At 42.6% G+C, this 56,271-nt stretch carries 70 protein-coding genes, 1 rRNA gene, 2 pseudogenes and 2 other annotated features (1 of these 75 only partly in view); all 73 genes and pseudogenes read right to left on the bottom strand.

The genetic code is table 11. From position 1 onward, the window contains the following. On the bottom strand, positions 1-498 hold the 5' portion of the coding sequence (cwlD, locus tag MTN95_RS20210) for an N-acetylmuramoyl-L-alanine amidase CwlD (protein WP_105955675.1). The gene continues 216 nt to the left of window position 1, outside the view; only the first 498 of its 714 coding nucleotides appear in the window; it begins with the start codon at positions 496-498; its stop codon lies off the left edge, out of view. 59 nt (positions 499-557) lie between these two features. Beyond that, positions 558-1,001: a YbaK family protein gene (locus MTN95_RS20205; protein WP_105955676.1), complete on the bottom strand. Its 444-nt coding sequence runs from the start codon at positions 999-1,001 to the stop codon at positions 558-560. Positions 1,002-1,220: 219 nt separating this feature from the next. After that, the gene (locus MTN95_RS20200; protein WP_105955677.1) at positions 1,221-1,988 is read right to left on the bottom strand and encodes a class I SAM-dependent methyltransferase; all 768 of its coding nucleotides are present in this window, start codon (positions 1,986-1,988) and stop codon (positions 1,221-1,223) included. A 681-nt stretch (positions 1,989-2,669) separates the two neighbouring features. Next, complete coding sequence (gene rpsI, locus MTN95_RS20195; RefSeq protein WP_003225846.1) at positions 2,670-3,062, bottom strand: 30S ribosomal protein S9; 393 nt, start codon at positions 3,060-3,062, stop codon at positions 2,670-2,672. Positions 3,063-3,082: 20 nt separating this feature from the next. Continuing rightward, positions 3,083-3,520, bottom strand: coding sequence for a 50S ribosomal protein L13 (rplM, locus tag MTN95_RS20190; protein ID WP_003241966.1), 438 nt, complete (start codon positions 3,518-3,520; stop codon positions 3,083-3,085). A gap of 161 nt (positions 3,521-3,681) precedes the next feature. After that, a complete protein-coding gene (gene truA, locus MTN95_RS20185) occupies positions 3,682-4,425 on the bottom strand; it encodes a tRNA pseudouridine(38-40) synthase TruA (protein WP_105992082.1) in 744 nt (247 codons plus the stop codon). A 9-nt stretch (positions 4,426-4,434) separates the two neighbouring features. Continuing rightward, the gene (locus MTN95_RS20180) at positions 4,435-5,232 is read right to left on the bottom strand and encodes an energy-coupling factor transporter transmembrane component T family protein (RefSeq protein WP_105955679.1); all 798 of its coding nucleotides are present in this window, start codon (positions 5,230-5,232) and stop codon (positions 4,435-4,437) included. Then, a complete protein-coding gene (locus MTN95_RS20175) occupies positions 5,229-6,098 on the bottom strand; it encodes an energy-coupling factor ABC transporter ATP-binding protein (protein WP_101864929.1) in 870 nt (289 codons plus the stop codon). Before MTN95_RS20175 ends, MTN95_RS20180 begins: the two co-directional genes overlap by 4 nt. Further along, positions 6,074-6,919 (bottom strand): energy-coupling factor ABC transporter ATP-binding protein, encoded by an 846-nt coding sequence (locus tag MTN95_RS20170; protein ID WP_095714783.1) that lies wholly within the window; start codon positions 6,917-6,919, stop codon positions 6,074-6,076. The genes MTN95_RS20175 and MTN95_RS20170 overlap by 25 nt, the downstream gene beginning before the upstream one ends. A gap of 129 nt (positions 6,920-7,048) precedes the next feature. Beyond that, positions 7,049-7,411, bottom strand: a complete 363-nt coding sequence (rplQ, locus tag MTN95_RS20165; protein WP_003225836.1) for a 50S ribosomal protein L17 — start codon at positions 7,409-7,411, stop codon at positions 7,049-7,051. A gap of 77 nt (positions 7,412-7,488) precedes the next feature. Then, positions 7,489-8,433 (bottom strand): DNA-directed RNA polymerase subunit alpha, encoded by a 945-nt coding sequence (locus MTN95_RS20160; RefSeq protein WP_010332783.1) that lies wholly within the window; start codon positions 8,431-8,433, stop codon positions 7,489-7,491. Positions 8,434-8,609: 176 nt separating this feature from the next. Beyond that, positions 8,610-9,005, bottom strand: coding sequence for a 30S ribosomal protein S11 (gene rpsK, locus MTN95_RS20155; RefSeq protein ID WP_010332782.1), 396 nt, complete (start codon positions 9,003-9,005; stop codon positions 8,610-8,612). A gap of 20 nt (positions 9,006-9,025) precedes the next feature. Continuing rightward, complete coding sequence (gene rpsM, locus MTN95_RS20150) at positions 9,026-9,391, bottom strand: 30S ribosomal protein S13 (protein WP_003156545.1); 366 nt, start codon at positions 9,389-9,391, stop codon at positions 9,026-9,028. Between the two features lie 22 nt (positions 9,392-9,413). Continuing rightward, complete coding sequence (gene rpmJ / locus MTN95_RS20145) at positions 9,414-9,527, bottom strand: 50S ribosomal protein L36 (RefSeq protein WP_003156543.1); 114 nt, start codon at positions 9,525-9,527, stop codon at positions 9,414-9,416. 33 nt (positions 9,528-9,560) lie between these two features. Then, positions 9,561-9,779, bottom strand: coding sequence for a translation initiation factor IF-1 (gene infA, locus MTN95_RS20140; RefSeq protein ID WP_003156508.1), 219 nt, complete (start codon positions 9,777-9,779; stop codon positions 9,561-9,563). Further along, a pseudogene (locus MTN95_RS20135) lies at positions 9,757-9,993 on the bottom strand (KOW domain-containing RNA-binding protein); the annotation flags it as partial. The pseudogene MTN95_RS20135 and the gene infA, both read right to left, overlap by 23 nt. 107 nt (positions 9,994-10,100) lie before the next feature. After that, positions 10,101-10,847 carry a type I methionyl aminopeptidase gene (gene map / locus MTN95_RS20130; protein ID WP_044153406.1) on the bottom strand — a complete coding sequence of 249 codons (747 nt, stop codon included), beginning with the start codon at positions 10,845-10,847 and terminating at the stop codon, positions 10,101-10,103. Beyond that, complete coding sequence (locus MTN95_RS20125; protein WP_202853127.1) at positions 10,844-11,497, bottom strand: adenylate kinase; 654 nt, start codon at positions 11,495-11,497, stop codon at positions 10,844-10,846. The genes map and MTN95_RS20125 overlap by 4 nt, the downstream gene beginning before the upstream one ends. Before the next feature lie 54 nt (positions 11,498-11,551). After that, positions 11,552-12,847, bottom strand: a complete 1,296-nt coding sequence (gene secY / locus MTN95_RS20120) for a preprotein translocase subunit SecY (RefSeq protein WP_044153408.1) — start codon at positions 12,845-12,847, stop codon at positions 11,552-11,554. 1 nt (position 12,848) lies between these two features. Then, on the bottom strand, positions 12,849-13,289 hold the full coding sequence (rplO, locus tag MTN95_RS20115) for a 50S ribosomal protein L15 (protein ID WP_003225819.1): 441 nt from the start codon (positions 13,287-13,289) through the stop codon (positions 12,849-12,851). A 30-nt stretch (positions 13,290-13,319) separates the two neighbouring features. After that, positions 13,320-13,499: a 50S ribosomal protein L30 gene (gene rpmD / locus MTN95_RS20110; RefSeq protein WP_003156497.1), complete on the bottom strand. Its 180-nt coding sequence runs from the start codon at positions 13,497-13,499 to the stop codon at positions 13,320-13,322. Positions 13,500-13,512: 13 nt separating this feature from the next. Beyond that, the gene (gene rpsE, locus MTN95_RS20105) at positions 13,513-14,013 is read right to left on the bottom strand and encodes a 30S ribosomal protein S5 (RefSeq protein WP_003156493.1); all 501 of its coding nucleotides are present in this window, start codon (positions 14,011-14,013) and stop codon (positions 13,513-13,515) included. A gap of 24 nt (positions 14,014-14,037) precedes the next feature. Continuing rightward, on the bottom strand, positions 14,038-14,400 hold the full coding sequence (rplR, locus tag MTN95_RS20100; protein ID WP_044153410.1) for a 50S ribosomal protein L18: 363 nt from the start codon (positions 14,398-14,400) through the stop codon (positions 14,038-14,040). 32 nt (positions 14,401-14,432) lie between these two features. Further along, positions 14,433-14,972, bottom strand: coding sequence for a 50S ribosomal protein L6 (gene rplF / locus MTN95_RS20095; protein ID WP_010332777.1), 540 nt, complete (start codon positions 14,970-14,972; stop codon positions 14,433-14,435). A 29-nt stretch (positions 14,973-15,001) separates the two neighbouring features. After that, entirely contained in the window at positions 15,002-15,400 is a 399-nt protein-coding gene (gene rpsH, locus MTN95_RS20090) for a 30S ribosomal protein S8 (protein ID WP_010332776.1), read from the bottom strand. A 31-nt stretch (positions 15,401-15,431) separates the two neighbouring features. Next, a complete protein-coding gene (rpsN, locus tag MTN95_RS20085) occupies positions 15,432-15,617 on the bottom strand; it encodes a 30S ribosomal protein S14 (protein ID WP_003156488.1) in 186 nt (61 codons plus the stop codon). Between the two features lie 22 nt (positions 15,618-15,639). After that, on the bottom strand, positions 15,640-16,179 hold the full coding sequence (gene rplE / locus MTN95_RS20080; protein ID WP_044153413.1) for a 50S ribosomal protein L5: 540 nt from the start codon (positions 16,177-16,179) through the stop codon (positions 15,640-15,642). Between the two features lie 25 nt (positions 16,180-16,204). Further along, on the bottom strand, positions 16,205-16,516 hold the full coding sequence (gene rplX / locus MTN95_RS20075) for a 50S ribosomal protein L24 (protein WP_003156486.1): 312 nt from the start codon (positions 16,514-16,516) through the stop codon (positions 16,205-16,207). A gap of 36 nt (positions 16,517-16,552) precedes the next feature. Next, the gene (gene rplN / locus MTN95_RS20070; protein ID WP_003225805.1) at positions 16,553-16,921 is read right to left on the bottom strand and encodes a 50S ribosomal protein L14; all 369 of its coding nucleotides are present in this window, start codon (positions 16,919-16,921) and stop codon (positions 16,553-16,555) included. A gap of 41 nt (positions 16,922-16,962) precedes the next feature. After that, complete coding sequence (rpsQ, locus tag MTN95_RS20065; protein ID WP_003178345.1) at positions 16,963-17,226, bottom strand: 30S ribosomal protein S17; 264 nt, start codon at positions 17,224-17,226, stop codon at positions 16,963-16,965. A 22-nt stretch (positions 17,227-17,248) separates the two neighbouring features. Beyond that, positions 17,249-17,449, bottom strand: coding sequence for a 50S ribosomal protein L29 (gene rpmC, locus MTN95_RS20060; protein WP_003156482.1), 201 nt, complete (start codon positions 17,447-17,449; stop codon positions 17,249-17,251). Continuing rightward, positions 17,439-17,873, bottom strand: a complete 435-nt coding sequence (rplP, locus tag MTN95_RS20055; protein ID WP_003225801.1) for a 50S ribosomal protein L16 — start codon at positions 17,871-17,873, stop codon at positions 17,439-17,441. Before rplP ends, rpmC begins: the two co-directional genes overlap by 11 nt. A 1-nt stretch (position 17,874) precedes the next feature. Beyond that, positions 17,875-18,531, bottom strand: coding sequence for a 30S ribosomal protein S3 (gene rpsC / locus MTN95_RS20050; protein ID WP_010332773.1), 657 nt, complete (start codon positions 18,529-18,531; stop codon positions 17,875-17,877). Between the two features lie 3 nt (positions 18,532-18,534). Then, positions 18,535-18,876: a 50S ribosomal protein L22 gene (gene rplV, locus MTN95_RS20045; RefSeq protein WP_003156475.1), complete on the bottom strand. Its 342-nt coding sequence runs from the start codon at positions 18,874-18,876 to the stop codon at positions 18,535-18,537. Between the two features lie 16 nt (positions 18,877-18,892). Then, positions 18,893-19,171, bottom strand: a complete 279-nt coding sequence (gene rpsS, locus MTN95_RS20040; RefSeq protein ID WP_003156472.1) for a 30S ribosomal protein S19 — start codon at positions 19,169-19,171, stop codon at positions 18,893-18,895. Between the two features lie 57 nt (positions 19,172-19,228). Then, complete coding sequence (gene rplB, locus MTN95_RS20035; RefSeq protein ID WP_003225795.1) at positions 19,229-20,062, bottom strand: 50S ribosomal protein L2; 834 nt, start codon at positions 20,060-20,062, stop codon at positions 19,229-19,231. Positions 20,063-20,093: 31 nt separating this feature from the next. After that, on the bottom strand, positions 20,094-20,381 hold the full coding sequence (rplW, locus tag MTN95_RS20030; protein ID WP_003225793.1) for a 50S ribosomal protein L23: 288 nt from the start codon (positions 20,379-20,381) through the stop codon (positions 20,094-20,096). Then, positions 20,381-21,004, bottom strand: coding sequence for a 50S ribosomal protein L4 (rplD, locus tag MTN95_RS20025; protein WP_003242004.1), 624 nt, complete (start codon positions 21,002-21,004; stop codon positions 20,381-20,383). The genes rplW and rplD overlap by 1 nt, the downstream gene beginning before the upstream one ends. Before the next feature lie 27 nt (positions 21,005-21,031). Continuing rightward, positions 21,032-21,661, bottom strand: a complete 630-nt coding sequence (rplC, locus tag MTN95_RS20020; protein WP_059291697.1) for a 50S ribosomal protein L3 — start codon at positions 21,659-21,661, stop codon at positions 21,032-21,034. 39 nt (positions 21,662-21,700) lie between these two features. Then, complete coding sequence (gene rpsJ / locus MTN95_RS20015; RefSeq protein ID WP_003156464.1) at positions 21,701-22,009, bottom strand: 30S ribosomal protein S10; 309 nt, start codon at positions 22,007-22,009, stop codon at positions 21,701-21,703. A 259-nt stretch (positions 22,010-22,268) separates the two neighbouring features. Then, positions 22,269-23,207, bottom strand: coding sequence for an alpha/beta fold hydrolase (locus MTN95_RS20010; protein WP_248339802.1), 939 nt, complete (start codon positions 23,205-23,207; stop codon positions 22,269-22,271). A gap of 98 nt (positions 23,208-23,305) precedes the next feature. After that, complete coding sequence (tuf, locus tag MTN95_RS20005; RefSeq protein ID WP_010332768.1) at positions 23,306-24,496, bottom strand: elongation factor Tu; 1,191 nt, start codon at positions 24,494-24,496, stop codon at positions 23,306-23,308. Positions 24,497-24,615: 119 nt separating this feature from the next. Beyond that, positions 24,616-26,694: an elongation factor G gene (gene fusA / locus MTN95_RS20000; RefSeq protein WP_095714790.1), complete on the bottom strand. Its 2,079-nt coding sequence runs from the start codon at positions 26,692-26,694 to the stop codon at positions 24,616-24,618. A gap of 52 nt (positions 26,695-26,746) precedes the next feature. Beyond that, complete coding sequence (rpsG, locus tag MTN95_RS19995; RefSeq protein WP_003225784.1) at positions 26,747-27,217, bottom strand: 30S ribosomal protein S7; 471 nt, start codon at positions 27,215-27,217, stop codon at positions 26,747-26,749. 41 nt (positions 27,218-27,258) lie between these two features. Beyond that, positions 27,259-27,675, bottom strand: a complete 417-nt coding sequence (gene rpsL, locus MTN95_RS19990) for a 30S ribosomal protein S12 (RefSeq protein ID WP_003156445.1) — start codon at positions 27,673-27,675, stop codon at positions 27,259-27,261. Between the two features lie 114 nt (positions 27,676-27,789). Beyond that, positions 27,790-28,038, bottom strand: a complete 249-nt coding sequence (locus tag MTN95_RS19985) for a 50S ribosomal protein L7ae-like protein (protein WP_059291694.1) — start codon at positions 28,036-28,038, stop codon at positions 27,790-27,792. A 179-nt stretch (positions 28,039-28,217) separates the two neighbouring features. Continuing rightward, complete coding sequence (rpoC, locus tag MTN95_RS19980) at positions 28,218-31,817, bottom strand: DNA-directed RNA polymerase subunit beta' (RefSeq protein ID WP_105955682.1); 3,600 nt, start codon at positions 31,815-31,817, stop codon at positions 28,218-28,220. 61 nt (positions 31,818-31,878) lie between these two features. Further along, a complete protein-coding gene (rpoB, locus tag MTN95_RS19975) occupies positions 31,879-35,460 on the bottom strand; it encodes a DNA-directed RNA polymerase subunit beta (RefSeq protein ID WP_227599474.1) in 3,582 nt (1,193 codons plus the stop codon). Between the two features lie 249 nt (positions 35,461-35,709). After that, positions 35,710-36,315, bottom strand: a complete 606-nt coding sequence (locus tag MTN95_RS19970) for a class I SAM-dependent methyltransferase (protein WP_105955683.1) — start codon at positions 36,313-36,315, stop codon at positions 35,710-35,712. A 90-nt stretch (positions 36,316-36,405) separates the two neighbouring features. Beyond that, positions 36,406-36,777, bottom strand: a complete 372-nt coding sequence (rplL, locus tag MTN95_RS19965; RefSeq protein WP_003156436.1) for a 50S ribosomal protein L7/L12 — start codon at positions 36,775-36,777, stop codon at positions 36,406-36,408. Positions 36,778-36,820: 43 nt separating this feature from the next. Continuing rightward, positions 36,821-37,321, bottom strand: a complete 501-nt coding sequence (gene rplJ / locus MTN95_RS19960) for a 50S ribosomal protein L10 (protein ID WP_044153425.1) — start codon at positions 37,319-37,321, stop codon at positions 36,821-36,823. 64 nt (positions 37,322-37,385) lie between these two features. After that, positions 37,386-37,525: a sequence feature (ribosomal protein L10 leader region), on the bottom strand. A 47-nt stretch (positions 37,526-37,572) separates the two neighbouring features. Further along, on the bottom strand, positions 37,573-38,271 hold the full coding sequence (rplA, locus tag MTN95_RS19955; protein WP_003225765.1) for a 50S ribosomal protein L1: 699 nt from the start codon (positions 38,269-38,271) through the stop codon (positions 37,573-37,575). Positions 38,272-38,365: 94 nt separating this feature from the next. Continuing rightward, a complete protein-coding gene (gene rplK / locus MTN95_RS19950) occupies positions 38,366-38,791 on the bottom strand; it encodes a 50S ribosomal protein L11 (protein WP_003156430.1) in 426 nt (141 codons plus the stop codon). A 167-nt stretch (positions 38,792-38,958) separates the two neighbouring features. Beyond that, positions 38,959-39,492: a transcription termination/antitermination protein NusG gene (nusG, locus tag MTN95_RS19945; RefSeq protein WP_003225764.1), complete on the bottom strand. Its 534-nt coding sequence runs from the start codon at positions 39,490-39,492 to the stop codon at positions 38,959-38,961. Between the two features lie 183 nt (positions 39,493-39,675). Further along, positions 39,676-39,855 carry a preprotein translocase subunit SecE gene (secE, locus tag MTN95_RS19940; protein ID WP_010327716.1) on the bottom strand — a complete coding sequence of 60 codons (180 nt, stop codon included), beginning with the start codon at positions 39,853-39,855 and terminating at the stop codon, positions 39,676-39,678. A 33-nt stretch (positions 39,856-39,888) separates the two neighbouring features. After that, positions 39,889-40,038 (bottom strand): 50S ribosomal protein L33, encoded by a 150-nt coding sequence (rpmG, locus tag MTN95_RS19935; protein WP_003156421.1) that lies wholly within the window; start codon positions 40,036-40,038, stop codon positions 39,889-39,891. 92 nt (positions 40,039-40,130) lie between these two features. Then, positions 40,131-40,787 (bottom strand): RNA polymerase sporulation sigma factor SigH, encoded by a 657-nt coding sequence (gene sigH, locus MTN95_RS19930; protein WP_003225758.1) that lies wholly within the window; start codon positions 40,785-40,787, stop codon positions 40,131-40,133. A gap of 62 nt (positions 40,788-40,849) precedes the next feature. Next, on the bottom strand, positions 40,850-41,362 hold the full coding sequence (gene rae1, locus MTN95_RS19925) for a ribosome-dependent mRNA decay endonuclease Rae1/YacP (protein ID WP_044153431.1): 513 nt from the start codon (positions 41,360-41,362) through the stop codon (positions 40,850-40,852). Positions 41,363-41,368: 6 nt separating this feature from the next. Further along, positions 41,369-42,118: a 23S rRNA (guanosine(2251)-2'-O)-methyltransferase RlmB gene (rlmB, locus tag MTN95_RS19920; protein ID WP_059336713.1), complete on the bottom strand. Its 750-nt coding sequence runs from the start codon at positions 42,116-42,118 to the stop codon at positions 41,369-41,371. Beyond that, positions 42,102-42,534 (bottom strand): annotated as a pseudogene (locus tag MTN95_RS19915) (mini-ribonuclease 3). Before MTN95_RS19915 ends, rlmB begins: the two are co-directional and overlap by 17 nt. Positions 42,535-42,537: 3 nt before the next feature. Further along, the gene (cysS, locus tag MTN95_RS19910; RefSeq protein WP_105955685.1) at positions 42,538-43,938 is read right to left on the bottom strand and encodes a cysteine--tRNA ligase; all 1,401 of its coding nucleotides are present in this window, start codon (positions 43,936-43,938) and stop codon (positions 42,538-42,540) included. Next, positions 43,935-44,588, bottom strand: a complete 654-nt coding sequence (gene cysE / locus MTN95_RS19905) for a serine O-acetyltransferase (protein ID WP_248339799.1) — start codon at positions 44,586-44,588, stop codon at positions 43,935-43,937. Before cysE ends, cysS begins: the two co-directional genes overlap by 4 nt. A gap of 80 nt (positions 44,589-44,668) precedes the next feature. Next, positions 44,669-44,899, bottom strand: a binding site (T-box leader). A gap of 2 nt (positions 44,900-44,901) precedes the next feature. Continuing rightward, positions 44,902-46,353: a glutamate--tRNA ligase gene (gene gltX / locus MTN95_RS19900; RefSeq protein ID WP_105955686.1), complete on the bottom strand. Its 1,452-nt coding sequence runs from the start codon at positions 46,351-46,353 to the stop codon at positions 44,902-44,904. 88 nt (positions 46,354-46,441) lie between these two features. Beyond that, the gene (gene ispF / locus MTN95_RS19895) at positions 46,442-46,918 is read right to left on the bottom strand and encodes a 2-C-methyl-D-erythritol 2,4-cyclodiphosphate synthase (protein WP_105955687.1); all 477 of its coding nucleotides are present in this window, start codon (positions 46,916-46,918) and stop codon (positions 46,442-46,444) included. Further along, positions 46,911-47,609 (bottom strand): 2-C-methyl-D-erythritol 4-phosphate cytidylyltransferase, encoded by a 699-nt coding sequence (ispD, locus tag MTN95_RS19890; RefSeq protein WP_105955688.1) that lies wholly within the window; start codon positions 47,607-47,609, stop codon positions 46,911-46,913. The genes ispF and ispD overlap by 8 nt, the downstream gene beginning before the upstream one ends. Positions 47,610-47,623: 14 nt before the next feature. Next, entirely contained in the window at positions 47,624-48,724 is a 1,101-nt protein-coding gene (locus MTN95_RS19885) for a PIN/TRAM domain-containing protein (RefSeq protein ID WP_059291688.1), read from the bottom strand. A gap of 118 nt (positions 48,725-48,842) precedes the next feature. Then, positions 48,843-49,925 carry a DNA integrity scanning diadenylate cyclase DisA gene (gene disA, locus MTN95_RS19880; protein WP_003242042.1) on the bottom strand — a complete coding sequence of 361 codons (1,083 nt, stop codon included), beginning with the start codon at positions 49,923-49,925 and terminating at the stop codon, positions 48,843-48,845. Positions 49,926-49,928: 3 nt separating this feature from the next. Next, positions 49,929-51,305, bottom strand: a complete 1,377-nt coding sequence (gene radA, locus MTN95_RS19875; RefSeq protein ID WP_248339798.1) for a DNA repair protein RadA — start codon at positions 51,303-51,305, stop codon at positions 49,929-49,931. Positions 51,306-51,396: 91 nt separating this feature from the next. Next, a complete protein-coding gene (clpC, locus tag MTN95_RS19870) occupies positions 51,397-53,829 on the bottom strand; it encodes an ATP-dependent protease ATP-binding subunit ClpC (protein ID WP_010332750.1) in 2,433 nt (810 codons plus the stop codon). Next, the gene (mcsB, locus tag MTN95_RS19865; protein WP_059291687.1) at positions 53,826-54,917 is read right to left on the bottom strand and encodes a protein-arginine kinase McsB; all 1,092 of its coding nucleotides are present in this window, start codon (positions 54,915-54,917) and stop codon (positions 53,826-53,828) included. The genes clpC and mcsB overlap by 4 nt, the downstream gene beginning before the upstream one ends. After that, a complete protein-coding gene (gene mcsA / locus MTN95_RS19860) occupies positions 54,917-55,474 on the bottom strand; it encodes a protein-arginine kinase activator protein McsA (protein ID WP_103672506.1) in 558 nt (185 codons plus the stop codon). Before mcsA ends, mcsB begins: the two co-directional genes overlap by 1 nt. A 13-nt stretch (positions 55,475-55,487) precedes the next feature. Continuing rightward, positions 55,488-55,952 carry a transcriptional regulator CtsR gene (gene ctsR, locus MTN95_RS19855; protein ID WP_010332747.1) on the bottom strand — a complete coding sequence of 155 codons (465 nt, stop codon included), beginning with the start codon at positions 55,950-55,952 and terminating at the stop codon, positions 55,488-55,490. 244 nt (positions 55,953-56,196) lie between these two features. Beyond that, positions 56,197-56,271 (bottom strand): 5S ribosomal RNA (rrf, locus tag MTN95_RS21730); the annotation flags it as partial.

Genomic DNA, 56,271 nt, shown 5'->3' with positions numbered 1-56,271 from the left:
TGTTCTCAACTCATCCTGAATGTATTTTGCAATTTTCTCGTTTTCCTCGTATTTTCCGTAATAAAAGCTTTGGGCTCCGCTCCATTTTTGTGACGGGATCGCATTAAGATGAATGCTAAGGTAGAGCTCAGCCTCTGAATTGTTAATTAAGTTCACTCGCTGTCTTAAGTCTTCCGCTTTTCGTTTACTATAGCCTCTTGTCCCTTCAGGAGCTAGATCGGTGTCACTTTCTCTAGTCATAATCACCAGTGCCCCTTGTTCCTGAAGATAATCCCTGACTCTGAAAGCCACTTCCAGGGTTATATCCTTCTCTAATAGCTTGCCGCCCACTGCCCCTCCATCCGGCCCGCCATGACCTGGATCAAGATAAATAATTTTCCCGCTCAAAGGCAGACTCCACGGATTCCAAGAATCGTTATTGCTGAATTGATACTTGAATAGAAACAGTAATACGATGAAGCCTAGCATAAAACTGAGCCATTTAAGCTTTTTCCTCATCCCTTCCCCTCCCGCTTGTCCGTTATTACATAAGTATGGGACAGGGTCGGGAAATATGATTAACGCATGCGAAGCTTACATTGTTTTTCTCTTTGGACAAACCCTTCTGTCCACCAGTCTTTGATGAATTTTCGCGCAGCTTCATAAACTGTGTTTTTATCAAACGTTGCGTATTGCTCATGTGTCCAATGATAAAGGTATTCAAAAAACTCCATACGAAGCTCTTCTTCTTCCCTTGCAGAGCGGGCACTAACACTTTGCATAGATTCTCCATAATATCCGAAAACCCCAAAACGCCCGCCTAACAAATAGGCTTCTATCGCAAAATCAATACAGCCTTCAGTAATAACGTCCCTTTCATCCTGCAAAAATGGGAATAATGGAGTAAGACAGGCCTTTACAGACTGAATGATTTGTCTAAGTGAGAGTTCTTTGAGCAAGTTTTTTTCTAATTCAAAATCCTTTTGGCGTTTCACATCCATAAAAGACAGTACCTCTGCCATACAAATTCACTCTCCTTTTACCGGTTATTTTGAGGTTTGGGAGGTGAAACCATGCCCGAATTCGGTTGGAAATTCGCCCAAATGAAGGTGTCGATAACTTGAACATATGAAAAAGAGTGTAAAAAAAGCAGCTTTCTGCGAGGTGGGAACTTATGTTCGTTCATGAGAGCAGAGGCAGCACAATAATAAAAGGCAGCTCCCTCTAATAGGTCGCTGCCTTCATACTTTAATGCTTCTTGTTGCAGAATATGTATTAATGTATTGATCCAATACAAAACCGCCTTTATCTTCATAAAAACCAGTGACAATAAAACCGGCGTCGAGCTGTCCCTTAATTTGATCTTCTAAGGAATGCCCGAATTCCAGAGCTTCATTATTTTCAATCAGCTTTTTTACCTTATGTTTTGGAAGATCTTCTGAGTCGGCGTATGGAATAGAGTGCTTTACTTTTAAAACGCCCTGCTCTTCTAATTCAATGTCAAACAGAAAAACAACTGGATTAACAAATCCTGAAATTAAAACGCCATTTCTTTTCAGCACGCGGTTCGCTTCTTTCCAAACCGGCAGGATATCTTCAACAAAAACATTGGCAACTGGATGTACGATGAAATCAAATGATTCATCTTCAAATTGACTGAGATCATCCATACTTCCTTTAACGGTGCGTATGGTCAAGCCGTCGCGATCAGCAACCATTCTGTCCTGCCCCAGCTGCTGTTCTGAGTTATCTAAGACGGTGACATCCGCTCCGGCTGCTGCTAAAACCGGGGCCTGCTGTCCGCCTCCTGAAGCCAAACAAAGCACCTTCAAGCCTTTTACAGGAGGAAACCAATCCTTTGGCACATTTTTCATAGGGGTTAACCTTATATCCCAATTCCCTTTTTTCGCTTGTTCAATGACATGCCGCTCTACAGCAACAGTCCATTCATTGCCTGTCTCTACTTTTTGATCCCAGGCTTTGCTATTATGATCTACTAACGCATTCATGAATCGTTCTCCTTACTTTAGTGTTTAGAGTATAACAAATATTTCTAGATTGATACCGCTTTCCCTTTGCATATTCAGAAAAAAATTCATAAAACCGCAATAAATTGACAAAGGAGCTATGTGATTTTATTGCTAGTGATTATAATATCATTTTTTCAAATCAAATTAATGGAACAGCACTTGATGCCGGTATTACGTTTTTCATTGCCCTATGGCATTTGAACACTTATGTAAGACTCACTTCAGCACTAGACGTTTCTTTCTGCGATGCGAATTTGAACGGTTCCGTGTTTCCTAAAACGAGTTGAAAATCATTCAATTTGTGATAACAAACCCTTTTAGCGATAAATGCGTATGCCATTTGCAAAGGACGTTTGAATGCGCACGCAGAGGCGCACTATTTATCAAGATGCTGATACACCAACCATAGCGTTTGAATTCATCGGTCGTTTACAAAGGCTCAAGATAGATCATTGACGCACTGAATTGAAAGGTGACACATTTTGGACTGGTAGCTGTGAAAAGCTTTAGCTATTCGGAAGCTTGTGAGAAAGACCAGCTTTTAAAGACGGTCGTTTTATAAAACAAAAAACGGATGCCTGTTTAATCGCTTCTGCTTTAGTTCTTAAAAGAAAATAAAAAAAGCCCCCAACCCATGGTTGAGAGCTTTGAAACGTAAAATTAACGTTTTGAGAACTGAGGTGCACGACGAGCGCCTTTAAGACCGTATTTTTTACGTTCTTTCATACGAGCGTCACGAGTCAGAAGACCTGCACGTTTAAGTGTTGCACGGTATTCTGGATCTGCTTCAAGCAAAGCACGAGCGATACCATGACGGATTGCTCCAGCTTGACCAGATAAGCCGCCTCCATGTACGTTTACTAAAACATCATAAGTGCCAGCTGTTTCAGTCAAAGTTAATGGTTGTTTGATATCTTCGATTAGAGCTGGAGATGGGATGTGCTCGCTGATTTCACGATTATTAACGACGATACGACCTTCTCCTGGAACTAAGCGCACACGCGCTACAGAACTTTTACGACGGCCAGTACCGTAATATTGAACCTGTGCCAAATTGGTAACCTCCTTTTTAATTAACCGCGAAGTTCGTAAACTTCAGGTTTTTGTGCTTCATGTGGATGCTCAGAACCACGGTATACGTTCAATTTTTTGAACATTTGACGACCTAGAGAACCTTTTGGAAGCATGCCTTTGATAGCAAGCTCAAGCATTTTCTCAGGGTAGTTTGTACGCATTTCAAGAGCAGTTCTTGATTTTAATCCGCCTGGATGTTGAGTGTGACGGTAGTAGATTTTGTCAGTTAACTTTTTACCAGTTAACTCGATTTTTTCAGCGTTGATGATGATCACATGATCTCCAGTATCAACGTGTGGTGTGTAAGTTGGTTTGTGTTTTCCGCGAAGGATAGCTGCAACTTCTGAAGAAAGACGACCTAAAGTCTTGCCAGCAGCATCAACAACTAACCACTTGCGTTCAATAGTACTTGCGTTAGCCATAGGTGTTGTACGCATTGAATTTCCCTCCTAAATGATCTGTCATTTTCAATAAACTTCGATTACGTTCTATTTCACAACACAATAAGTTCCGGGGCTTATCGTGGGGTTGAAATACATACCATATGATATCTTATAACTTTATGCAGACTCTGTCAAGAAAATATTATACACCTGGTTTAGTTGTCATAGTAAACGTTCCATAAGTACAGTCCGTGTCCCGGTGCTGTGCGCCCTGCTGCTTCGCGGTCCTTCGCTTCCAGCATGGATTTCACATCATCAGGAGAAATTTTTCCAATACCTGCATCCAGCAAAGTACCTGCAATAATTCTGACCATATTATATAGGAAGCCGCTGCCTGTGATCCGCATTTGCAGGCCGTCATTAGTCTCAGTCCAATCGAGTTCGTAAATCGTTCTCACTTTGTCCTTCACTTCCGTTTTAGCCGCACAAAAGCTTGTAAAATCATGTGTTCCTAAAAGATGCTTTGCCGCTTCTCTCATGTTCTGCACATTGAGGCGATATGAAAAATGGTAAGCGTAATGCCGTTTAAATACGTCCGGGTGTTTCTCCGTGTATACAAAGTAGCGATATTCCTTTTTAACTGCGCTAAATCGTGCATGGAACCCATCATCCGCAATTTCTGCCGTTTTGACTGCAATATCGTCCGGAAGCAGTGCATTTAAAGCATATGGCCATCTCTCAGCCGGAATAGAGAGCGGTGTATCAAAATGAATCACCTGTCCGGCTGCATGAACCCCGCTGTCCGTCCTTCCAGAGGAAACGACCGGGATTCTGTCTTGTGACTTATGCAGGACAGCCAGCGCCTTCTCCAGCTCATCCTGAACCGTTCTTTTACCCGGCTGTACTTGATATCCTTTAAACAAATGTCCGTCATAAGAAATCGTGCATTTCAGTCTCATAAAGCACCTCTAAGCCCTTAAGAAAAATAAGAGAGCAGCCAATATGAACAAGCTGACGATGACAGAAGTATCCTTTGCTGTCCATACAAGCTTTCTGTATTTAGTGCGTCCCTCTCCGCCTTGATAGCCTCTTGCTTCCATTGCAACCGCAAGCTCTTCAGCACGCTTAAACGCACTGACAAAGAGTGGGACTAGCAGCGGTACAATTGCCTTCACTCTGTCTTTAAGCGGTCCGCTTGTAAAATCAACGCCTCTCGCCATCTGAGCCTTCATAATCTTATCTGTCTCCTCCATCAAGGTTGGGATAAACCGTAAAGAGATCGACATCATAAGAGCCAGCTCATGAACAGGAAGCTTCAATTTTTTAAATGGGTTGAGCAGCTGTTCCATCCCATCGGTAATTTCAATAGGTGTTGTTGTCAGCGTTAATAGAGTTGTCATTAAAATCAGATAGACGAACCTAAGGGAAATGAAGATCCCTTGTACTAAACCACCCTCATAGATCTTGAAAAAGCCAAGTTCAAAAATGACCGGTCCTTCATGTGTCATGATAATATGAAGCAGGAACGTAAAAAGAACAATCCAGATGATCGGCTTTAGACCTTTCATCAAAAAGGAAAAAGGAACTCTTGTTAAGGAAACAACGCCTGCTGTAAATAAACCAAGCACCGCATATGTCTGCACATTATTGGCCAGGAAAACGATACAGACAAACAAAAAGATCGTAACCAATTTTGTTCTTGGGTCAAGCCGGTGCACAAGTGAAGAACCCGGCACATACTTGCCGATAATCATGCTGTCCATCATAAGGTTTTTCCCCCCTGAAAAAGAGCACGGATTTCAGCAGCGGCATCTTCTATTGTGAGCAGAGGTTCTTTAAATTTGACACCAAGTGCGGCTTCCAGCTGTCTTTGGAATTTAATCGTTTCCGGAAGATCCAGCCCCCAGCCGGCCATTTCTTCCCCTTTAGAGAACAAGTCTCTCGGACTGCCTGATGCCTGGATAGTTCCTTTATGCATCACGATCATTTCATCAGCATAGGCAGCCGCATCTTCCATGCTGTGGGTAACAAGAATTGTCGTCAGGTTTCCCCGTTGGTGGAGCTCATAAAACATGTCCATGATCTCTTTTCGCCCTCTTGGATCCAGCCCTGCTGTCGGCTCATCGAGAACAAGCACTTCAGGATCCATCGCAAGCACCCCGGCAATTGCAACCCTGCGCATTTGTCCTCCGCTTAATTCAAAAGGTGATCTGTCCAGAAGCTCTTCAGATAAACCTACAAGCTTCAGCATCTCTCTCGCTTTTTGTTCAGCGTCTTCCTTTTTCACACCAAAGTTCATCGGTCCAAATGAAATATCTTTGAGAACTGTTTCTTCGAATAATTGATGTTCGGGGAATTGGAAAACGATTCCGACTTTTTTTCGGAGGGATTTAAGCTCTTTATTCTTTTTTCCTGCCTGTATAACGGTACTGCCTAATGAAATATGCCCCTTTGTAGGCTTCAGGAGACCATTCAGGTGCTGAAGAAGAGTGGATTTACCGGAGCCTGTATGCCCTATTACGGCCACATAGCTGCCTTCCTTAATCGATGCATTGATATCATACAGGGCAAGGCGCTCAAACGGCGTCTTTATCTGATAGCGATGCTCTACATCTTTGATTGTAATGTCCATAGCTCGTTCACCAGCCCTTCCTGAGTCAAATGATTTTCTTCCAAAGCCAGTCCATTTTCTCTTAAGAGCTGGCTGAGCTGGAATGAGAAGGGTAAATCAAGCCCGATTCGAACAAGTTCCTTATTCAATTTAAAAATTTCTTCAGGCGTACCCTCGGCATATTTCTTACCGCCATTCATGACAATGATTCTGTCAGCTTTTGCTGCCTCATTCAGATCATGTGTAATCGAGATGACAGTTGCCATGCCTTGCTCTTTTAAATGTCTTACCGTTTCAAGCACTTCTTCTCGCCCGATCGGGTCAAGCATGGATGTTGCTTCATCTAAGATAATAATATCAGGACGTGCGGCAATAATCCCTGCTATCGCAACTCTCTGCTTTTGGCCTCCGGAGAGATGGTGCGGCTCTTGATCAAGAAAATCCTGCATGTTGACCTGTTTGACAGCCCAATCTACTCTCTCAATCATTTCTTCCCGCGGTACACCATTGTTTTCTAAACCAAAAGCCACATCATCGCGAACTGTTGTTCCGACAAATTGGTTATCCGGATTTTGAAAGACCATTCCAATCTTCTTACGCACTTCCCACACTGACTCCTCTGTCAGTTGAATTCCAGCAACCTTTATGTCGCCTGATTCAGGAAGGATTAAACCATTCAATGCCCGGGCCAGTGTTGATTTCCCTGAACCGTTATGACCTACAATTGCAAGCCATTCACCCTCATACACCTGCAGGGAGACGCCATCTAGTGCTCGTCTTTCTGCGTCTTTCCGATATCGAAAAACGATATCCTCTACCGATATCAACTGATTTTGATTCACGGACAACCGGCCTCCTCTCAGCTCATACTCTGCTTGTCTCTCTATTGAAAAAGTTGCAGTATCTAAAAAAAGGGCATAGATCCAGTTAGAAACTGTCCCGCCCTTCTTTAGATACACAAAAATATGTGATTAAACCAATTCGATAATTGCCATTGGTGCTCCGTCACCACGGCGAGGACCAAGCTTCATAATACGTGTGTATCCACCTTGGCGCTCCTCGTAACGAGTTGCAATGTCAGAGAATAATTTTTGAAGTGCATCTTGGTTATTTTCTTCGTTAGCAACCTCGTTGCGGATGTATGCAGCAGCTTGACGGCGAGCGTGAAGATCACCGCGTTTGCCAAGCGTGATCATTTTTTCAACTACAGAGCGAAGTTCTTTCGCACGTGTTTCAGTTGTTTCGATTCTTTCGTTGATGATCAAATCAGTTGTAAGATCACGAAGCATAGCTTTACGCTGTGCACTCGTACGTCCTAGTTTTCTGTATGACATGTGATGTCCCCTCCTTTATTGGAATGCTTTTTCTGAATTATAAACACACGAAAATCCTAGTTCACAAGGGAAACTAGTCAATCGTCTTTGCGAAGTCCGAGTCCAAGTTCTTCTAGTTTCGCTTTCACTTCTTCAAGTGATTTACGTCCTAGATTACGAACTTTCATCATATCTTCTTCCGTCTTGTTCGCAAGCTCTTGAACCGTGTTGATACCCGCACGCTTTAAGCAGTTGTAAGAACGAACAGAAAGATCCAATTCTTCAATCGTCATTTCAAGAACTTTCTCTTTTTGATCTTCTTCTTTTTCAACCATGATTTCAGCATGCTGAGCTTCGTCAGTTAAACCAACGAATATATTAAGGTGTTCAGTTAAAATCTTTGAACCAAGCGCAATCGCTTCTTTAGGTCCAGTGCTTCCATCAGTCCAAACATCAAGTGTAAGTTTGTCATAGTTTGCAACCTGGCCTACACGAGTGTTCTCTACTTGATAAGATACACGAGAAACTGGCGTATAGATTGAATCGATCGGAATCACGCCGATAGGCTGATCGTCTCTTTTGTTTGCGTCAGCAGGCGTATACCCACGTCCTCTTTGAGCAGTAAGGCGAACTCGGAAACTCGCATTCTCACCAAGAGTCGCGATATGAAGATCAGGATTTAAGATCTCTACATCACTATCGTGTGTAATATCAGCTGCTGTTACAGTTCCATCACCCTGTACATCAATTTCTAGCGTCTTCTCTTCATCAGAGTAGATTTTCAATGCAAGCTTTTTAATGTTTAAGATAATCGTTGTAACATCTTCCACAACGCCTTCAATTGTCGAGAATTCGTGCAGTACACCATCTATCTGGATTGATGTTACAGCGGCACCAGGGAGTGAGGATAAGAGGATACGACGTAAGGAGTTACCCAGAGTTGTACCATATCCACGCTCAAGTGGCTCTACGACAAACTTACCAAATTTGGCATCGTCGCTGATTTCAACCGTTTCGATTTTTGGTTTTTCAATCTCGATCATTACTTAAAACCCTCCTTCAAAACGTCGAAACCTCGAATAGAATCATATGAGATTCCATCCGAAATTCCCCATTGTTTAGTCCCGTATGTGCTCAGGCAACGAGTCGGTGCATTCGTTTAATAAATAACTGTATCATAACCCATTATTGACAGGGACACAAAATCTATACAAACAAATTACACGCGGCGACGTTTTGGTGGACGGCATCCGTTATGAGGAACAGGAGTTACGTCTCTGATAGCAGTGACTTCTAATCCAGCAGCTTGAAGCGCACGGATAGCAGCTTCACGACCTGAACCAGGGCCTTTTACAGTAACCTCAAGAGTTTTAAGTCCATGTTCGATTGAACCTTTAGCAGCTGTTTCTGCAGCCATTTGTGCAGCAAAAGGAGTAGATTTACGAGAACCTCTGAATCCTAGAGCTCCGGCACTAGACCAAGAAAGAGCATTACCATGAGTGTCAGTGATCGTAACGATCGTGTTATTGAAAGTTGAACGAATATGAGCAATTCCAGACTCAATATTCTTTTTCACGCGACGTTTACGCGTGTTAGATTTACGAGCAGCAGCCATTGTTTAGGTACCTCCCTTACTTATTTTTTCTTGTTAGCTACAGTACGACGCGGACCTTTACGAGTACGCGCATTGTTTTTAGAGTTTTGTCCGCGAACAGGCAAACCTCTGCGATGACGGATTCCGCGGTAGCTTCCGATTTCGATCAGACGCTTAATGTTAAGAGAAACTTCACGGCGAAGGTCACCTTCTACTTTCAGTTTGTCAATAACATCACGGATTTTACCAAGTTCTTCTTCAGTAAGATCACGCACACGAGTATCTTCTGAAACACCAGCCTCTTTCAAGACTTGCTGAGCCGTTGTGCGGCCAATTCCGAAGACATATGTTAAAGAAATAACAACACGTTTGTCACGTGGGATATCTACACCAGCAATACGAGCCATTCTCTGGGCACCTCCTTATAAATTATCCTTGTTTTTGTTTATGCTTTGGATTTTCACAGATCACCATTACTTTTCCTTTTCTGCGAATAACTTTACATTTTTCGCAGATTGGTTTAACTGATGGTCTCACTTTCATGTGTTTCCAACCTCCTTCAGTTTCCGGAGTGCTTTATTTGTAACGGTACGTAATCCTGCCACGAGTTAAGTCATATGGAGATAATTCTACCGTAACTTTGTCTCCAGGTAAAATGCGAATGAAGTGCATGCGGATTTTACCAGATACGTGAGCCAAAACAGTGTGTCCATTTTCGAGTTCAACTTTGAACATCGCGTTTGGCAATGTTTCGACTATCGTACCTTCCACTTCAATTACATCGTCTTTCGCCATTCAAGTGTTCTCCCTTCTTCAAATCAGTAACTTGCTTTCTGACAAATTTCAAAAGAGAAAATCTCAGTTTTCCGTTTGTCACACGCCCTGTTTCGTTTATACTGTTCTGAACTTCCGGAGATACGCAATCATAAAGGGTTAAATGATTGATATTCTATTTCTTAGGAGAATGAAATGTACGCTTTTCTCCGTCTGCTATTAGTACATGATGATTACAATTCCACCGACAACGGCAAGATGAATTCGCTCCTGCCAATGTTAAACCGAACTTTCTGCCCTATCAAGCCGGAAAAACATCTGCCTTCGGAATGATGTCATCATCTAGACTTTTGTCAGTATATCAAAACCCGTTTCCGTAATCGCAATTGTATGTTCAAAATGAGCACACTTTTTCCCATCTACCGTTACAACCGTCCAGTTATCAGCCAAAGTTTTCACATAGCGGCTGCCAGCGTTCACCATAGGTTCAATAGCGAGAACCATGCCAGGTTTAAGCCGTGGTCCTTTGTTGGGCGGACCGTAATGAGGAATTTGCGGGTCCTCATGCAAGTCTTGACCAACACCATGTCCGACATACTCCCTAACAACTGAAAACTGCTCATTTTCGACATACGTTTGTATTGCGTGGGAAATATTCGACAAACGTTCACCTGGTTTTGCTTCCTGCAAGCCTTTATATAAAGATTCCTCTGTCACTTCCAGAAGTTTTTTATCATCATCACTGATGTTTCCTACCGGATATGTCCATGCAGAGTCACCATGATAACCATTTAATTTAGCACCGATATCAATACTAATGATGTCACCGTCACGCAGCACCCTGCTGCCAGGAATGCCGTGAACGAGCTCTTCATTCACTGATACGCAAATGCTCCCGCGAAACCCATTATACCCCTTAAAAGATGGGATTGCACCCTGCTTCTTAATAAAACGTTCGGCAATTTGATCCAATTCTTTTGTCGAGATTCCTGGTTTAATGTGCTTTTTTAACTCTTCGTGAGTCAAAGCCACGATTCGCCCTGCTTCCCGCATGATACCAAGTTCACGTGGGGTTTTACAGATAATCATTTATTTAATCCTCCAAGAAGATCCTTCACATCTGCATAAACATCTTGAATGTCCTGCTGGCCATTCACGTTTACAAGATAACCTTTCTCAGAATAGAAATCGAGTAAAGGCTGAGTCTGCTTCATGTTTACCTCAAGCCGTTTAGAGACTGTTTCCTCATTATCATCTGCCCGTTGATAGAGTTCGCCTCCGTCTTTATCACAAACACCCGGCGTTTTCGGCGGATTAAAGACTAAATGATAGGTTGTGCCGCAAACACTGCAAATTCTGCGTCCAGTCAGACGTTCCATTAAAGAATCTTTATCAACTTTAATGTTAATGACATAATCAATCGGCTTGCCGTATTCTTCAAGAATTTCTTCAAGAGCTTCGGCTTGAGCGACTGTTCGCGGAAATCCGTCCAGAAGAAAACCTCTTTCACAATCATCTTTGCCAAGTCTTTCTTTGACAATTCCAATTGTGACTTCATCAGGTACGAGCTCACCCTTATCAATATAAGATTTTGCTTCGAGTCCGAGTGATGTTTCCTCTTTCATAGCAGCACGGAACATATCTCCTGTTGAGATGTGAGGTATTCCATAATCCTCAACAATTCGTTCGCCCTGTGTACCTTTACCGGCACCAGGAAGCCCCATTAAGACTAAGTTCATTCGGATTTCCCCCGTCCTCTCTTAATTAAGAGGGAATGGATAAATCCATTTCCTCTAGTTTTTCATAAATCCACGGTAGTTTCGTTTCACCAACTGGCTTTCTAGTTGTTTCATTGTCTCCAAGGCTACCCCGACAACAATTAACAAAGATGTTCCGCCAATTTGTGCACTTTGAGGCAATCCAGCGAATTGAATGAAAAAGATAGGAAGAATGGAAATCACGGCTAAGAATAAAGCACCCACAAACGTAAGTCGATACAAAATGCTCGTAATTCTATCTTGAGTCATTTTCCCTGGACGAACCCCCGGGATATAGCCACCCTGTTTTTTAAGGTTATCAGCCATTTGTTCAGGATTAACCTGGACAAAAGCATAAAAGTACGTAAAGGCAATAATTAACGCAACATATATAGTCATCCCCACCGGATGAGTATTGTCAAAGTTGGCTTGAATCCACTTTGTCACATCGTTTGTTCCAAAGAATGACGCGATCGTACGCGGTGTTATTAAAAACGCAACCGCAAAGATTACTGGAATAACACCGGCAGGATTCACTTTCAATGGAAGGTGAGTAGACTGACCTCCGCCAGCAGGTGAACGACCTGTGCCTTTAGCATATTGAATCGCAATTTTCCGTACAGCTTGCTGAATGAAAATAACTCCAACAATAACTGCTAAAATCGCAATCACAAGAAGAGCGACTTTCACAATATGAATAAACAGCTGATCGTTGCTGCCGACAAATTGAGTCTCATATATTTGTCCAACCGTTTTCGGAATACTAGACACAATCCCCGCGAAGATAATGATCGATATTCCGTTGCCTACTCCATGAGATGTGATTTGTTCTCCAAGCCACATTAAAAAGGCAGTTCCGCCAGTAAGTACTAAAGCGATGATCAGATATGTGGATACGCCGGATTTTTCAATCAGCAATCCGTTAGCCAAATTGTTAAATCCGTATGACATACCCAACGCTTGGATAAATCCAAGGACAATCGTAAAGTATCTTGTGAACTGAGCCAATTTACGGCGGCCGACTTCACCCTGCTTAGACCACTCAGTAAACTTCGGCACAACATCCATCTGAAGCAGCTGGATGATGATTGAAGCTGTGATGTAAGGAGTAATCCCCATTGCGAAAATAGAGAATTGGTAAAGCGCACCGCCGCCAAATGTATTAAGAAGATCAAATACTCCCATTTGAGACTGTGCCTGTAACACATCAGCGTTAACATACGGCACAGGAATAAACGCACCTATGCGAAAGACGATAAGCATGAGTAAAGTGAATATGATCTTATTCCGGATATCACTCACACGCATAAAGTTGGAGATTGTTTTAAACAAGTTAGATCACCTCAGCTGTACCGCCAGCAGCTTCAACAGCTTCTTTCGCAGAAGCAGAGAATTTATTGGCTTTTACAGTTAATTTTTTCTCTAATTTACCGTTGCCAAGAATCTTTACTCCTGCATTAAGTTTGCTTATAACACCAGTCTCAAGAAGAAGTTCAGGAGTGACTTCCGTTCCTTCTGCAAAACCGTTCAATTTGTCTAGGTTGACTACAGCGTATTCCTTACGGTTAATGTTAGTAAAACCGCGTTTAGGAAGACGTTGGAATAAAGGCATTTGTCCCCCCTCGAACCCTGGGCGTACACCGCCGCCAGAACGAGCGTTTTGACCTTTGTGACCTTTACCAGCTGTTTTACCGTTGCCAGAACCAATACCACGACCTACGCGATTACGCGTTTTGCGTGAACCTTCTGAAGGTTTTAATTCATGAAGTTTCATTAGGACACCTCCTTATCCGATCAATTATTTTTATTGTTCTTTAACAGAAACTAAATGAGATACTTTATTAATCATACCACGAATCGCAGCGTTGTCTTCATGAACAACAGTTTGGTTTGTTTTCTTTAAACCAAGTGTTCTCACAGTAACGCGTTGATCTTCCGGGCGACCGATTACACTTCGTTTGAGGGTAATTTCTAATTTAGCCATTAATATTCCCTCCTTATCCTAACAGTTCTTCTACAGATTTTCCACGAAGCTTCGCAACCTCTTCAGCACGCTTAAGTTCACTTAAGCCTTGAAGTGTTGCACGAATCATGTTGATCGGTGTGTTAGAACCTAAAGACTTAGAAAGGATGTCAGCTACACCAGCAAGCTCAAGTACCGCACGTACAGGGCCTCCAGCAATAACTCCAGTACCTTCAGAAGCAGGTTTTAACAAGATGTTACCTGCACCGAAACGTCCGATGATTTCATGTGGAATTGTAGTTCCAACCATTGGTACTTCAATTAAATTCTTTTTCGCATCTTCAACAGCTTTGCGGATCGCTTCTGGTACTTCTTGTGCTTTACCAGTACCGAATCCTACGTGTCCGTTTTTGTCACCGACAACGACTAGAGCTGCGAAGCGGAAACGACGACCACCTTTAACAACTTTCGCTACGCGGTTAACCGTAACTAAGCGTTCTTCTAACTCTAATTTGCTTGGGTCAATACGACGCATAATCATGTGTCCCTCCTTCTTTTATTAAAATTTAAGTCCAGCTTCACGAGCGGCATCAGCCAAAGCTTTTACACGTCCATGGTATAAGTATCCGCCACGGTCAAATACTACGTCAGAAACGCCTTTTTCAGCAGCGCGTTTTGCAACTAATTCTCCAACTTTAGCAGCAGCTGAAGTATCTCCAGTGCTTTCAACGTTCAAGTCTTTATCGAGAGTAGATGCACTAGCAAGTGTTACACCATTTACATCATCGATGATTTGAGCGTAAATGTGCTTGTTTGAACGGAAAACGTTAAGACGCGGTCTTTCAGCAGTACCAGAAAGTTTAGCGCGAACACGAGCGTGTCTTTTAAGACGAGCAGCATTTTTGCTAGTTTTCGTAATCATCTAGGTCACTCCTTTCTTCACTTTAAGCGATCTTACTTAGCAGATTTACCTTCTTTACGGCGAACAACTTCACCTTCGTAGCGGATTCCTTTGCCTTTGTAAGGCTCTGGAGAACGGACAGCGCGAATGTTAGCAGCAATAGCTCCTACACGTTCTTTGTCTGTACCTTTAACGACTACTTTAGTTTGAGAAGGAACTTCGATATCGATGCCTTCTTCAGGGACGATCTCAACAGGGTGAGAGTATCCAACGTTTAAAACAAGTTTATTTCCGGATTTAGACGCACGGTAACCGACACCGACTAATTCCAAACCTCTTTCAAATCCTTTAGATACGCCTTCCACCATGTTGCCAAGCAGACTGCGAGTCGTACCATGCAGGGCACGGTGCTCTTTTTGATCAGAAGGACGAGCGACTGTAAGCACATTGTCCTCTATTTTAATCTCCATATCAGGGTGAAACGTACGAGTTAATTCTCCTTTTGGTCCTTTCACAGCTACAGTATTGTTATCGTTTAACGTTACTGTAACATCAGAAGGAATCTCAAGTAACTTCTTACCTACACGAGACATACCAAACACCTCCATTCATGTTAAACTTTTTACCAAACGTATGCTAATACTTCTCCACCAGCTTGTTTTGCACGGGCTTCTTTGTCCGTTAAAACGCCATGTGATGTAGAAAGAATTGCGATTCCTAGACCGTTAAGTACACGCGGTACTTCATTAGATTTAGCATAAACACGCAAACCAGGTTTGCTGATTCTTTTAAGACCAGTGATTACGCGCTCGTTATTTTGTCCGTATTTCAAGAAAACGCGGATGATACCTTGTTTACTGTCTTCTACGAACTCAACGTCACGAATGAAACCTTCACGCTTTAAAATTTCAGCAATTTCTCTTTTCAATTTAGAAGCAGGAATTTCAAGCTTCTCATGACGTACCATGTTTGCATTACGAATACGAGTCAGCATATCTGCAATTGGATCTGTCATAACCATTATATAATTACCTCCTTCCCTTTCTTGGGGATTACCAGCTGGCTTTTTTCACGCCAGGAATTTGTCCTTTATATGCAAGCTCACGGAAACAAATACGGCAAAGTTTAAATTTACGAATGACTGAATGCGGACGTCCGCAGCGTTCACAGCGAGTGTACTCTTGTACTTTAAACTTTGGTGTACGTTGTTGTTTCGCAATCATTGACTTCTTAGCCACGATTTCGCCTCCCTTTCATTGATTATTTCTGGAACGGCATACCTACTTGAGTTAATAGCTCACGAGCCTCTTCATCAGAATTAGCAGTCGTTACAATAACGATGTCCATTCCGCGAACCTTTGTTACTTTATCGTAGTCAATTTCAGGGAAGATTAACTGTTCTTTGATACCAAGTGTGTAGTTACCGCGACCGTCGAAAGATTTTTTAGAAACCCCGCGGAAGTCACGTACACGCGGTAAAGATACAGAAATAAGTTTATCAAGGAAATCATACATGCGCTCTCCGCGAAGAGTTACTTTCGCACCGATAGGCATTCCTTCACGAAGACGGAATCCAGCAATTGATTTCTTCGCACGAGTAACGACAGGTTTTTGACCTGCGATAAACGTTAATTCTTCAACAGCACTGTCGATTGCTTTTGCGTTTTGAACAGCGTCACCAACACCCATGTTGATTACGATTTTTTCAATTTTAGGCACTTGCATAACTGAGTCATAGTTGAACTTAGTCATTAAAGCAGGTGCAATTTCTTTATTGTACTTTTCTTTAAGGCGGTTCATGAGATAGACCTCCCTTCCTTTAATACTATTTATCTAGAACTTGCCCAGATTTTTTTGCTACACGAACTTTTTTGCCATCTTCCACTTTGTATCCTACGCGAGTCACTTCACCTGTTTTAGGATCGAGCGGCATAACGTTTGATACATGAATTGGCGCCTCTTGATTAGAAATACCGCCTTGAGGGTTAGCTTGAGTTGGTTTAGAGTGTTTCTTTACCATGTTAACACCTTCAACTAAAACGCGGTCCTTTTTAGGGAAAGCAGCAAGGATTGTTCCTTGTTTGCCTTTATCTTTACCAGAGATAACCATAACTTTATCGCCTTTTTTTACATGCATCCTGATCGCACCTCCTTGAATAAGGCATTTATTTCATTAGATAACTTCTGGAGCTAGAGAAACAATTTTCATAAAGTTGTTTTCACGCAATTCACGAGCAACTGGTCCGAAGATACGAGTTCCACGCGGGCTCTTGTCGTCACGGATGATAACACATGCATTCTCATCGAAGCTGATGTATGAACCGTCACTTCTGCGCGCTCCGCTTTTAGTGCGAACGATAACAGCTTTTACGACTTCACCTTTTTTGACAACGCCTCCTGGTGTTGCTTGTTTAACCGTGCAAACAATTACATCACCAATGTTAGCTGTTTTACGACCAGAACCACCAAGAACTTTAATAGTAAGTACTTCACGTGCGCCAGAGTTGTCAGCTACTTTTAAACGAGTCTCTTGTTGAATCATTATTTGTTACCTCCCTTCGGAAAAAAGAATTCCGAACTTTATTAGATAATAACAGCTTCTTCGACAACTTCAACTAGACGGAAACGCTTAGTTGCAGACAATGGACGAGTTTCCATGATCTTTACGATGTCACCGATTTTCGCTTGATTATTTTCATCATGTGCTTTGAATTTCTTTGAGTATTTTACGCGTTTACCGTAAAGTGAATGTTTCTTGTATGTTTCAACAACAACAGTGATGGTTTTATCCATTTTGTCAGAAACAACACGGCCTTGGTAAACTTTGCGTTGGTTACGTTCGCTCATGCTCACGACCTCCCCTCAGTGATTATTTATTAGCAGCAATTTCTCTTTCACGAATCACAGTTTTCATGCGCGCGATAGCTTTGCGCACTTCACGAATGCGAGCAGTATTTTCAAGTTGTCCTGTCGCTAATTGAAAGCGAAGATTGAAAAGTTCTTCTTTAAGAGACTTTACTTTTTGTTCAATTTCAGCAGTGGTAAGGTCACGAATTTCATTAGCTTTCATTTGATTCACCACCAATTTCTTCACGTTTTACGAACTTCGTTTTAATTGGCAATTTGTGAGATGCAAGACGAAGAGCTTCACGAGCAACTTCTTCAGACACACCAGAAATTTCAAATAAAACTTTGCCCGGTTTTACTACAGCTACCCATCCTTCTGGAGCACCTTTACCGGATCCCATACGTACCTCAAGTGGTTTAGCAGTGTAAGGTTTAGAAGGGAAAATTTTGATCCAAACTTTACCGCCACGTTTCATGTAACGAGTCATCGCAATACGGGCAGCTTCGATTTGACGGTTAGTGATCCAAGAAGCTTCTAGAGCTTGGATACCGAACTCACCGAAATGTACTTCAGTACCGCCTTTCGCACGGCCACGCATTTTTCCGCGATGCTCTCTGCGATATTTAACGCGTTTAGGTAATAACATATTATTTTCCTCCTTCCTCAGTTTTCTTCTTAGTAGGAAGAACCTCTCCACGATAGATCCAGACTTTTACACCAAGCTTACCGTAAGTAGTGTCAGCTTCAGATGTTGCATAGTCAATGTCCGCACGCAATGTGTGCAATGGAACAGTTCCTTCACTGTAGTATTCAGAACGAGCGATATCTGCACCGCCAAGACGACCAGAAACCATTGTTTTCACACCTTGTGCTCCAGCACGCATTGTGCGTTGGATTTGTTGTTTCTGCGCACGGCGGAAAGAAACACGGTTTTCTAATTGACGAGCGATGTTGTCAGCAACTAGCTGTGCATCAAGATCTGCTCTTTTGATTTCAAGAATGTTAATGTGTACACGCTTGCCAGTAAGGCTGTTAAGGGCTTTACGAAGTGCTTCAACTTCAGAACCGCCTTTACCGATAACCATACCAGGCTTAGCTGTGTGGATCGTAATGTTAACACGATTTGCTGCGCGCTCGATTTCAACTTTAGAAACAGAAGCGTCAGAAAGTCGTTTGCTAATGTATTCACGAATTCTTAAATCTTCGTGCAGGAAGTCAGCGTAATCTTTACCAGCGTACCACTTAGATTCCCAATCACGAATGACTCCGATACGAAGACCGACTGGATTTACCTTTTGACCCACTACTTATCCCTCCTTCTTTTCTGATACAACGATTGTAATGTGGCTCGTACGTTTGTTGATTTGGCTCGCACGTCCCATAGCACGTGGGCGGAATCTTTTTAACGTAGGGCCTTCGTCAACGAATGCTTGAGAAATAACCAGGTTATTAGCGTCCATTTCATAGTTATGCTCAGCATTTGCAATAGCGGATTTTAATACTTTCTCGATAATTGGAGAAGCAGCTCTCGGTGTTAGGTTCAAGATTGACACTGCTTCACCTACTTGCTTGCCTCGAATCAGGTCCATTACTAGACGTGCTTTACGAGGAGCAATACGGACTGTTCTTGCAACAGCTTTAGCTTGCATTTAAAAGCCTCCTCTCTTAGCGTCTTGTTTTTTTGTCATCACTAGCATGGCCTTTGTACGTACGAGTTGGAGCGAATTCACCCAACTTATGCCCTACCATATCTTCAGAGATGAATACAGGCACGTGTTTACGTCCGTCATAGACTGCGATTGTGTGACCAATAAACTGTGGGAAAATAGTAGAACGACGAGACCAAGTTTTTACGACTTGTTTCTTGTCTGTTTCATTTAATTTCTCGATTTTTGTCATCAAGTGTCCATCGACAAATGGTCCTTTTTTCAAGCTGCGAGCCATTTTGGAACCTCCCTTCGTGATTGCACTACGGTCCGAAGTGAACCGTAGACAACCCCGTTATTTATTTTTGCGACGACGTACGATAAATTTATCAGATTTGTTCTTTTTCTTACGTGTCTTGAATCCAAGAGTTGGTTTGCCCCATGGAGACATTGGTGATTTACGTCCGATTGGCGCACGTCCTTCACCACCACCGTGTGGGTGATCGTTAGGGTTCATTACAGAACCACGAACTGTTGGACGGATGCCTTTCCAGCGAGAACGTCCAGCTTTACCAATGTTGATAAGTTCGTGCTGTTCGTTACCTACTTGACCGATAGAAGCACGGCAAGCAGAAAGAATCATGCGAACTTCTCCAGAGTTAAGACGTACAAGAACGTATTTACCTTCTTTACCAAGAACCTGAGCAGATGTACCAGCTGAACGTACAAGCTGTCCGCCTTTGCCAGGTTTTAATTCAATGTTATGCACAACTGTACCAACAGGGATGTTGATAAGTGGAAGTGCATTACCTACTTTGATGTCAGCTTCTGGACCTGACATGATTTCAGTACCCACTTGAATTCCTTTTGGAGCAAGAATGTAACGTTTTTCTCCGTCTGCATAGTTGATTAGAGCGATGTTAGCTGAACGGTTTGGATCGTATTCAACTGTAGCAACGCGTCCAGGTATACCATCTTTATCGCGTTTGAAGTCGATAACACGGTATTGGCGTTTATGTCCGCCACCTTGGTGACGTACAGTCAATTTACCTTGGTTGTTACGTCCGCCTTTTTTGTGAAGGGGAGCAAGCAAGGATTTTTCCGGCTTGTCAGTCGTGATTTCAGCAAAATCTGAAGTTGTCATGCCACGACGTCCATTAGAGGTCGGTTTATACTTTTTAATCGCCATTTTGAATTTCCCTCCTTCTTTTTACAGATAATTAAGCTTCAAAAATTTCGATTTCTTTGCTGTCTGCAGTAAGTTTTACGATCGCTTTTCTGCGACGGCTAGTCATACCAGTGTAGCGTCCAACACGTTTTGATTTACCTTTGTAGTTCATGATGTTGACTTTGTCAACTTTCACTCCAAAGATGCTTTCAACCGCGTCTTTCACTTCTGTTTTGTTAGCTCTTACATCAACTTCAAAAGTATATTTTTTTTCAGCCATTAAATCAGCAGAACGTTCAGTAATGACGGGGCGCTTTAGAACATCACGAGGATCTTTCATTATGCAAGCACCTCCTCTACTTTTTCAACCGCTGCTTTTGTAATCAGAAGCTTCTCGTGGTTGACAACGTCTAAAACGTTGATTCCGTTAGCTTCAACTACAGTAACTCCAGGAATGTTGCGAGCAGATAAAGCTACTGCTTCGTTAGCATCTGCAGTTACGATTAAAGCTTTTTTCTCAACAGATAATCCTTTAAGGATAGCTGCCATTTCTTTTGTTTTAGCCGTATCAAGAGTAAGATCTTCAAGTACGATGATGTTGTTGTCGTTTACTTTAGAAGACAATACTGATTTGATTGCCAAGCGGCGAACTTTTTTAGGTAATTTATAAGAATAGCTGCGTGGTGTTGGGCCGAATACGACACCACCTCCGCGCCATTGCGGTGAACGGATAGAACCTTGACGGGCACGTCCAGTACCTTTTTGACGCCATGGTTTACGACCTCCGCCGCGTACTTCAGAACGATTTTTTACTTTGTGAGATCCTTGACGTAAGGAAGCTCTTTGCATAAGAATAGCGTCGAATACAACACTTTCATTTGGCTCAATTCCAAATACAGAAGCGTTTAATTCGATGTCACCAGCAGTAGAACCGTTTTGGTTGTATAATGCTACTTTTGGCATGATCAATTTCCTCCTTTCCTAAGAGAGTTATTTAGATTTAACAGCACTTTTAACAGTGATTAAAGATTTTCTCGCACCAGGTACGTTACCTTTGATCAAAAGAAGATTGCGTTCCGCATCAACTTTTACGACTTCAAGGTTTTGAACAGTGATCTGCTCTCCGCCCATACGTCCAGGTAATAATTTACCTTTGAATACACGGTTAGGATCTACAGGTCCCATTGAACCAGGACGACGGTGGTAGCGTGAACCGTGTGACATAGGTCCGCGAGATTGTCCGTGGCGCTTGATCGCACCTTGGAAACCTTTACCTTTAGATACTCCTGTTACATCTACAATTTCTCCAGCAGAGAAAATTTCAACCTTGACTTCCTGACCAACTTCATACGCATCCATTTCCACTCCGCGTAATTCTTTTACGAAGCGCTTAGGAGCAGTTTCCGCTTTAGCAACGTGTCCTTGTTCAGGTTTGTTAGAAAGCTTTTCGCGCTTGTCGTCAAAACCAAGCTGGATTGCTTCGTAGCCGTCGTTTTCAGCTGTTTTCTTTTGGAGAACAACGTTCGGAGCAGCTTCAATAACAGTTACCGGAATAAGATCACCGTTTTCTGCGAATACTTGCGTCATACCAATTTTTCTTCCTAAGATTCCTTTGGTCATTCGTCACACCTCCTATTAAGATCATTCTATATTTTAGAATTAAAGTTTAATTTCGATATCGACACCAGATGGTAAGTCTAATCGCATGAGCGCATCAACAGTTTGTGGTGTTGGGTTCACAATGTCGATTAAACGTTTATGTGTACGCATTTCAAATTGCTCACGAGAATCTTTGTATTTGTGCACCGCACGAAGGATTGTGTAAACTGATTTTTCAGTTGGCAACGGAATCGGACCAGATACGCTGGCACCAGAACGTTTTGCCGTTTCAACAATCTTCTCTGCAGATTGATCAAGGATTCTATGATCATATGCTTTCAAACGAATACGAATTTTTTGTTTTGCCATTATTTTCCCTCCTTTTCGCCTACTTCACGTTAGACAGTTCTCCGTGAGAAAAACCTGAACACCTTGCCATGGCAAAGCGGCCGGGTGTGTCAGCAACCTCTCACTTCATCGCAGTCAAAGACCAACATACACCATTATACAGAAAATAGACGTATGTTGCAAGACTTATTTAGAATATGCATGATTTGCACACTTTTAGTATTATACAGGTGTTTTTCTTATTTATCAAGAAGCGAGTGAATAAGGGAATTTTGTTCTATCATAAGTGGTACACTGCGTGTTTACTCAGAGTATTAGCAAATAATGAAGGCTCCTCGATATGCGGCGTGTGGGCGGAGTTTTTAAAATAATGCCAGCGCTTTTCAGGAGCATCCACAAACAGATAATACTGTTTCGATGTTGCAGCAGGAACGATCAAATCATGTCTCCCCGAAATAAAAAAGCTCGGTACTTTAATAGAAGAAACTGATTTAAATGCATCAAAACGAAATAAATCATCAGTTAAATACTTTGCGCTGAAAAGCTGTCCTCTGATGAAACGAGAGATGTTTTTTATTCCATACTCATTTCCAGCAAGCAACTGACACAATACTGTAAGAATGTGCCGGCGATGATGAGTGAATCCTCCCCTGCTCAGTTCAATACAGACTCGAAAGATGAAGTGCTGAATTTTCTTGTTCCAAGGTGGAGGGCCAAGTAAGCCTAAGGCTACTGAAAGAGAGCGATTTGTCTTGCGCAGAGAATCATAGGCCGTTTTTTCTTCCAGCTGAGTATTAGTGACCTGACTGATTCCATAATAAGCGTGAAAAAGATCCGGCCTCTCTTGCAGTACATGAAGAGCCAGGAGCGAACCCCAAGAGTGTCCAGCAAGGTACACTTTTGTTTTTGAAAAATAATTTAAGAGCCATTCAGTAACTTGAATAGTGTCTTTAATGATTTGACTGATTGTCATTGAACTCTGCGGAATCTGTTTAGTATAGGAAAGACCTGAACCCCTTTGATCCCAATTTACAACTGTAAAGTGCTGTTCCAGTTCCTTTTGATAGCTCCTGATAAATCCGATTTGGGATGCTCCGGGTCCACCATGTAAAAAAAGCAGCAATGGGTTCGCTATATCATTTCCATTGATCATGAGCATTTGCTTCGTATTTTCGATCCTCAGTTTTTTCATGAAAGAAATTGATGTGTTTTCACTCATAACCCATAGCTCCTCAAATAAGATAAACCTTATTATACAAGCAAACAAAAAAGTACACAAAAAAACGAGACCCCAAGGGTCTCGTTTTCAATATACTATTACTCAGTGATTGTAGAAACAACGCCTGAACCAACAGTACGTCCGCCTTCACGAATAGAGAAACGAGTTCCTTCTTCGATAGCGATTGTAGAGATAAGCTCAACGTTCATTTCAGTGTTGTCTCCAGGCATAACCATTTCTACGCCTTCTGGAAGATGGATGATACCAGTTACGTCAGTTGTACGGAAGTAGAACTGAGGACGGTAGTTAGAGAAGAATGGAGTATGACGTCCACCCTCTTCTTTAGAAAGAACATAAACTTCAGCTTTGAATTTGCTGTGTGGAGTGATTGTACCTGGTTTAGCAAGTACTTGACCACGTTGGATATCTTCACGAGCTACACCGCGAAGAAGGGCTCCAATGTTGTCTCCAGCTTCAGCGTAATCAAGAAGCTTACGGAACATTTCAACACCAGTAACAGTTGTTTTGCTGTTTTCTTCTTGAAGACCGATGATTTCAACTTCGTCACCGACTTTAACTTGTCCACGCTCAACACGTCCAGTAGCAACTGTACCACGACCAGTGATTGAGAATACGTCCTCAACTGGCATCATGAATGGTTTTTCAGTGTCACGTTCTGGAGTTGGGATGTACTCATCAACTGCATCCATAAGTTCAAAGATTTTAGCTTCGTACTCAGCATCTCCTTCAAGAGCTTTAAGAGCAGAACCTTTGATAACTGGTACATCATCACCAGGGAAGTCGTATTCGCTAAGAAGATCGCGAACTTCCATTTCAACTAGTTCAAGAAGCTCTTCGTCGTCTACCATGTCGCATTTGTTTAAGAATACAACGATGTATGGTACACCAACGTTTTTAGAAAGAAGGATGTGCTCACGAGTTTGTGGCATTGGGCCATCAGCAGCAGATACTACTAGGATAGCTCCGTCCATTTGCGCAGCACCAGTGATCATGTTTTTAACATAGTCAGCGTGTCCTGGGCAGTCAACGTGTGCATAGTGACGAGTTTCAGTTTCATACTCAACGTGTGCAGTAGAGATTGTGATACCGCGCTCACGTTCTTCTGGTGCACCATCAATTTGATCGTACGCCATAGCTGTACCTTTACCAGATTTCTTATGAAGTACTGTTGTGATAGCAGCAGTTAAAGTTGTTTTACCATGGTCAACGTGTCCAATTGTACCGATATTGGCATGTGATTTGGAACGGTCGAATTTTTCTTTAGCCATTCTAAAATCCTCCTTAAGAGCTTTTAATTAGTAATGTATAGAGTGATAGGAAGTGAAAGAAAGCTTTCACTTCCTCATCTTACAATAGTAGTTATACTTGAGTTAAGAGGCAAAATCAATTATTCGCCTTTATTTTTTTTGATAATTTCTTCAGCAATGCTCTTCGGCACTTCTTCGTAGTGATCCATGTGCATAGTGAACGTACCGCGACCTTGCGTGTTAGAACGAAGGGCAGTAGCGTAACCGAACATTTCAGCAAGAGGAACCATCGCACGAACAACTTGCGCGTTACCGCGAGCTTCCATACCTTCTACGCGTCCGCGACGAGAAGTAACATCACCCATGATGTCCCCCATGTATTCTTCAGGAATAACCACTTCTACTTTCATGATTGGTTCAAGAAGAACTGGGTTACATTTGCTGACTGCATTTTTCAATGCCATAGAAGCAGCAACTTTAAACGCCATTTCGTTTGAGTCAACATCATGGTAAGAGCCATCAAAAAGTTTTGCTTTAATGTCGATAAGCGGGAATCCAGCTAATACACCATTTTCAAGTGAATCTTCTAGACCTGCTTGAACAGCTGGGATGTATTCACGAGGAACAACCCCACCGACAATCGCATTTTCGAATTCAAAGCCAGCGCCTTCTTCGTTTGGTTCGAATTCAATCCAAACGTGACCGAACTGACCGCGTCCACCAGACTGACGTACGAATTTACCTTCAACTTTTGCACCGGAACGGAATGTTTCACGGTACGCAACTTGAGGAGCACCAACGTTAGCTTCTACTTTGAATTCACGCTTCATACGATCAACAATGATATCAAGGTGAAGCTCACCCATACCAGAGATGATTGTCTGACCAGTTTCCGGGTTTGTTTGAGTACGGAATGTTGGATCCTCTTCAGCAAGTTTTGCTAAAGCGATACCCATTTTATCTTGGTCAGCTTTTGATTTAGGCTCAATTGCAACGTCGATAACTGGTTCTGGGAATTCCATTGATTCAAGGATAACTAGATCCTTTTCATCACATAGAGTATCTCCAGTAGAAGTATCTTTTAGACCTACAGCAGCTGCGATATCTCCTGCATATACAGTAGAGATTTCTTCACGGCTGTTGGCGTGCATTTGAAGGATACGTCCAACACGCTCACGTTTGCCTTTAGTTGAGTTTTTCACGTATGAACCAGAATCAAGTGTTCCAGAGTACACACGGAAGAACGTCAGCTTACCAACGTAAGGGTCAGTCATAACTTTAAATGCTAATGCAGAGAATGGCTCGTCATCAGAAGAATGACGCTCAATCTCTTCATTTGTATCAGGACGGATACCTTTGATTGCAGCAACGTCTGTTGGTGCAGGAAGGTAGTCAAGAACAGCATCAAGTACTAATTGAACACCTTTGTTTTTGAAGGCAGATCCAACAAGAACTGGGTAGAATTCAACATTTAAAGTACCTTTACGGATACCTGCTTTTAACTCGTCAATAGTGATCTCTTCACCCTCAAGGTATTTGTCCATAAGCTCTTCATCAAGCTCACATACAGCTTCAATGAGGCTGTTGCGAAGCTCTTCAGCTTGCTCTTTGTACTCTTCAGGGATTTCTTTCGCATCAGAACGAGTTCCAAGATCATCTTCGTAGAAATACGCAACGTTTTCTACTAGGTCAATGATACCTTCGAAGTTGTCTTCAGCACCGATCGGCAATTGAATTGCATGAGCGTTAGCTTGAAGACGATCTCTTAAAGTTCCTACAGAGTAAAGGAAGTCTGCACCGATTTTGTCCATTTTGTTGACGAAAACGATACGCGGTACTCCGTAAGTTGTTGCTTGACGCCAAACAGTTTCTGTTTGAGGCTCAACGCCAGATTGTGCGTCAAGTACAGCAACAGCACCATCAAGTACACGAAGAGAACGTTCAACTTCAACTGTGAAGTCTACGTGTCCTGGAGTATCGATGATGTTTACGCGGTATCCTTTCCACTGTGCAGTTGTCGCAGCGGAAGTGATTGTGATACCACGTTCTTGTTCCTGCTCCATCCAGTCCATTTGTGAAGCTCCTTCATGAGTTTCACCAATTTTGTGGATACGACCAGTATAGAACAAGATACGTTCTGTAGTAGTCGTTTTACCGGCATCAATGTGAGCCATGATCCCGATATTACGAGTTTTGTCTAAGGAGAACTCTCTTGCCATTGGGTAATTTCTCCTTCCTTATTGGGAAATTGTGTTTTTTAGTATATAAATCCTACCAACGATAGTGAGCAAATGCTTTGTTTGCTTCAGCCATCTTATGAGTATCTTCACGTTTCTTAACAGCAGCACCAGTGTTGTTAGCTGCGTCAAGGATTTCGTTAGCTAAACGCTCTTCCATCGTTTTTTCTCCGCGAAGACGAGCATAGTTAACTAACCAGCGAAGTCCAAGAGTAGTACGACGTTCAGGACGAACTTCTACAGGAACTTGGTAGTTCGCACCACCTACACGGCGTGCTTTTACTTCAAGTACAGGCATGATGTTTTTCAATGCTTGTTCGAAAACCTCCATTGCATCATTGCCAGTACGTTCTTTAATGATATCGAATGACTTGTATAGGATTGTTTGAGACTTACCTTTTTTACCGTCGATCATCATTTTGTTGATTAGACGAGATACAAGCTTAGAGTTGTAAATCGGATCAGGTAAAACGTCTCTTTTTGCTACAGGACCTTTACGTGGCATCTGAATATCCTCCCTTCATCAATTATACGTTTATACGTTTATTATTTTGCTTTAGGACGTTTAGTACCGTATTTAGAACGGCCTTGCGCACGGTTTTCAACTCCAGCAGTGTCAAGCGCACCACGAACGATGTGGTAACGTACCCCTGGTAAGTCTTTTACACGTCCGCCGCGGATAAGTACAACACTGTGCTCTTGCAGGTTGTGACCGATACCAGGAATGTAAGCAGTAACCTCAATTCCGTTAGTCAAACGAACACGAGCATATTTACGAAGTGCTGAGTTCGGTTTTTTCGGTGTCATTGTACCAACACGAGTACATACCCCGCGTTTTTGTGGAGAAGATACATTAGTGTGCTCTTTTTTAAAGCTGTTGTATCCTTTGTTAAGTGCAGGAGACTTTGAGTTTTCTACTTTACTCACGCGTCCTTTGCGAATTAGCTGATTAATTGTAGGCATGTTTTGTTCCTCCCTTCATTACGTTTTATAACCCACATACCCAGGTGGTTCATCAATAGGCAAAAAACAATGTCTTTACACGAGAATGAATCTCACGCAAAAACAAGAAGTACGTTATAACATAATGGCAACAGCTGCTGCTCCTACTTCAATTCCGCAGGCTTTGCCGAGCTTTTTCATGGATTCAACCATTGAGACAGCAATCCCATTATCTTTCGCAAGTGTTATCACACTTGACGTAAGAATAGGATCCGCGTCTTTTGCAACGACTACTTCCTTTACTGAACCTCGTTTTAGAGCTTTCACTGTTTGCTTCGTACCAATAATAATTGATTTGGCCTGTGATACTTTATCATAAGACATAAACATATCCTCCAAAGTAACAGGTTTATTTCGAGCACCTTGGTTATATTATCATTCTAGGAGACGAATGTCAACAAGGTATGACATTTTTTAGTTTCTATCTTCTCATAGAGTGATTTTTTTATTTAAATATGACTGCTGAAAGACTGTTTTGCAGTCTCTCAGCAGCATGATATCAGTTATTCAACCGGAACCATGTCCTCAGTCGGCTGAACATTTGAAACAGGTTTTACTTTTCGGTATTTCATCATTCCAGTACCAGCCGGAACAAGCTTACCGATGATAACATTCTCTTTCAGGCCGAGAAGTTCATCACGCTTACCTTTGATCGCTGCGTCTGTAAGGACACGTGTTGTTTCCTGGAAGGAAGCAGCAGATAAGAATGAATCAGTTTCAAGAGAAGCTTTGGTAATACCGAGTAAGACAGGACGGCCTGTAGCAGGACGTTTGCCTTCCAGCAATACCTTTTTGTTCGCTTCAGTAAATTGGTGAATATCAAGTAATGAGCCAGGAAGCACATCAGTCTCACCGGCATCAATCACACGTACTTTGCGAAGCATTTGGCGAACCATTACTTCTACGTGTTTATCGCCGATTTCAACACCCTGCATACGGTAAACCTTTTGAACCTCATGAAGAAGATACTCTTGAACAGTAGTCAGGTCAGTCACTTTAAGAAGTTCTTTCGGATCGATTGAACCTTCTGTCAGCACTTGGCCTCGAGTAATTTTATCTCCTTCCGCTACTTTTAAGCGGGAGTTATATGGTGCCGTATAAGAGCGTGTTTCAACTGCGCCTTGAACCACAATTTCCTGCTGTTTGTCGCGAACTTCATTGATTTCAACGACTGTACCGTCGATTTCGGTAATTGTTGCCTGACCTTTTGGATTACGCGCTTCGAAAAGCTCTTGGATACGCGGAAGACCCTGTGTGATATCGTCTCCTGCAACCCCGCCTGTATGGAATGTACGCATTGTTAACTGTGTACCAGGCTCACCGATTGATTGGGCAGCGATGATTCCAACTGCTTCTCCGACTTCTACATCGGTACCAGTCGCAAGGTTTCGGCCATAGCATCGTTTACATACACCATGAGGCGTATTACATGTGAAGGCAGAACGGATCCACACTTCCTCAATGCCGGCTTCAACGATTTCAATCGCTTTATCTTCATCGATCAGTTCGTTTTCGTTTACAAGCACTTCACCTGTTTCAGGGTGTTTCACTTGTTTTCTTGCAAAACGGCCGATTAAGCGTTCTTCTAAGCGCTCAATGATTTCAGTGCCTTCTCTAAGCGGTTGAGCAAGGATGCCTCGGTCAGTTCCGCAATCAGTTTCACGGATGATAACATCCTGTGCAACGTCAACAAGACGGCGTGTAAGGTAACCTGAGTCAGCAGTTTTAAGGGCGGTATCGGCAAGACCTTTACGCGCACCGTGAGTGGAGATAAAGTACTCCAATACTGTCAGACCTTCACGGAAACTAGATTTGATCGGTAACTCAATGATACGTCCAGCCGGGTTGGCCATCAGACCGCGCATTCCGGCAAGCTGAGTAAAGTTAGACGCGTTACCACGGGCACCAGAGTCACTCATCATGTAGATCGGGTTGAGCTCATCAAGTGATTTCATCAGTTTGCCTTGGATAACGTCTTTTGCAGAACTCCAGATAGAGATAACTCTCTCATAGCGTTCTTCTTCAGTGATCAGACCGCGGCGGAACTGCTTCATAACGTTATCAACTTTGCCTTGTGCTTCTTCAAGAATTTCTTGTTTATCATCGAGAACGACGATATCAGAAACCCCAACTGTAATACCGGCTTTTGTTGAATATCTGAAACCTAGGTTTTTCATGCGGTCAAGCATTTTAGACGTTTCCGTAATGTGGAATCGTTTAAAGATTTCCGCGATGATTTTACCCAGAATACCTTTTTTAAATGGTGCATTGATTGGCTGCTGTTCGATGGCAGCTTTTACATCGGCACCTTTTTCTAAGAAGAAACGGTCAGGTGTTTTCTCTTCAATGTTGCTCTTCGTTGGTTCATTCATGTAAGGGAATGATTCTGGAAGAATTTCATTGAAGACCAGTTTACCGACAGTTGTAATTAACAATTTTGAGCGCTGCTCTTCGGTAAATGTCACGTTCTTAAGGGAGTTCGCTGCAACAGCCACTCTCGTATGAAGGTGAACATATCCGTTTTGATAAGCAAGAAGCGCTTCATCCGTATTCTTGAAGACCATACCTTCGCCGACAGCACCAGCACGCTCCAGAGTCAGGTAATAGTTACCCAGTACCATATCCTGAGACGGTGTTACAACTGGTTTACCATCTTTAGGGTTCAAGATGTTTTGAGCGGCAAGCATCAAGATGCGTGCTTCAGCTTGAGCTTCTGCAGATAATGGTACGTGAACCGCCATTTGGTCACCGTCAAAGTCAGCGTTATAAGCTGTACATACGAGCGGGTGAAGACGGATTGCGCGTCCTTCAACAAGTGTCGGTTCAAACGCTTGGATACCTAATCTGTGAAGCGTAGGGGCACGGTTCAGAAGGACCGGGTGTTCCTTGATAACTGATTCTAGTACATCCCATACTTCAGGCTGTACGCGCTCAATTTTACGTTTCGCACTCTTAATGTTGTGAGCAAGACCCTTTTCAACAAGCTCTTTCATAACGAAAGGTTTGAAAAGTTCGAGCGCCATTTCCTTCGGTAATCCGCATTGGTACATTTTCAAATGAGGACCAACGACGATTACAGAACGTCCGGAGTAATCGACACGTTTACCAAGAAGGTTTTGACGGAAACGGCCTTGCTTCCCTTTCAGCATGTGAGAAAGAGATTTTAATGGTCTGTTACCAGGACCTGTTACAGGGCGTCCGCGACGGCCGTTGTCAATTAAAGCATCGACAGCCTCTTGAAGCATACGCTTTTCATTTTGAACGATAATGCTAGGCGCACCAAGGTCTAAAAGGCGTTTCAAACGATTGTTACGGTTGATGACACGACGATAAAGGTCGTTCAAATCAGAAGTTGCAAAACGTCCGCCATCAAGCTGAACCATCGGTCTGAGCTCAGGAGGAATAACAGGAAGCACATCAAGGATCATCCAAGAAGGCTTGTTTCCTGAGTTACGGAAGGCTTCCAAAACTTCAAGGCGTTTGATCGCACGAGTACGACGCTGTCCTTGAGATGTTTTCAGCTCTTCTTTTAACATATCAACTTCTTTTACAAGATCGATATCTTGAAGAAGTTTATGAATCGCTTCCGCACCCATAGATGCTTGGAACTTATTACCGTACTTATCAAGATACGCACGGTATTCCTTTTCTGATAGAAGCTGTTTCTTTTCAAGCGGAGTGTTTGCCGGATCAGTTACAACGTAAGAAGCAAAGTAAATAACTTCTTCCAGTGCACGAGGCGACATATCCAACACAAGACCCATTCGGCTTGGGATACCTTTGAAATACCAAATGTGGGAAACTGGGGCAGCCAGTTCAATGTGCCCCATTCTCTCACGACGGACTTTAGCCCGTGTTACTTCAACTCCGCAGCGGTCACAAACTACGCCTTTATAACGAACTCGCTTGTACTTCCCGCAATGACATTCCCAGTCCTTAGTCGGTCCGAAAATGCGTTCGCAGAATAGACCGTCCTTTTCAGGTTTTAACGTACGATAGTTTATCGTTTCAGGCTTTTTCACTTCACCAAAAGACCATGAACGGATTTTATCCGGTGAAGCAAGACCGATGTTCATATACTCAAAATTGTTCACATCTAGCAAGGGGCCTACCTCCCTTTTTATCTTCGGATTAACCGATGTCACTTGCCTTTATAACTAGAGATTATTCTTTTGTTACTACATCGCGTTCAACGTCTGCAGATGCTGTTTCTTCCGGCTCTTCATCACCTGATAACGCCAGGCCGTCAGCTTGTTTTGCATCTTCTTCGTCTTCTAAATCTCTCATTTCTATTTCTTCTTCATCGCTAGAAAGGATTTTCACATCCATACCTAAACTTTGAAGTTCTTTAATTAATACTTTGAATGATTCCGGAACACCAGGTTCAGGAACGTTGTCGCCTTTAACGATGGCTTCGTATGTTTTCACACGTCCAACCACGTCATCAGACTTAACAGTCAGAATCTCTTGAAGAGTGTAAGCTGCACCGTAAGCTTCAAGTGCCCAAACCTCCATCTCACCAAAACGCTGTCCGCCAAATTGAGCTTTACCGCCAAGAGGCTGCTGCGTAACAAGTGAGTAAGGACCTGTAGAGCGTGCATGAAGTTTATCGTCAACCATGTGAGCCAGTTTAATCATGTACATGATACCGACAGATACACGGTTATCAAACGGCTCTCCGGTACGTCCGTCGTAAAGAACGGTTTTAGCGTCACGAGACATTCCGGCTTCTTCAAGTGTTTCCCAAACATCCTCTTCACGCGCTCCGTCAAATACCGGTGACGCAATGTGGATGCCAAGGTAACGAGCGGCCATACCCATGTGAAGCTCTAATACCTGCCCGATGTTCATACGTGATGGTACGCCCAGCGGGTTAAGCATGATATCAATTGGTGTGCCGTCAGGAAGATAAGGCATATCCTCTTCAGGAAGAATCTTAGAGATAACACCTTTGTTACCGTGACGACCGGCCATTTTATCCCCTTCAGAAATTTTACGTTTCTGAACGATATATACGCGTACTAACTGGTTCACACCTGGAGGAAGTTCGTCTCCGTCCTCACGGTTGAAGACTTTAACATCGTGAATAATTCCGCCGCCGCCGTGAGGCACACGAAGAGAAGTATCACGAACCTCGCGGGCTTTTTCGCCAAAGATGGCGTGAAGAAGGCGTTCTTCTGCAGTAAGTTCTGTTACACCCTTAGGCGTTACTTTACCAACAAGAAGATCTCCGTCTTTTACTTCTGCCCCGATACGGATAATTCCGCGGTCATCAAGATTGCGAAGCGCATCTTCACCGACGTTCGGAATATCGCGAGTGATTTCTTCAGGCCCGAGTTTAGTATCACGTGCTTCTGATTCATATTCTTCAATGTGAATAGATGTATAAACATCATCTTTCACAAGACGTTCACTCATGATGATGGCATCCTCATAGTTGTAGCCATCCCATGTCATGAAGCCGACCATTACGTTACGGCCAAGCGCAAGTTCACCAAGCTCCATAGAAGGACCGTCAGCAAGGATTTCTCCTTTTACCACTTCATCGCCGACACTTACGATCGGACGCTGGTTGTAGCAAGTACCTTGGTTAGAGCGGACAAATTTCAGCAAGCTGTATTTATCCAGGTTTCCTTTTACTTTTTGACCGTCTACTTCTTCATAGCGGCGAACCCAAACGTTTTTCGCTTCTACACGTTCAACGATACCAGGGTGTTTACAAATCACAGCGGCACCAGAGTCTTTACCTGATACGTATTCCATACCAGTTCCTACAAATGGCGCTTCCGGCTGCATCAAAGGCACAGCCTGACGCTGCATGTTCGCTCCCATTAGGGCACGGTTCGAGTCATCGTTTTCTAAGAACGGGATACATGCTGTCGCAGCAGATACTACCTGCTTAGGCGATACATCCATGTAATCAACACGGTTTCTAGGAACAACGGTGTTCTCTCCGCGGAAACGGGCTACAATGCTGTCATCCACAAACGCACCTTCGTCATCGAGTCGTGCATTTGCCTGAGCGACAACGTAGTTATCTTCTTCATCAGCAGTTAAGTAATCGATTCTTGGCGTCACTTTTCCTGTTTCAGGATCAACACGGCGATATGGCGTTTCAATAAAGCCAAAACGGTTTACTTTTGCATATGATGATAGTGAGTTGATCAAACCGATGTTCGGTCCCTCTGGCGTTTCAATCGGACACATACGGCCATAGTGGGAGTAGTGAACGTCACGCACTTCCATTCCGGCACGCTCACGTGTCAATCCGCCCGGTCCAAGAGCCGACAGACGGCGCTTATGTGTTAATTCAGCAAGCGGGTTCGTCTGGTCCATGAATTGAGAAAGCTGAGAGCTCCCAAAGAACTCTTTAATGGACGCAATAACAGGACGAATATTGATCAGCTGCTGAGGTGTAATTGTATTCGTATCTTGAATTGACATTCTCTCACGAACCACACGCTCCATACGGCTTAAACCGATACGGAATTGGTTCTGGAGAAGTTCACCTACAGAACGTAAACGGCGGTTTCCAAGATGGTCAATATCATCTGTGTCGCCTACTCCGTGCAGCAAGTTGAAGAAGTAGCTGATAGAAGAAATAATATCAGCAGGTGTAATGTTTTTAATCTCTTCTTCAACGTAAGCATTGCCGATGACATTAATAACCTGTTCTCCTTCTTGATCAGTAGGAGCAAAGATCTTAATGGATTGAAGCGTTACTTCGTCCTCAACAACACCGCCGTTCGGATACAGCTTTCTGAAACCGATTCCGCTTTCTAAGTATGGCAGTACTTTATCAAGAGTCCTTCTATCAAGAATCTGACCTTTTTCAGCCAGGATTTCTCCTGTTTCAGGATCAACAAGCGTTTCAGCAAGTCTCTGATTAAAGAGGCGATTTTTAATATGAAGCTTTTTATTAATTTTATAGCGTCCTACATTGGCAAGATCGTATCGTTTCGGATCAAAGAAACGAGAATCAAGCAAGCTTTTCGCATTTTCCACTGTAGGCGGCTCTCCAGGACGGAGGCGCTCGTAGATTTCAAGCAGCGCTTTATCGCTGTTTTCTGTGTTATCTTTATCAAGCGTATTTCGCAGGTATTCGTTTTCTCCTACAAGATCAAGAATCTCTTGATCGGAGCCGAAGCCGAGAGCACGCAAAAGAACCGTAACCGGCAACTTACGTGTGCGATCAATGCGTACATAAACAACATCTTTCGCATCAGTTTCGTATTCTAACCATGCGCCACGGTTTGGAATGACAGTTGCGGTAAAACCTTTTTTACCGTTTTTGTCTACTTTACCACTGAAATATACACTTGGAGACCGAACAAGCTGGGAAACGATAACGCGTTCCGCACCGTTTATGATAAAAGTACCTGTATCTGTCATAATAGGGAAATCCCCCATGAAGACATCTTGGTCTTTTACCTCTCCAGTTTCTTTGTTAATTAAACGAACCTTCACTCTTAGCGGAGCTGAGTAAGTCACATCACGTTCTTTTGATTCCTCTACAGGATATTTAGGCTCCCCTAAACTGTAATCAATGAACTCAAGAGAGAGGTTACCAGTGAAATCCTCAATTGGCGATATGTCTTGAAACATCTCTCTAAGACCCTCATCAAGAAACCACTGATAAGAAGAGGTTTGAATTTCAATGAGATTTGGTAATTCTAACACTTCGCTAATGCGAGCATAGCTTCTGCGCTGGCGGTGTCGTCCATACTGAACTAGTTGACCTGTCAACTGATTCACCCCTCAAATCATGCGTATTATATGTGTAATAAGCATTTCTTCCAAAGAAAGAAAGAAAACACTTTTACAAGACAAAAGAAAAAAGGGTTTCTAATTAAGAAAACCACATCCAAAAACAAATACCGATTTTATTAGCATTTCCATACTTGTATAATTTATACATAGATATTGACATTTCATCATATCAATCTAAATATATACATTGGCATTTTATAATATTAACATAGCCAAAATACCGAGTCAAACTTTTTTTGCTTTTATGATATAATAGCCTTTCTTTTTTTGAACGACAGAAACTTCTTCGAACAGTTCCTCAAGCTTTTCAACGGCAGAAGGCGCACCTTGTTTTTTCTGTATGACGATCCACAATTCACCTGAAGCTTTTAAGTGTTCAGCGCTTTTCTCAAAGATAGCATGGACAACTTTTTTTCCGGCTCGGATTGGGGGATTTGTAAGAATAGAAGCAAATGTTTGAGCAGAGTCAACGTTTGAAAACAAATCGCTTTGGTAAATCTCAACGTTTGTTATTCCGTTTTGTTCGGCATTTTCATTTGATAACTCTACGGCTCTTTCATTAACATCAATCATGTGGATGGTCCGGTCTTTAAAGCCACTGGCCAGCGATAATCCAATCGGGCCATAGCCGCAGCCTACATCTAGAAAGCTGCCCTCAACTTCAGGCTCTTCAAAAGATTCGACCAGCAGGCGCGAGCCAAAATCGACTTCCTTTTTAGAAAAAACACCGCTGTCGCTGGTAAACGTAAACTCCTTGTTTCGAAGCCTAAAAGACCATGTTTGTTTGTTGCTTTTTACTGAAGGTTTTTCTGAATAATAGTGCTCACTCATTATTAGAACCTCCTTTTTTTCATAACTTAAAGAATGGCAAAGAAAAAGCCCGCCTCATAAAAGCGAGCTTCCCCTACAGGCAAGTGAAGATTACTTAACTTCTACAGAAGCGCCAACTTCTTCAAGTTTAGCTTTAAGCTCTTCAGCTTCTTCTTTAGCAATACCTTCTTTAAGTGGTTTTGGAGTGTTGTCAACAAGTTCTTTAGCTTCTTTCAAGCCAAGACCAGTGATTTCACGTACAACTTTGATAACTTTGATTTTTTGAGAACCTGCACCAGCAAGGATAAGGTCGAATTCGCTTTGCTCTTCAGCAGCTCCGCCTGCAGCAGCTCCGCCAGCTACAGCTACAGGAGCAGCAGCAGTTACGCCAAATTCTTCTTCGATTGCTTTTACTAGGTCGTTCAATTCAAGTACAGTTGCTTCTTTAACGGAAGCAATGATTTCTTCGATATTTAAAGCCATTTGTAATTCCTCCATTTGTTTTGATTTTTAAAAACTGATTAGATTAAGCGCCTTGTTCTTCCTTTTGATCTGCCACAGCTTTTGCAGCAAGAGCAAGGTTGCGAACTGGAGCTTGAAGTACGCTAAGCAACATAGAAAGCAAGCCTTCGCGTGATGGAAGTTCAGCAAGAGCTTTCACTTCTTCAACAGTAGAAACTTTACCTTCGATAACGCCAGCTTTGATTTCAAGAGCTTCATGCTGTTTAGCAAACTCGTTAAGAACTTTAGCTGGAGCGACAACATCCTCAGTACTGAATGCAATTGCATTCGGTCCAGTTAAGACATCATTCAAACCATCAAGTTCAGCTTGTTCAACCGCACGGCGAGTCATTGTGTTTTTGTAAACTTTGAACTCAACGTTAGCTTCACGAAGCTGTTTACGAAGTTCTGTTACTTCAGAAACGTTAAGTCCGCGGTAATCAACGATGATCGTTGATTTGCTTTCTTTTAATTTAGAAGCAATTTCTTCAACAACAACTTTTTTTGTTTCAATTGCGCTGCTCATGGTTACACCTCCTGTAGATTCTTGTGTAACACTTATACCGTTAGGTGATCACGACTGAGAAACGGATTCCATATAAAAAGCCTCCATGAGACATGGAGGCTGTATATACAAGCATACGTAACGTAATAGCTGTGATAATATACACCTCGGTAGGATATTAAGCCGTTAAGCCCCTACTGTCTACGGTATAAATGATATATTATATTTTACAACATTTTGAATCATATCAGAATGTTGAATTCATGTCAATATTATTTTACGTTGAAAGTTGAAGCGTCTACTTTGACACCAGGTCCCATAGTAGAAGTTACAGCAACGTTTTTCACGTAAACACCTTTTGCTGCAGCAGGTTTTGCTTTCAGGATTGTATCATACATTGTTGTGAAGTTCTCAACAAGTTTTTCATCCTCGAAAGAAACTTTACCGATAGGAACATGGATGTTTCCAGCTTTATCAACGCGGTATTCAACTTTACCAGCTTTGATTTCGCCGATTGCTTTTTCAACTTCAAAAGTAACTGTACCAGTTTTAGGGTTTGGCATTAAACCTTTTGGTCCAAGTACACGACCGATTTTACCAACTTCACCCATCATGTCAGGTGTAGCTACGATTACATCGAAATCGAACCAGCCTTGTTGAATTTTGTTGATGTAGTCAGTATCTCCAACGTAATCTGCACCAGCAGCTTCAGCTTCTTTCGCTTTTTCGCCTTTTGCGAAAACGAGAACGCGCTGAGTTTTACCAGTTCCGTTTGGAAGCACAACTGCTCCGCGGATTTGCTGGTCGTTTTTACGAGGGTCAACCCCTAGACGGAATGCAACTTCAACTGTAGCGTCGAATTTAGCTGTGTTTGTTTTTTTAACGAGAGCTACTGCTTCAGAAACATCGTAAGCTTTCGCACGATCTACAAGCTTAGCAGCTTCTGCGTACTTTTTACCTTTTTTAGCCATTTTAAAATTTCCTCCTTATGTGGTTATAGCGGAATAACCTCCCACGAATAAGGGTTGCGAACTTGTGAAAACTCGCAACCCGACAAGAAACAAATTAATCCTCGATTACAATACCCATACTGCGTGCAGTACCTTCAACCATGCGCATTGCCGCTTCAACGTCTGCTGCGTTTAAGTCAGGCATTTTCGTTTCAGCGATTTCGCGTACTTTATCGCGCTTAACGGTTGCCACTTTATTACGGTTTGGTTCACCAGAACCAGACTCAATTCCAGCTGCTTTTTTAAGCAATACTGCAGCAGGCGGAGTTTTTGTAATAAATGTAAATGAACGGTCTTCGTAAACCGAAATTTCAACAGGAATGATTAAACCAGCTTGGTCAGCTGTACGAGCGTTAAACTCCTTACAGAATCCCATGATATTAACACCGGCTTGACCTAGTGCAGGTCCAACTGGCGGCGCTGGGTTAGCTTTTCCAGCAGGAATTTGCAATTTTACAACTTTTACTACTTTTTTAGCCACGAGACACACCTCCTTAAGTCCGTGATGTGGTAATAGGGTAAACCCTCCCACTCAAGGTTTCATTCTTTATATGAATGACGAAATATCAAGCTAGCTGCCTTGGATAAGTCCAAGACGTACCTTTGCTATATTATCATTTATATATAGCAATTTCAAGTTTTTTCACATTACAATTTGTCGATCTGGGTAAATTCCAGCTCAACCGGCGTTTCACGGCCGAACATATTAACGAAAACTTTAACCTTGCTTTTATCGTAGTCAATCTCTTCAATTGATCCCGTAAAGTTGGCAAAAGGTCCGTCTATCACTTTCACTGTCTCTTTTAATTCAAAGTCAATGTCAGTTTTGCGTTCGTCCATACCCATTCTCTTCAGAATGGTTTCTGCTTCGCCAGGAAGAAGCGGCGTCGGTTTTGAACCAGAGCCGGCAGAACCTACGAACCCAGTAACACCTGGTGTATTGCGGACAACATACCAAGAATCATCCGTCATTACGATTTCAACAAGGACGTAACCAGGGAATACTTTCTTTTTAACGACTTTTTTCTTGCCGTTTTTGATATCTGTCTCTTCTTCTTCAGGTACGACTACACGAAAAATCTTATCCTGCATCCCCATTGATTCAACACGTTTTTCCAAGTTGGCTTTTACTTTGTTCTCATAACCAGAGTACGTGTGAACAACATACCAATTCTTTTCCATTCTCTTCAGGACTGTCCAGTCCTTCCCTCCCCGCATTTGGTTTTAGTGTACTACCATAACGCTTCATGCAAAAAATAGGCGGTAAGCCTATGATAACTTTCATTTTTAACCCACAATAAAAAACCCGCTGAACGGGTTTTGGCAAGTGATATTATGATCTATTATAGCACGTATTGCTGATCATTATTCAACTATTAAACGAATTAATTGAGAAATTCCTGTGTCAAGGAGGGCAAAAAAGATAATAAAAAAGATAACTGTTGAAATAACCGTGATGGTATAGCGAGTTAACTCTTTTCCTTTAGGCCAGCTTACCTTTTTCATTTCTTTCCCAACATCTTTAAAGAATCTCATAATACGCATGTAAAAGACCTCCACAATTTAAAAGCGCAAACACTATTTTGTTTCAAGATGAGCTGTATGTGAATTGCAAGTACTGCAGTATTTCTTTACTTCTAATCGCTCAGCCGCTGATGCAGAGCTCTTCATTGTCGTATAGTTACGGTTTCCGCATGTTTTGCATGCTAACGTAATCTTTTTTCTCATGTCATTACACCTTTTTCTAAATAGACATTAGTTCTTATCTTAAGTAACATATCATAGTCAGAAAAATACTGTCAATATACCATAAATCCCTATTACAAACTGATCTCGCGAATTTCCAGGTACTTCTCCAGCTTGCGTTTGACTCGCTGAAGGGCGTTATCGATCGATTTCACATGGCGGTTCAGCTCATCTGAAATCTCTTGGTAGCTTCTTCCGTCTAGATATAATACAAGTACTTTTCTCTCTAAATCACTTAAAAGTTCTCCCATTTTCATTTCAATATCATCAAATTCTTCCTGATTGATAATCATTTCTTCTGGGTTTAACGTTTTCGCTCCCGAAATGACATCAAGCAGCGTTCGATCTGATTCTTCATCAAAAATCGGTTTATCTAATGAGACGTAGGAATTCAAAGGAATGTGTTTCTGGCGAGTAGCTGTCTTTATTGCGGTAATAATTTGGCGGGTAATACATAATTCTGCGAAAGCTTTGAAAGAGGTAAGCTTGTCCTCTTTGAAGTCACGAATAGACTTATAGAGGCCTATCATTCCTTCCTGAACAATATCTTCTCTGTCCGCACCTATTAAAAAATAGGATCTTGCTTTTGCACGAACAAAGTTTCGGTACTTCGTAATCAAGTAATCTAACGCATCACTGTCCCCAACATGAACCTTTTCAATGACCTGCTCGTCCTCCAACTGGCAAAACTGCTCTTTGTTGAATTTTCCCTTGTTGTTCTGTAGATTCACTCCGATCCCCCCGGCGCACGTAGATAGAAATATTATACATTACTGGACAAAAAAGCGTCAACTTAATCTAGGTCGCCCCTCCTCCATTTTTCAAACGTTTTCAAAACCTCTTCCGATAAAGCAATTTTACCCGCTGGCTTTTCGGAAGTGATCTTTCTTACCCGCCTTTCGATTCGCCTTTCTATCGCTTCTACCTCTCTCAAGAGCTCCCGGGCCGATTTTCGCAATGCCCCTTGTCCGAAAATCGCCCACTGCTCAGTGTAGTCAGAGGTCGCAACATGAATTTGAGTCGCAATGTTATTCAGATCCTGTGCCAGCTTTTCTATCCGCTCATCCGCAGTCTCATTTTCTTTTGTGAAAATCACTTCAACTCTGTGGTTAGTCTGTTTTTTCTCAATTCCCTTCACAAGATGCGCGTCAAATACGACAATAACCCTGTTTCCTGTATACGATTGATATTCCGCCATTTTCTGAATCAGTACGTCTCTCGCCTCTTCAAAACTATTCGCTTTTAAATCCTTCAGCTGCGGCCAGGCTCCAATCATGTTGTATCCGTCTACTAACAGGATATCCATTGATCATTATTCTCCCAGAGGGTTTCGCTTCCGGTAGACTTCATACATCAAAAGCCCCGCCGCTACAGATGCATTGAGTGAAGTAACTTTACCTGCCATCGGGAGTTTAATAAGAAAATCACATTTTTCTTTAATCAGGCGTCCCATTCCTTTTCCTTCACTTCCGATGACGAGAGCCAAAGGCATGCTGCCGTCCATTGTGCGGTAATCCTCCCGCGCGGATGCATCCGTTCCGACAACCCAGATTCCCCGCTCTTTCATTTCCTCTAGCGTTCGCGCCAAATTGGTGACCTTTGCGACTGGAATATGCTCAATTGCGCCTGTTGAAGCCTTTGCTACAGTAGTTGTCAGACCGACAGCTCTGCGTTTTGGAATCACAATACCATGGGCGCCGACTGCATCAGCTGTTCTCATAATTGAACCGAGATTATGAGGGTCCTCAAGCTCGTCCAGAATGAGAAAGAAAGGCTGTTCATTTCTTTCCTCTGCCGCTTTATATAAGTCGTCCAGTTCCGCGTACTCATACGCTGCGACCTGCGCCACTACACCTTGGTGCTGCCCTGTCACCATTTGGTCGAGTTTTTTTCTAGGGACGTATTGAATGGTGATGCCCTGCTTTTTCGCAAGCTCAATCACCTGCTGTGCTTGTCCCTTTACGGTGTTTTCCGCCATCCACAGCTTATACAGCTTGCGATCTGATTTTAACGTCTCGATCACTGCATTTTTTCCTATGACGTAATCATGTTGCTGACTCATTTGTTTTCCTCCCTGACCGTTCCGAATTGTATAGCTTCAGCAACAAGCTGATTCAGTCTTTCTTCTTTTTTCTCAAGAAAAAGATAGCCCAGCAGTGCTTCAAATGCTGTACTATAGCGGTACGTCTGCACATCTGTATTTTTAGGAATCGTTCCCGACTTGGCATTTCTGCCTCTTTTCAGCACCGCTTCCTCTTCTTCCGTGAAAAATGATTGATTCCGCAGAAAGAAAAGGATCTCAGCCTGTGACTTTGCCGATACGATCCGGCTTGATTTCTTGTGAAGATCATTTGGTTTGGTAAATCCCTGCTTAAGCAGGTGATGCCTCACATAAACTTCAAAAATGGCATCACCTATATAAGCAAGCGCAAGGCCGTTAAGCTGCTTTGAATCTTTTATCGTTTCAAAATCAAGCATCCGTTATTCTCCCCGTTTCCAGCGAGTGCCTTGAGCCGTATCTTCAAGAATGATATTCATGCTTTTCAGCTGGTCGCGGATCTGATCAGACAGAGCAAAATCACGATTGCGGCGCGCTTCATTTCTTTTTTCAATCAAATCTTCAATCTCTTGATCCAGAAGCTCCTGCTCACCAAGTGAGAAACCGAGGACAGAAACAATTCGGTCAAACATCTCAATAAACGCTGTAATAACGTGATCTGCTGTATGATCTTCCTGAAGATAATAGTTCGCATTCTTCGCCAAATCGAATAAAACAGAAATGGCATTCGCTGTATTAAAATCATCATCCATTGCTTCTTCAAATGCTGTTCGATGTTCTTCAATCTTTGCAAGCCATTTATCATCATCTTCTGTTAAATTTGTGCTGCTGTTTAAACGGTGCTGAAGGTTGCTATACGCTGTTTTCAACCGGTTAAACGCGCTCTTTGTGTTCTCCAGAAGCTCTTCTGAATAGTTAATTGGGTGACGATAGTGAACAGACAGCATAAAGAATCTGAGCAGCTGCGGATCATGCTGTTTAATAATGTCATGCACAAGCACAAAGTTGCCGAGTGATTTTGACATTTTTTCATTATCGATATTGATATAGCCGTTATGAAGCCAGTATTTCGCAAATGTTTTGCCAGTCAGTGCTTCTGATTGAGCAATTTCATTTTCATGGTGAGGGAATGTTAAATCCTGGCCGCCTGCATGGATATCAATTTGATCACCTAAGTACTTTTTCACCATCGCAGAGCATTCAATGTGCCAGCCCGGACGTCCTTTCCCCCAAGGGCTATCCCAAGAGATTTCTCCTTCTTTAGCTGCTTTCCACAGAGCGAAATCAAGAGCATCTTCTTTTTTCTCGCCAACTCGGATGCGCGCGCCAGATCTCAATTCATCAATCGATTGCTGCGAGAGCTTTCCGTATCCCTCAAATGCTCTTGTTTTGAAATAAACATCTCCTTCAGATTCATAAGCATAGCCCTTTTTCACCAGCTGATCTATGAAATCAATAATCGCGTCCATGTTTTCCATCACTCGCGGATGAAGGTCGGCTTTTCGGCAGCCGAGCGCACCTACATCTTCAAAGTATGCTTTAATAAAACGCTCAGAAATGGTCGGAACATCTTCACCAAGTTCATTTGCTGCTTTAATTAATTTATCATCTACATCTGTGAAGTTAGAGACATATTGGACATCGTAGCCTTTATACTCCAAATAGTTTCGAACCGTGTCATAAACGATGGCCGGACGGGCATTTCCAATATGAATATAATTGTAAACCGTCGGTCCGCACACGTACATTTTCACTTTTCCCTCTTCAAGAGGAACAAATGTTTCCTTCTGTCTAGTCAATGTATTATAAAGAGTGATTGTCATTTTTGATTAATCCTTTCTTTTCTGTCTTCAAGTTCCGTCTTCAGCTCTAAAATCTGCTGTTCCAAAGACTTAAACCGGTCAGCAACCGGATCGGGTAAATCCTGATGGTTTAAATCCCGTTTGATTTTCTTGCCGTTTTGCACGACAACCCTTCCCGGGATGCCGACAACTGTAGAGTAGTCCGGAACATCGTGGAGCACAACTGAACCAGCCCCTATTTTAGAGCCTTCACCGACAGTTATTGAACCGAGCACTTTAGCACCTGTCGCTATCAATGCGTCATCTTTAATTGTCGGATGCCTTTTGCCCCTTTCTTTCCCCGTTCCTCCAAGGGTAACCCCCTGAAAAACGGTTACGTTATTGCCGATTTCACATGTCTCCCCAATGACAACCCCCATCCCATGGTCTATGAAAAATCTTCTTCCGATCGTAGCCCCTGGGTGGATTTCAATTCCTGTAAAAAATCGGCTCACCTGAGATATAAGGCGTGCAAGGAAATAAAATTTTCGTTTATATAAAGCATGTGCAATCCGATGCGCCCATATAGCATGTAAACCGGAATAAGTTAAAATCACTTCAAAATAACTTCGTGCTGCAGGATCTTGATCGAACACCGTACCAATGTCTTCTTTGAGCATTTTAAAAAACACATGCTTCCCCCCATTCTACCCGCTATCATCTATCTATTTCCTCTAGACCCAATAAAAAAAGCGCCTCTGCATGTAAACATGACAGAGACGCTTTGACCGCGCGGTTCCACTCTGTTTGAAAAGCAGACTCCTGCTCTCCCAACTTCAGCCTGTAACGGCGGCGGCCGCCTTTGAATACTGATTTCAAAAAACGTTCTTCAAAGGTCTTAAGGGCGCACTTCTAAAACCCGACTCCTGGATCTCTCTCAGCCAATGAAGATCCTTTCTGTATTGGTCTAAAGCTTTATACTCTTCCCTGTCAACAATCATCTATTTAGATATTTTTCAACCGCTGAATTGCAGATTCTTTTCCGATCAGTTCAATTGATTGCGGAAGCTCAGGACCGTGAGTTTGGCCTGTTACAGCAACACGGATCGGCATAAACAGTTTTTTCCCTTTATGGCCTGTTTCTTTTTGTACTGCTTTGATAGAAGCTTTGATCTGGTCCGGAGTGAACTCCTCCAGCTCTTCAAGCTTCGCAGCGAATGTGCTGAGCACTTCAGGCACCTGTTCTTCTTCTAAAACAGCTTTTGCTTCTTGATTATACTCGATCTCATCCGTAAAGAACAAATCAGTCAGCTCAACAATTTCCGCACCGTAGCTCAATTGCTCATGATATAGAGAAATCAGTTTGCGAACCCATTCTTGTTCTTCAGGAGATAGTTCATTGCCAACTTTGCCGGCTTTTTGAAGATGCGGGAGCGTAAGCTCAACAACCTGATCAAGATCCAATTTTTTCACATATTGGTTGTTGACCCATTTCAGCTTATGCATATCAAACAGAGCTGGTGATTTAGATAAACGATTTACATCAAAAATTTCAATAAACTCTTCTTTTGTGAAAAGCTCTTCTTCTCCCACCGGCGACCAGCCCAGCAGGCCGATAAAGTTGAACAGCGCCTCCGGCAAGTAGCCAAGCTCTTTATATTGCTCAATGAATTGAATAATCGATTCATCACGTTTGCTGAGCTTTTTACGGCTTTCATTTACAATCAACGTCATGTGGCCGAACTGAGGAATATCCCAGCCGAACGCTTGAAAGATCATGATCTGTTTTGGTGTATTCGAAATATGGTCCTCACCGCGCAGCACGTGCGTCATTTTCATTAGATAGTCATCCACAGCTACTGCAAAGTTATAAGTCGGCGTTCCGTCTTTTTTCACAATAACAAAGTCGCCGATGCCATCAGATTCGAAAGAAATTTCACCTTTTACAATATCATTAAACGCAATGATTTTTCCTTCAGGGACACGGAAACGAATACTCGGCTTTCTGCCCTCTGCAAGGAATTTTTCCTGTTCTTCCTGAGTCAGATCTCTGTGCTTTCCGGAATAACGCGGCATCTCTCCGCGGGCAATCTGCTCTTCACGTTCTTTTTCAAGTTCTTCTTCTGTACAGAAACATTTATAAGCAAGCCCTTTTTCAAGCAGCTCTTCATAGTAAACCTTATAGATATCGTTACGCTCGGACTGACGGTATGGGCCGTACTCTCCGCCGACATCCACACTCTCATCCCAGTCGATGCCAAGCCATTTTAAATAGTTGAGCTGGCTTTGTTCTCCGCCCTCAATGTTACGTTTTTTATCAGTGTCCTCAACACGGATAATAAACTTGCCGCCTTGGCTGCGGGCAAATAAATAATTAAAAAGCGCCGTTCTGGCATTTCCAATATGCAAATGTCCTGTTGGACTCGGTGCATAACGGACGCGTACTTCGTTTCCCATTTCAAATACTTCCTTTCATCTCATGTATGGCCTCAGGCTAAATGTATGCATCTATTCTACCACCAAATAGACCGGGCATCAAAACAAGTTAGCCTTTTTGTATCAGCACTGTGGCTTGAGCGGCTATTCCTTCCGCTCTTCCTGTAAATCCAAGCTTTTCGGTCGTGGTCGCTTTAACATTCACTTGGGAAACCTCTGCCTCAAGCCCTTCAGCGATTCTTTTTCTCATGTCTTCTATGTACGGCGCCATCTTCGGCTTCTGTGCAATGATCGTACAGTCAATATTTCCAAGTACATACCCTTTCTGTTTCACAAGCCCCCAGACATGCTGAAGTAATTTAAACGAATCAGCATCCTTGAACTCCGGATCTGTATCAGGGAAATGCTTGCCGATGTCGCCCTCCCCGACAGCTCCGAGACATGCGTCAGCAACGGTGTGCAATAATACATCCGCGTCAGAATGTCCGAGCAATCCTTTTTCATACGGGATTTCAACTCCGCCGATAATGAGAGGCCGGCCCTCTACTAATTGGTGCACATCAAAACCTTGTCCGATTCTAAACATGATTATTCCCACTTTCTGCTTCCATGATAGCTTCAGCTGACGTTAAATCATCAGGAGTCGTCAGCTTAATATTTGTATAGTTACCTTCTACAACACGAACCGAACGGCCCTCCAGCTGTTCGACGAGACTGGCGTCATCCGTTCCTAAAAACCCTCTGCGCTCTGCCTCAGCGTGAGCCTCCATCAATAAAGAAAGACGAAAAGCTTGTGGCGTTTGGACAGCCCACAAGCTTGAACGTTCAATCGTCTCACTGACTTCTAAATCTTGAACGCGTTTAATCGTATCTTTTACCGGAACAGCCAGGATGGCCGCTCCGGTCTGCTCCGCTTCAGCAATCAGTTCGTCAATCTGGTCATGCTTTATAAAAGGACGAGCGCCGTCGTGAACGAGGACAATCTTTTCTTGTTTAACGGCTTTGAGCCCCTTATAAACACTGTGCTGGCGTTCATCTCCGCCTGCTACAAGCTCGATAGCGGTTTGAAACGGATATTGGTTCAGCAATTGCTGAAAGTCGTCCCGTTCGCGCTCGTTAATCACCAAAATGATTCTGCCGCACGGACGATGGCTGTCAAACACCCGTAAAGTGTGAATGATAACCGGTTCTCCTTTCAGCTCAATAAACAGTTTATTTCTCCCTGCCTTCATCCGTTTCCCCTGTCCGGCCGCAAGAATTACCACATCATAATTCATTGTTCTTTCTCCCTTTACAGCGCCTTCTCCAACAGCTTAGGCTTGGCAAAAATCATTCGTCCCGCTGCTGTCTGCAGCACGCTTGTGACGAGAACATCAATGTGTTTTCCGATATAATTCCGTCCTTCTTCAACGACAATCATAGTGCCGTCATCCAAGTAAGCGACTCCCTGATTATGCTCTTTGCCGTCTTTAATGACCTGAACATTCATTTCCTCACCCGGAAGCACAACAGGCTTGACCGCGTTGGCAAGATCATTAATGTTTAACACTGCTACCTTCTGAAGCTCGCACACTTTATTTAAATTAAAATCATTCGTCACAACGACTCCGGATGTCAGTTTAGCGAGTTTGACCAGCTTGCTGTCAACCTCCTGGATATCTTCAAAGTCACCTTCATAAATTTCAACTTTAATATCTAATTCTTTTTGAATGCGGTTCAGGATATCAAGACCGCGGCGCCCTCTGTTGCGTTTTAACACATCTGAGGAGTCAGCGATATGCTGCAATTCCTCAAGGACAAACTGCGGAATCACGATAATTCCCTCTAAGAAACCAGTCTGACAAATATCTGCAATTCTCCCATCAATAATAACACTTGTGTCCAGGATTTTCAGCTTTTTGTCTTGGACCTCATGCTCTTCGTCAGCTGTTCCTTTTTTCTTTTGCATTCTGGCGGAAATGGAGAATAGGCTGATCAATTCATCCTTTTTCTTAAAGCCCACCTGAAAGCCAAGATAACCGAGAAAGAAAGCTAAAAACACAGGGATGATTGTGCTGAGTATGCGGTAAGGTATATTGTCTAAAGGAATAACGTTTACGATAAGATAAGCAATTATAAGTCCAAATACTAAGCCAAGACTTCCAAATAACAAATCTGGAACCGGCGCTTTTAATAATGAATCCTCTATCCACTTAACCCAGTTCACAACGTAATCTGTACCCCATATACTGATGAGAAAAAAGATAATTGCACCTATTGCCGCAGACGTATATGCGTTTGTTATTAAAGGTATGTCCTGTAAACTTAACAGTACAAACAATTCAGGTATTAAAAATATACCAACAACGCCGCCGAAGATAATGAAGAACGCCTGAACTATTCGTTTTAACATACCCCCACCTCCTTTAAAGAAAATTATTGTATTTCACAAGTTTTACGCCACCTACGAATATCAGAATAAACAAAAACCAACAATAATATACCCGTAAAGATATGGTTTTAACCGAAAATCATAGCTGTCTGTCTAAATAATGCTTCTCTTGAAGGCGTTTTAAGCCCTTTTTGATTTTTTGGGCTCGTACTTCACCGATACCCTCTACTTCATCTAATTCTTCTGCGCTGGCCTCAATAATTCTCGGCAGAACGCCAAATGCCTCCACCACATTCTCCACAATCGGCATCGGAAGGCGCGGAATCTTATTTAGCAGCCTGTATCCTCTAGGCAGAACATAGTCATCAAGATTTGTAGAAGCCGGATAACCAAGCAGCTTATAAACAATGGAATCATCAAGCAAATCGTAGCTGGACATATCCTGCAGCTCTTTTAAAAGGACAAATGGATCTTTAATCTTTTCTTTCACATAATCCTTAATAAATAAAGCAGCCTCTTCTTCCATATCAGTAATCAGTTCGATGACCTGCAGCTTAATCAAATGACCTTCTGTTCCCAGTTCCCTGATATACATGTTGATTTCATTTTTGATTCGCAGCACCATTTCATAACGGTGCATCACAGACAGAACATCGCTGAATGTAACGAGTTCCTCAAACTCTAATGCGTTTAGTGCATTAATCGTTTTATCCAGAATTGTTTTATATTTTTCTAGAGTTTGAATGGCTTGATTCGCTTTTGTTAAAATAAATCCTATGTCTTTTAGTGTATACTTCATACTTTCCTGATATAACGTTATGACATTTCTTCTCTCAGAAATTGCGATAACGAGACAGCCGGTTTGCTTAGCTACTCTTTCGGCAGTGCGGTGCCTCATTCCTGTTTCTGACGAAGAAATTGTGGCTTCAGGCATCAATTGTGTATTGGCATATAGGATCTTTTGACCAGAATCACTTAAAATAATCGCACCATCCATTTTAGCCAGTTCATATAAATGCGCCGGAGAAAAAGCAGTGTTAATGTGGAAACCGCCATCCACCACTTCTTTTACTTTATCATTATATCCAACAACAATCAGACCGCCTGTATTTGCTCTCAGTACATTTTCTATCCCCGCTCTGAGCGGTGTTCCAGGAGCAACAAATTGCAAAATAGAAGACAGGTCTAACTCATGTTTCGCCCCTTTTTTCTCTTTTTCCATCTATTATCCTCCTAATGAAGTACGAAGTGCCTCTGCAACATTTGCTACTCCGATGACCTCAATCCCTTTTGGTTTCGTCCATCCATCCAGATTTGCCGCAGGTATGATCATGCGTTTAAAACCAAGCTTTGCCGCTTCTTTTACACGCTGTTCAATTCTTGATACCCGGCGGACTTCTCCGGTTAATCCCACTTCTCCTATAAAGCAATCTGCAGGATTTGGAGGTGTGTCTCTAAAGCTTGATGCGATACTGACCGCTATAGCAAGATCAATCGCAGGTTCATCAAGTTTGACGCCGCCCGCTACCTTCAAATATGCATCCTGATTTTGCAGCAGCAGACCTACTCTTTTTTCTAACACAGCCATTAACAGTGACACCCTGTTATGATCTATCCCTGTTGCCATGCGCCGCGGATTGCCAAAGCTTGTTGGCGAGATGAGCGCCTGAATTTCAACAAGAATCGGCCTTGTGCCTTCCATAGAAGCCGTTATGCTCGACCCCGCAGATCCCGCCGAACGCTCTTCTAAGAAGATTTCCGAAGGATTCAGTACCTCAGTAAGCCCTTCTTCCCGCATTTCAAAAATACCCATTTCGTTTGTAGAACCAAAGCGGTTTTTTACAGCCCGTAAGATTCGGAAAGTATGGTGACGCTCTCCTTCAAAGTATAAAACAGTGTCAACCATATGCTCCAGCAGTCTCGGCCCCGCGATGGACCCTTCTTTCGTTACGTGACCTACAATAAATATCGGAATACCTTTTGTCTTTGCAATTTTCATCAGCTCGGCTGTACACTCTCTTACCTGTGACACACTGCCGGGAGCCGATGTAATATCGCTTTGATAGACCGTTTGAATAGAGTCAACAACCACAAACGCTGGATTCATCTCTTCTATAGCAGACGAAATATACTCCATATCGGTTTCGGATAAAACATGCAGTGAGGGATTATTTATGCCCAGACGGTCTGCTCTTAATTTCGTTTGTTTTACCGATTCTTCTCCTGAAATGTACAGAACATGACGTGTTGAACCAGATAACTGAGCGGATACTTGCAGTAATAAGGTCGATTTTCCGATGCCTGGGTCCCCGCCAATTAAAACAAGTGAGCCCTTCACCACACCGCCGCCGAGCACTCTGTTAAACTCGCCGAGCTGTGTTTTAACCCGGGGTTCTTCTGATGTTTCGATTGATGTTATGGGGGAAGGTTTCCGAACGGTTTGAACAGAATGAGAAAAAGCCGCTCTCCGATTGGCCGGTGCTTTTTTAATCATTTCTTCCACCATTGTATTCCAAGCACCGCAGCCCGGACATTTCCCCATCCATTTTGGAGACTCGTAGCCGCAGGATTGGCAGATGAATTTGGATTTTGTTTTAGCCATAAATAGTGTAAGACCTCTCCCTTGTTCTATTTCTTGATACGAAATTGAGGCATACACTTACATGCTGTATGCCTCATTTTCGTCTTCTATATTAATTCGTTTTAGCAGTCGTTTTTACGACAAATTCGCCATCTTCTACATCAAGAACGATATGGTGTCCTTTATGAATGTTACCTCTGAGCAGCTCTTCAGATAATCGGTCCTCCACATGTTTTTGAATGGCTCTTCTGAGCGGGCGGGCACCGTATTCAAGGTCTACGCCCTCTTCCGCGACTTTTGCTTTCGCAGCTTCCGTCAATTCAATAGAAAGGTCCTGTTCTTTAAGACGTTTCGTTAATTGATCAGACATCAATGACACGATTTCAGCCAGATGTTTTTTCTCGAGTGAATGGAAGACGATAATTTCATCAATACGGTTGATGAATTCCGGTCTGAACGCACGTTTCAGCTCACCCATCACTTTATCCTTCATGTCTTTATGATTTTGCGTCTCATCCTGAACGTTGAAGCCGACATATTTGTTGCGTTTCAGCTCACTTGCTCCGACGTTTGACGTCATGATCAGAATCGTGTTGCGGAAATCAACTGTACGGCCTTTAGAATCAGTCAATCGTCCGTCTTCAAGAACTTGAAGGAGGATATTGAAGACGTCAGGGTGCGCTTTCTCAATTTCATCAAGAAGCACAACAGAGTATGGTTTTCTTCTTACCTTCTCTGTTAATTGGCCGCCCTCATCGTATCCCACATACCCTGGAGGTGAACCTACAAGTCTAGAAGTCGAGTGTTTTTCCATGTATTCAGACATATCAATTCTGATCATGGCTTCTTCATCACCGAAGATAGACTCAGCAAGTGCCCGTGCAAGCTCCGTTTTACCTACACCTGTAGGGCCTAAGAAAATGAATGAGCCGATTGGGCGTTTAGGGTCTTTTAGCCCTGCTCTTGCACGTCTGACCGCTTTAGCAACGGCTACAACAGCTTCATCTTGGCCGATGACACGGGAATGAAGAATGCTCTCCATATTAAGAAGCTTATCAGTTTCAGTTTGAGCGATTTTTGATACAGGCACCCCAGTCCAGCTGGATACAACCATCGCAATATCATCCACAGAAACCTCTGAGTTTTCCTGTCCCTGCTTCTCTTTCCATGATTTTTTCGTATCTTCCACTTGCTCACGCAAACGCTGTTCCGTATCACGCAAGGAAGCCGCTTTTTCAAATTCTTGGCTTTGCACCGCAGCATCCTTCTCTTTTCGTACTTCATCAAGTTTCTGTTCAAGCTCTTTTAAATTAGGAGGCGTTGTAAAGGAACGCAATCTGACCTTGGAACCCGCTTCATCGATCAAGTCAATAGCTTTATCCGGAAGGAAACGGTCAGAGATATATCTGTCAGAAAGCTTAACCGCAGCCTCAATGGCTTCGTCAGTGATAGAAACGCGGTGGTGGGCTTCATATCGGTCACGCAAGCCTTTTAGGATTTGAATGCTTTCGTCTACAGACGGCTGATCAACCTGGATTGGCTGAAAACGGCGTTCCAGAGCTGCATCTTTTTCAATATATTTACGGTACTCATCAAGAGTTGTCGCACCGATGCACTGAAGTTCTCCGCGAGCAAGTGAAGGTTTCAAAATGTTGGATGCATCAATGGCACCTTCTGCTCCGCCCGCTCCGATTAGTGTATGGAGCTCATCAATGAATAGAATGATGTTTCCGGCCTGACGGATTTCATCCATAACTTTCTTCAAACGATCCTCAAATTCACCGCGATATTTTGTACCGGCAACAACTGTTCCCATGTCTAATGTCATAACGCGTTTATCCCGTAAAATTTCAGGAACTTCATTATTGATAATTTGCTGTGCAAGACCTTCTGCGATAGCCGTTTTCCCTACGCCCGGTTCCCCAATCAGAACAGGATTGTTTTTCGTTCTGCGGCTCAGCACTTCAATGACACGCTGAATTTCTTTGCTTCTGCCGATAACCGGATCAAGGCTGTCTTCCTTCGCAATCGCTGTTAAATCTCTTGCCAGGCTATCTAGTGTAGGCGTATTCGCATTGCTGTTTGTTCCAGCCGCTGATGAACCTGTTTCATTACTTCCAAGAAGCTGAAGCACTTGCTGTCTTGCTTTATTTAAGCTGACTCCGAGATTGTTAAGCACTCTCGCAGCCACACCTTCACCTTCGCGAATAAGTCCAAGAAGAATATGCTCTGTTCCCACATAAGAATGGCCGAGTTTTCTGGCCTCATCCATTGATAGCTCAATGACTTTTTTAGCTCTCGGAGTATAATGAATCGTTTGAGACATTTCCTGTCCGCGCCCAATTAAGCTCTCAACTTCTTTTTGGATTTTATCTGAACCAAGTCCAAGCGCTTGAAGTGCTTTAGCAGCGATGCCCTCTCCTTCTCGCACCAGTCCTAATAAAATATGCTCAGTGCCGATATTATTATGACCTAAACGAAGTGCTTCTTCCTGTGCAAGCGCCAGTACCTTTTGAGCTCGTTCTGTAAATCTTCCAAACATCATATCGATTCATCCTCCTGTCTATTCCCATTCATTTCTAAGTGAAGCCGTTCTCTGATAAGAGCCGCTCTTCGTATATCTCTTTCGTTCGGACGCAAAGCGCCTCCCGAGTACTGCTGTAAAAATCCCGGCTGTGTTAAAATCATCAGTTCATTAAGTATATTGCTTGAAAGTCCTTTTATAATGCCTAGGTCTATACCCAACCGAACATCTGAAAGACACTTTGCAGTTTCTTTCGATTCTATCATTCGGCAATTGGACAAGACTCCATAGGATCGATACACACGATCCTCAAGCTCAATCTTAGAGGTTTGGTAAAGCGCTTCTCGGGCAGATCGTTCCTGTTCAATCAGCTGGGCAGCTACACTGTTAAGGTCATCGACAATATCCTGCTCAGACTTTCCAAGCGTGATTTGATTTGAAATTTGAAAGATATTTCCTACTGCTTCGCTGCCTTCCCCATAAATCCCTCTAACAACTAAGCCTAATTGATTAATAGCCGGTATAATTCGATTTATTTGCCTAGTTAAAACAAGTGCCGGAAGATGCATCATGACTGAAGCCCTTAAGCCCGTACCTACATTTGTAGGACAGCTGGTTAAGTAACCCCTTTGCTCACTAAATGCATAATCAACCTTTTCCTCAATCCAGTCATCAACTTGGTTTGCGGCTTTCATTGCTTGCGGAAGCTGAAAACCTGGGAAAAGACACTGAATTCTTATGTGGTCCTCCTCATTCAACATGACGCTTACTTCTTCATTTTCAGAAAGCAAACAGCCGCCAAAAGGAGACTCTGTCAAATTAGGGCTGATGAGATGCTTTTCAACAAGCACCCGTTTTTCTAAAGGCTGTGCGTCGTTCATTCTGATCAAAAGGAATTTGCCGACACCGGGAATTTCTTGTTCTGAAAACTGTTCTTCAAACTGTTGTAAGATGGATGAGGCTTCTTCATTGGAATATCGCGTAGGGAACCGAATATTTTCAAAGTTCCTAGCTAAACGTATGCGGCTGCTGAGTACAATGTCACTTTCAGGGCCTTTCTGCTTCATCCAACTGCTTAATGCGTCCTGAATAAAATGCTTTAGCGACATTACCCCTGTTCCTCCTCACTATCTGTACTTTTGAGTGACTGTTCTAATGAACGAATTTGATCTCTCACATGGGCTGCATTTTCAAATTCTTCTTGTTGTATTAAAGCTTCTAATTCTTTTTTCAGCATATCGATCTGTCGTCTGACATGCAGGTTGCCGCCTATACGTTTCGGTATTTTCCCGCCATGCACAGTGTTTCCGCTGTGAACTTTGCGTAAGATCGGTGTAATGTTGCTATGAAATGTTTTATAACATTCGGCACAGCCAAATCGACCAGTTTTTCTAAATTGCTGAAATGTCATTCCGCACTTCGGACAAGCAGATATTTGCTCGGAATGGCTGAACATTTGTGTTCCAGCATTCTGAAATGAAGAATCCATGTTCAGTAAACCTGATAGTAAATTATGAATAGAGAAACCATGACTTGCACTTATACCATATGAATCGCTATGTTCTTTTGCACATTGTTCGCAGATGTGAACCTCTTTTTTCTCTCCGTTAACAACCTTTGTAAAGTGAAAAGTGGCTGGTCTCTCATTGCACTCTTGACAAATCAATCTTTTCACCCGCTTATTTTAATTTTAAAGCGGTCAGCATAGCTTTCATCATTCTCGCTCTTAATTCATCACGTTCAGGCAAATCAATGTACAGTACTGAGCGATCCATCACGCTGACCATCATTTTTGCTTCTCTTTCAGAGATCACCTTGTCTTCTAATAGCCTTAAAATAATGTCATCAGAGGCTGCTTGAGACAAATGGGTATTAATTTGAGAAATAATATTATTGATTAGGACAACTTCATTATTCATTTTAATTTTAATGATTCTGATATAACCGCCGCCCCCGCGTTTGCTCTCAACAATATATCCTCTCTCGCTTGTAAATCTGGTGTTGATGACATAATTTATTTGGGAAGGAACACATTGAAATTTATCTGCAATTTCACTACGTTTAATTTCTAAAATTTCCTTGCCATTTTGATCTAACACTTGTTTCAAGTACTGTTCAATGATGTCAGAAATATTATGTCCCACTCAACCCCCTCCTTTATTGACTTTGACTATATTTGACTTTAATCTTACTATAAGGTGTTTTTCGAGAATTTTCAACTTTCTCGCTCTATCTTAAGTATTTCCATTTTCTAAATCCATAAAACCTGATTATTCACTTAAAATTTATCTGTGAAGTTATTATATTATATAACTAAATGAAATTTTATGATACCAATAAGCAGAACGCAAAAAAGGGCAGCTCATATGAGCTGCCCTTTTGTTAATTGCTTGGCGGCGTCCTACTCTCACAGGGGGAAACCCCCGACTACCATCGGCGCTGAAGAGCTTAACTTCCGTGTTC

Origin of the sequence: Bacillus sp. 2CMS4F (genome assembly GCF_023161785.1) — a bacterium.
Lineage (GTDB): Bacteria > Bacillota > Bacilli > Bacillales > Bacillaceae > Bacillus > Bacillus halotolerans.
Note: the sequence above shows the minus strand (reverse complement) of the source record. Positions and strands in the feature narration are given on the sequence as shown.

Bases quoted from the DNA above. Each gene is read 5' to 3' on its own strand.
- MTN95_RS20205 (WP_105955676.1), bottom strand. From the start codon at position 1,001: ATGGCAGAGGTACTGTCTTTTATGGATGTGAAACGCCAAAAGGATTTT.
- MTN95_RS20200 (WP_105955677.1), bottom strand. From the start codon at position 1,988: ATGAATGCGTTAGTAGATCATAATAGCAAAGCCTGGGATCAAAAAGTA.
- rplM (WP_003241966.1), bottom strand. From the start codon at position 3,520: ATGCGTACAACACCTATGGCTAACGCAAGTACTATTGAACGCAAGTGG.
- truA (WP_105992082.1), bottom strand. From the start codon at position 4,425: ATGAGACTGAAATGCACGATTTCTTATGACGGACATTTGTTTAAAGGA.
- MTN95_RS20180 (WP_105955679.1), bottom strand. From the start codon at position 5,232: ATGATGGACAGCATGATTATCGGCAAGTATGTGCCGGGTTCTTCACTT.
- MTN95_RS20175 (WP_101864929.1), bottom strand. From the start codon at position 6,098: ATGGACATTACAATCAAAGATGTAGAGCATCGCTATCAGATAAAGACG.
- rplQ (WP_003225836.1), bottom strand. From the start codon at position 7,411: ATGTCATACAGAAAACTAGGACGTACGAGTGCACAGCGTAAAGCTATG.
- MTN95_RS20160 (WP_010332783.1), bottom strand. From the start codon at position 8,433: ATGATCGAGATTGAAAAACCAAAAATCGAAACGGTTGAAATCAGCGAC.
- rpsK (WP_010332782.1), bottom strand. From the start codon at position 9,005: ATGGCTGCTGCTCGTAAATCTAACACGCGTAAACGTCGCGTGAAAAAG.
- rpsM (WP_003156545.1), bottom strand. From the start codon at position 9,391: ATGGCTCGTATTGCTGGTGTAGATATCCCACGTGACAAACGTGTTGTT.
- rpmJ (WP_003156543.1), bottom strand. From the start codon at position 9,527: ATGAAAGTGAGACCATCAGTTAAACCAATCTGCGAAAAATGTAAAGTT.
- infA (WP_003156508.1), bottom strand. From the start codon at position 9,779: ATGGCGAAAGACGATGTAATTGAAGTGGAAGGTACGATAGTCGAAACA.
- map (WP_044153406.1), bottom strand. From the start codon at position 10,847: ATGATTATCTGTAAAACCCCACGTGAACTTGGTATCATGCGGGAAGCA.
- MTN95_RS20125 (WP_202853127.1), bottom strand. From the start codon at position 11,497: ATGAACTTAGTCTTAATGGGGCTTCCTGGTGCCGGTAAAGGTACACAG.
- rplO (WP_003225819.1), bottom strand. From the start codon at position 13,289: ATGAAACTTCATGAATTAAAACCTTCAGAAGGTTCACGCAAAACGCGT.
- rpmD (WP_003156497.1), bottom strand. From the start codon at position 13,499: ATGGCTAAATTAGAAATTACCCTCAAACGAAGTGTAATCGGTCGCCCG.
- rpsE (WP_003156493.1), bottom strand. From the start codon at position 14,013: ATGCGTCGTATTGACCCAAGCAAATTAGAGTTAGAAGAACGCTTAGTT.
- rplR (WP_044153410.1), bottom strand. From the start codon at position 14,400: ATGATTACGAAAACTAGCAAAAATGCTGCTCGTCTTAAAAGACACGCT.
- rplF (WP_010332777.1), bottom strand. From the start codon at position 14,972: ATGTCTCGTGTAGGTAAGAAGTTACTTGAGATTCCTTCTGATGTTACA.
- rpsH (WP_010332776.1), bottom strand. From the start codon at position 15,400: ATGGTTATGACAGATCCAATTGCAGATATGCTGACTCGTATTCGTAAT.
- rplE (WP_044153413.1), bottom strand. From the start codon at position 16,179: ATGAACCGCCTTAAAGAAAAGTACAATAAAGAAATTGCACCTGCTTTA.
- rplX (WP_003156486.1), bottom strand. From the start codon at position 16,516: ATGCATGTAAAAAAAGGCGATAAAGTTATGGTTATCTCTGGTAAAGAT.
- rplN (WP_003225805.1), bottom strand. From the start codon at position 16,921: ATGATTCAACAAGAGACTCGTTTAAAAGTAGCTGACAACTCTGGCGCA.
- rpsQ (WP_003178345.1), bottom strand. From the start codon at position 17,226: ATGAGCGAACGTAACCAACGCAAAGTTTACCAAGGCCGTGTTGTTTCT.
- rpmC (WP_003156482.1), bottom strand. From the start codon at position 17,449: ATGAAAGCTAATGAAATTCGTGACCTTACCACTGCTGAAATTGAACAA.
- rplP (WP_003225801.1), bottom strand. From the start codon at position 17,873: ATGTTATTACCTAAACGCGTTAAATATCGCAGAGAGCATCGCGGAAAA.
- rplV (WP_003156475.1), bottom strand. From the start codon at position 18,876: ATGCAAGCTAAAGCTGTTGCAAGAACAGTCCGTATTGCTCCTCGTAAA.
- rpsS (WP_003156472.1), bottom strand. From the start codon at position 19,171: ATGGCTCGCAGCTTGAAAAAAGGACCATTTGTCGATGGACACTTGATG.
- rplB (WP_003225795.1), bottom strand. From the start codon at position 20,062: ATGGCGATTAAAAAGTATAAACCGACCTCTAATGGACGTCGTGGCATG.
- rplW (WP_003225793.1), bottom strand. From the start codon at position 20,381: ATGAAAGATCCTCGTGATGTTCTAAAGCGCCCCGTCATTACTGAACGT.
- rplD (WP_003242004.1), bottom strand. From the start codon at position 21,004: ATGCCAAAAGTAGCATTATACAACCAAAACGGTTCTACTGCTGGTGAC.
- rplC (WP_059291697.1), bottom strand. From the start codon at position 21,661: ATGACCAAAGGAATCTTAGGAAGAAAAATTGGTATGACGCAAGTATTC.
- rpsJ (WP_003156464.1), bottom strand. From the start codon at position 22,009: ATGGCAAAACAAAAAATTCGTATTCGTTTGAAAGCATATGATCATAGA.
- MTN95_RS20010 (WP_248339802.1), bottom strand. From the start codon at position 23,207: ATGAGTGAAAACACATCAATTTCTTTCATGAAAAAACTGAGGATCGAA.
- tuf (WP_010332768.1), bottom strand. From the start codon at position 24,496: ATGGCTAAAGAAAAATTCGACCGTTCCAAATCACATGCCAATATCGGT.
- fusA (WP_095714790.1), bottom strand. From the start codon at position 26,694: ATGGCAAGAGAGTTCTCCTTAGACAAAACTCGTAATATCGGGATCATG.
- rpsG (WP_003225784.1), bottom strand. From the start codon at position 27,217: ATGCCACGTAAAGGTCCTGTAGCAAAAAGAGACGTTTTACCTGATCCG.
- rpsL (WP_003156445.1), bottom strand. From the start codon at position 27,675: ATGCCTACAATTAATCAGCTAATTCGCAAAGGACGCGTGAGTAAAGTA.
- MTN95_RS19985 (WP_059291694.1), bottom strand. From the start codon at position 28,038: ATGTCTTATGATAAAGTATCACAGGCCAAATCAATTATTATTGGTACG.
- MTN95_RS19970 (WP_105955683.1), bottom strand. From the start codon at position 36,315: ATGAGTGAGCACTATTATTCAGAAAAACCTTCAGTAAAAAGCAACAAA.
- rplL (WP_003156436.1), bottom strand. From the start codon at position 36,777: ATGGCTTTAAATATCGAAGAAATCATTGCTTCCGTTAAAGAAGCAACT.
- rplJ (WP_044153425.1), bottom strand. From the start codon at position 37,321: ATGAGCAGCGCAATTGAAACAAAAAAAGTTGTTGTTGAAGAAATTGCT.
- rplA (WP_003225765.1), bottom strand. From the start codon at position 38,271: ATGGCTAAAAAAGGTAAAAAGTACGCAGAAGCTGCTAAGCTTGTAGAT.
- nusG (WP_003225764.1), bottom strand. From the start codon at position 39,492: ATGGAAAAGAATTGGTATGTTGTTCACACGTACTCTGGTTATGAGAAC.
- secE (WP_010327716.1), bottom strand. From the start codon at position 39,855: ATGCGTATTATGAGATTCTTTAAAGATGTTGGGAAAGAAATGAAAAAG.
- rpmG (WP_003156421.1), bottom strand. From the start codon at position 40,038: ATGAGAAAAAAGATTACGTTAGCATGCAAAACATGCGGAAACCGTAAC.
- rae1 (WP_044153431.1), bottom strand. From the start codon at position 41,362: ATGGATATCCTGTTAGTAGACGGATACAACATGATTGGAGCCTGGCCG.
- rlmB (WP_059336713.1), bottom strand. From the start codon at position 42,118: ATGAGTCAGCAACATGATTACGTCATAGGAAAAAATGCAGTGATCGAG.
- cysS (WP_105955685.1), bottom strand. From the start codon at position 43,938: ATGACAATCACTCTTTATAATACATTGACTAGACAGAAGGAAACATTT.
- gltX (WP_105955686.1), bottom strand. From the start codon at position 46,353: ATGGGAAACGAAGTACGCGTCCGTTATGCACCGAGTCCAACAGGACAT.
- ispF (WP_105955687.1), bottom strand. From the start codon at position 46,918: ATGTTTAGAATCGGACAAGGTTTTGATGTGCACCAATTAGTAGAGGGC.
- ispD (WP_105955688.1), bottom strand. From the start codon at position 47,609: ATGAATTATGATGTGGTAATTCTTGCGGCCGGACAGGGGAAACGGATG.
- MTN95_RS19885 (WP_059291688.1), bottom strand. From the start codon at position 48,724: ATGTTAAAACGAATAGTTCAGGCGTTCTTCATTATCTTCGGCGGCGTT.
- disA (WP_003242042.1), bottom strand. From the start codon at position 49,925: ATGGAAAAAGAGAAAAAAGGGGCGAAACATGAGTTAGACCTGTCTTCT.
- radA (WP_248339798.1), bottom strand. From the start codon at position 51,305: ATGGCTAAAACAAAATCCAAATTCATCTGCCAATCCTGCGGCTACGAG.
- clpC (WP_010332750.1), bottom strand. From the start codon at position 53,829: ATGATGTTTGGAAGATTTACAGAACGAGCTCAAAAGGTACTGGCGCTT.
- mcsB (WP_059291687.1), bottom strand. From the start codon at position 54,917: ATGTCGCTAAAGCATTTTATTCAGGACGCATTAAGCAGTTGGATGAAG.